Genomic DNA, 57,671 nt, shown 5'->3' with positions numbered 1-57,671 from the left:
CTCCTTTCCCACAATCAGCTGCTCGAAGCCACGCTCGACTTTGCGCGTTTCAAATCAGACACAGCGCGCGCAATTGCTAAGATTGGGCTCGCCAATTACTTTGCCGGCGCTGCACTGCTACCTTATAAGAAATTCCTTCGCGCAGCCCAAGATAGTCGCCATGATCTTGAGCGCCTATCCGATATGTTCGGGGCTTCCATTGAACAAGTCGCACATCGGCTTTCCACATTGCAACGACCGGGGGCCAAAGGTGTTCCGTTCTTTTTCGTGCGGGTGGATCAGGCTGGCACGATCACCAAACGCCACTCAGCCACCCGGTTGCAATTTGCCCGCTTCGGCGGGGCATGTCCGCTATGGAATGTGCATCGCGCTTTTGAAACGCCGGGGCGGTTTTTGCGACAAATGGCGAAAACACCGGATGGGGTGCGCTATTTCTGCCTCGCACGGGATGTGTCAAAATCGGGCGGATCGTTTGATGCACCTGTGCGGCGGTACGCGATTGGGCTGGGGTGTGAAGTCAAACATGCGGATGCACTGATTTACGCAGACGGGTTTGCAACCCGCAGTGATGACGCCTTTGAACCGATTGGCATTTCCTGCCGCATTTGCGAACGCAAAAACTGCCACCAAAGGTCGGTTCCACCGCTGGAACGCAACCTGCGTGTCGATCACGACAATCGCGGCGTACTGCCCTATGTGATTGACTGACTTGCCGCACCCGATTTTGCCTGTATCATGCGGAAAATTTGAGCAGGTATTTTGACAGAGTAATCCATGACAGAACCGCAAACGCAGGCGCGCAATTGGGTGTGGCGATCCACACCTGACAGCTTAAAGAAGGGCCAAGTTTCCGTGCTTGCCTGCGTGGAAACTGCATTGGCGACAATCGTCGGCCTTTACCTCGCCTTTGCATGGAACTTCACCTATTTTCTGTTCACCAGTCTGATCCTGACCTTCCTCGTCAACCTACGCAGCCCACAGTCTGTTGCCTTAGGGCTGAAGTGGTTTGAGGCTTATATCAGCTCATCACAGCAGCCATTCAATCTCGCCGAAGTCCCCAATTTCTTAATATCTTTTTGTACGGGATCTTTAATATATTATTACTACTTTATCAGCGTGCCTGATGCTGAGTTCTGGATAGTATTTTATGCTCTATTGTTGTTCTCCCTGCCAGTGCTTGCAGCCCAGATGGTTACCGCAGTGTCACCAGGGGTTGTACCTGCAATTAGCTCGACGTTGGGCGCATTGGCCGTGTTTCTTTGCACTTTTGATTATACGGTTAGTTTTCAGGCATTGTTCACGTCAATCCCAGTGCTGTTTGTTACAGTAATTCCTCTAGGAATCGCATTGATCGCCCTTGGAATAAGATTTTTTGCAACACTTCGCTATGCGCATATAGGAGTATGGCGATTTTCCCAAAACTGGCGCAACTTTGCTCTTCGACTGGACATCATTGCAGAAGTGGAACTTATCCCCGGCATATCAAGCCCGAGCCATCTCAAAGACGCCTCCTACAACCCCAATTTTTTCTACTCGTCCGGACTACAACGCATGAGGAAGCCAACGAACAACACTGCTGCAGTTTCTTTGCGCAACTTTTATCTCTACATCTTCTTCATCCTACCCACATACATCTACCGCCTGATCCTCAAATCTTCATTCTGGATGTATTTCCCTATCCTCTGGCTTGCCCATGCACCGGTTCATATGCGGGCAGATGGGGGCGGGTTGATTTGGGATAAATCCCATGGGCGCAGCGTGGGGGACAAGCTTGCGCTTGTCTCTTCCTTGGGTGTCATTATCTGGTCTTTGTGGAGCCTTTGGAACCATGATAGCTACACCGCCGCGCAAGCTTGGGCTGATCGGCATGAGGGTTTGTCGGGCCAATATCTTTTCATCTTGGGGTTTGAATGGGGGCAATTAGGGTTTTGGCAATGGCCCTCTTTCATTGCGGCCTCTCTGGCCTTTGTCATTTTGTTTTGGTCGAGTGAATTACAGCGCCGCTCCGTCAATTGGCCGGATTTTCACCCGTCCCGCTTTACCCTGCGTCTGATGTATGTGGTGAATAAATTCAAGAACGGGCTCACGATTATTGTGGTCGCCGGGGGCATTTTCACCGTGCTTTATTATCTTTATGACACTTGCACCCTGCCCCCGCCGGTACAAATCCTGATTGCCTATGTCACCCAAGCCCCCGAAAGTTGCAGCTGATGCGCTGGTTATTTGTCCTTATCCTGATCTTCGTCGGTTACGCCGCAATGTCCGGCACGGCAGAGCGGTGGGTGATATATCCGCTTGACCCGACCGAAGTCTCCCCCGTTGACGCCGGTGTTCCAGCGATGGAGGTTCAGACCCTTTCTACTACGGACGGGGAAACTTTGGTGTTATGGGTCGGCCCCCCCCGCCCCGGAAAGCCCGTCATTGTGTATTTCCAAGGCAACGCCGGAAACCTCGCCATACGTGCGCCAAGGTTTCGTGCATTTATGGATCGCGGGTACGGGGTTATTGGCTTTGCCTATCGCGGATCATCCGGCAGCACTGGCAGCCCATCGCAAACGCATATCGAAACTGATATTGATGATTTTCTCGCGACTCTCACCACGCGTATTGATACATCTGGCGGCGTCATTTTCTACGGCGAAAGTATTGGAACCGGTGCCGCAATTTACGCAGCAATGCAATATAATGCGCAGGCCCTCGTGTTAGAGGCCCCCTTTACGTCAATTCCTGCATTGCTTGAAACGCACTACCCGCAATTCGCCAGCGCCGGGCCGTTGCTAGAAAACCAATGGCCGAGCCTCGAACGTATTGCCGAACTGCGGACCCCGTTACTGATTTTGCATGGCACACATGATACGTTGATCCCGCACTCGATGGCTGAGGAGTTGCTCACCGCAAGCCCTGCATCCGATAAAGCCCTGTTTTCCGTGCAAGGCGCAGGGCATACAAATGTTTGGCAATCGAACGCCCAAGCAACCCTTTACCGATTTCTAAATCGGTTCTAAGCATAAAGAAACAAACCGGAGGTTTTCATGGAACTCAACGCCAGCCGTGTCATCAACGCAAGCCGCGCCGATGTCTGGACACACCTCAACAGTGCCGAAACGCTCGCGGCATGTATTCCCGGCTGCGAAGAACTTACAGGATCACCCGAAGACGGGTTTGAGGCAACGGTCAAACAAAAGGTTGGCCCCGTGAAAGCAACCTTCAAAGGCGGCGTTACCCTATCCGATATCGTTCCCGAAGAAAGTTACTTGATCAAAGGTGAAGGCAAAGGCGGAGTCGCAGGTTTTGCCAAGGGGCAAGCAAAAGTCTGGCTTACAGATCATGAAGACGGCACCGAGCTTCATTACGAAGTCGAAGCCAAAGTTGGTGGTAAGATCGCCCAACTTGGATCAAGATTAATTGACGGGTTTGCCAGAAAAATGGCCGACCAGTTTTTCGAGCGCTTTCAAAATATCCTTGAGGGCACAACAGAAACCGAAAGCTAAAATTGAGGGCCAAGGGAATTGGACACACCATTGGCCCTATATGCCACCACAGAAGAAAGTGACGCAAACACTGAGGTGGCACATTAGACTGTTTGGGAAGACAGCCTAATTGCTTATGCGCTCAAAAGGCGCGCAATTTCATCTTTTAAAACCATCCGCTTTTTCCGCATTTCAGCCATATGAGCATCATCTGTGGGCTCAACGTCGGTTTCGGCACGATGCACATCGCGATTTAAAGTGTGGTACTCTTCTGACAACTTCACAAAATGCGCGTCAGATTGTTTGAGAGCACTTATCTTATCGGCATACTCGGGAAATTCTTCGTGAAGTTCATGAGGGGTGTGGGCCATGTGCCATTCCTTTATGTATCCTGTTGCCGACACTTTACCCCACTATCAAGCGCCCCACTTTGATACTGATCAATTTCCATCTTGAAACTAGCCTCAGCTGTCAGTTCTCCAGATCAGGAACCTCACCCAGCCGCACGAGAAAGTTTGGCTCCCCCACTTCGTCCGAAGTGAGATCTTCGACCAACGAGTATGCATCAGCTCCGACATACTGCTGGGCCGCGAAAACCCGTTGCGCCCGATCCTCTGCCTGAGCAGCAGTGGTATATTGAAAGGTATTAGCAACAACCAAGGCGTCAGGTTTTCCGCGCCCAGAAGGTTTCTTTTCGTACATCTGGCAGATGTAGTGTGTCTTTGTTTGAGCGTCAGTATCGTGATGCATGATTTTTCTCACTAAAAGTAACATCAAATAGATACGAACAAAAAGAGAACAAATCAATAAGGTTTTCAGGAAAAACTATAACCAAACCTATGAATGTCTTCCGAACAGCATTGTTCAACAATGGTCATCGTCGCCGTGCTGTAGTAAAGTCTATAATCCTGATTACGTGTTGATTTATTTTCAGTTGGCAAAGAACCCAATGAAAATCCCAAATGCTTTTCAAGACGAACAATGTCTTCGGCATGGTGTTCTAGCCGAACAAAGTGATCGCATTGCTCAACGTCATTTTGATCTTTCATATAGTGTGATGCATTTCCTGCTAACATGGCCCTTTGCGTACCATTGTCTTTTATAAACGCATCAAACTCACATGATTTTGCCAACGACACAGCAGGATGGGCAAAATTTTGGTTCTTAAGCCAATGATAGTAACTCACCATCCTGTCCCAAGGATTACGCACCATAGTGAACGTGAAATAATTCTCGATTTCTTCTTGTGTGACTAAGCCATAGATATCGCGCATGCGAGAATGTTTCCACAATCGCCCTGATGCCTGCTGCTCCGAAAGCCGACCACGCCTTCTCTTCGCCTTGGGTGTATCGCCAAGCATCATGTCATCTTTCATCGCCCGCGCTTCAAGCGCTAGCGCCATGGATGTCCCACCAGTTTTCGGGATATGAATGAAAATATACTTTCGGCCGTGGGAGATGATCATATCTGCATCATATTCCCTCAAGCGCCTATTGGCGAGCGTGTCCGCAACACGATAATCACACCCGAAAGAATAATCGCTGAAATACCCAACACGGACTGCGCCGAAATTGCGATCCCCCAAAACAACACACCAAAAATTGGGGCGAATACTAAGAAAGAATATTCAAAAATTGAAACCGATGAAGCTTCGCCGTTTTTGTAAGCCCATGTCACCAGCCAAACGGCGGCAATTGATCCAACGGCTTGCAAAAAGCAGATACTTAAAAACACCACCGTTGGCGCAGCCCAGGACCGCGTCAAATAGGGGTCGATGTTTGCGGGCATTTCGAAGACCTGCGCAGCGATCAAACCAATCGCTCCGAACACAGCCAGAACACAAAACACACCAAGAACAATGGAGATATTGTTTTCTTGCGCACACCATTGTCGGGTTGCAACCATTGCCAGCCCATAGAACAATCCTGCCAAGCACGGGATGAGGGACAACGCCGAGAGCTCTGAAGGGTCGGGATTTAGCACGATAATAACTCCTCCAAAACCAGATATTAGGGCTAAAATCCGCCAGATCCCCACGGGCGCGCCAAAAAACATTACTGAAATCAACAAGACGAAAAACGGTGACGTGAATAAGCCTGCCCCAGCTTGAGAAAGCGGTAAAAAACCCAAGGACCCAAAATATATCACTAAGCCAAGCGCATGTATCACACTGCGCAAAACCAACGCCCCCCATCTGTGAGGTGTCAAATCTTGCCGCGTTATTATTGCCAATGCAAAAAGCAACGGGATTGCCATAGCACTGCGGATCAAATGAAACTGCCACAGACCGCCATCTTCGGCCAATCGCGCTATAAAGTTATCCACAATTGCCAAAAGAGCCATTGCAACCACAATAGCGAAACTTGCTTTGGCTGTCTGATACTCGCTGCCTGGATCGCTCATTGCACTTACCTTGTCGTTTTTCCGTTTTCAAATCCATGAGCCCCGACATAGTGTTTGTCCAGCACCGATTTTGTGGGAGGAAGAAAATGGGTTGGATGGCTGACGAAACCGGGTTGGGAAAATGCGCGGCAAATCATGTTGCTTTGTCTCCGCTGTCACACTTGAAACGCGCGGCACATGTGTTTCCTGACCATGACGCCGTTGTTTATGGTTCTCGTCGCATTAGCTACCGCGATTATCACGAGCGTGTTTCGCGATTGGCATCTGGCCTACAAAAACTCGGAGTGAGCTCAGGTGATGTCGTCGCAACTTTGCTACCAAACATACCTGCGCAAGCCGAAGCCCATTTTGGTATTCCTGCCTGCGGCGCGGTTTTGAATACGATAAACATACGTCTGGATGTAGATACAGTTGCGTATATATTTGATCATGGCGGAGCCAAGGTTGTTCTCGTTGATCCGCAGTTTTTGCCGCTTGCTGTATCTGCCTGCGAAAACATGGAAGGTCCCGCGCCGATTTTAATTGAAGTCGCGGACGATATCGCGGGTGTGCACGGTTCCGGTGCCTATACCGAATACGAAGACCTGTTGGCTTCGGGAGACCCTGCGTTCAACTGGATTATGCCCGAAGACGAATGGGAAAGTCTGGCTCTGAACTATACTTCAGGCACAACTGGCCGCCCTAAAGGGGTTGTTTATCACCATCGTGGTGCGTACCTCATGACAATGGGAACCGTGATCAGTTGGAAAATGGTTCTCCACCCGCGCTACCTGACCATCGTTCCATTGTTTCACTGCAACGGATGGAACCACACTTGGATGATACCTCTTCTCGGTGGAACAGTTGTTTGCTGCCGTGATGTAAATGCAAAATCAATTTATGACGCGATAGCGGACGAAGGCGTAACCCATTTTGGCGGAGCGCCCATCGTACTGAATATGCTGGTAAATGCAGCGGCTTCTGAACGCCGTGATTTTGACCATATTGTAGAGGTTTTTACAGCTGGCGCACCTCCACCCGCTGCAACTCTAGGTGCCATTGAACCTTTGGGCTTCAACGTTACACAGGTTTATGGATTAACGGAAACCTACGGTCATGTAACCGAATGCCTATGGCATCATGACTCTTGGGATGACCTACCGGCGGACCAACGAGCGGACATTAAGGCTCGCACCGGAATTTTGATGCCCATGATGGAAGACATCACATCAGTTGACGAGCAATTACAACAAATTCCAATGGATGGGCAAACACAGGGTGAAATCGTTGTCCGGGGCAATTCCGTTATGAAGGGATACCTCAAAAACCCCAAAGCAACCGAAGAAGCTTTTGAGGGTGGTTTTTTTCGCACCGGCGACATCGCATTCCAGCACCCAGACGGGTATTTAAAAATCGCTGACCGTGCGAAAGATATCATCATTTCCGGCGGAGAAAATATATCATCGGTAGAGGTGGAAGGCGCGATGATGCATCACCCTGCTGTCTTGCTTTGTGCAATTGTCGCCAAACCCGACGAAAAGTGGGGGGAAGTACCCTGCGCCTTCGTTGAGCTCAAAGATGGTGCGACCGCAACTGAGGCAGAGTTAATCAGCTTTATGAAAGAACGATTAGCTGGTTTTAAATGCCCGAAAAGCATAATTTTTCAAGAGCTTCCCAAAACATCAACGGGAAAAATCCAAAAATTTGAACTTAGGCAGTCAATCCGAACGCACTGATGATTGTGGCTTTGTTTCTTGTCCTGTAGGCTAATACCAACAGGACAAGACTTCACAGTAGTCGCGAACGTAATGACCGCCTTAAAAGAATATCAAAGATTAGAAAGCATTGGCCTCTGGCGTGAAAGCCCAGATGCGCAGCGACGTGAAGTTGTTGTTTCTTTTGGCAATGCAACACTCGTTATTTCTGACAAAAACGATGTCGCGCTGACCCATTGGTCGCTCGCAGCTATTCGACGTATTAACCCTAACAAAACCCCCGCGCTGTTCTCACCTGACATCGGGGATTTGGTCGAAACACTCGAGCTTGACGACCCCCAAATGATTGAAGCGGTGGAACGTGTCTTAGCTGCAATCACCAAGACCAAGAAAAAATCTGGGAAGTTACGCTTTCTTTTCCTAGTTCCAGCCCTTGCTGCAGTTGTTAGCCTATCTGTTTTCTGGCTCCCGGATGCTCTGCGAGAGCATGCCGTGCGTATTACACCCGACGTAACACGCGTTGATATTGGAAATCGATTGCTGGGACACATCACCCGATTAACTGGGGAAAAATGTAGTAGTTTATTGGGCAACCGTGCTCTGACAAATTTGCGTAACCGCCTCTCTCCGGAAATACGTGAATTTGTCGTCTTACGTTCAGGCATCATCAAAACGGAAAACTTACCGGGCGGCTACATTCTCCTTAATCGATCTTTGGTCGAAGACTACGAAGAACCAGAAGTTGCGGCAGGTTATGTATTAGCCGAACGACAACGGATTTCTCAACGTGATCCGATGGACCGCTTTTTTGAAACCCTTGGTTTTTTCAGTCAGCTACAATTTTTAACCACGGGCAATATCGCAGAAGAAGATCTGGAACGTTATGCTGAAATGCTGGCCGTATACGAGGTGCAGCATGTACCTGAAGCCGATCTATTGCCGCAGTTCACAGCAGCAAACGTCAGCACGTCCCCCTATGCTTATGCTGTTGATATCTCTGGGGAGACAACAATTTCCCTCATCGAGGCTGATCCATATTCAAATGAACAATCTCGACCCGTTCTAAGCGACGGAAATTGGATAAGCTTGCAATCAATATGCAGTGAATAAAAAATAGCCCCGCCAACGCGTGGGCTATTTTTATTGATTAATAGCCAGCAGCCCGAACCTGACGACGCGCCGCGTTCAACGCAGCATCTTCGGGAAATGGGCCAGCTAAGACCAAGACGTTATCCCCTGATGCTGCCAGCCGCACCTGAACCCCACGTTGGCGTAATTGCTGCAAAGCAACGGATGCCTCGGTCGTATCCCGGAACTGACCAACACGCAAATATCTACGCGTAACAGTGGTTGGCGTTGGTTCCGTACGTGTCGTTCTTGACCGTACTGGCACGGCTGTTTGTGGCGCTGGTATAGCAGCAGCCGTTCGTGCAGGCCGACGCAATGTGCGAATAATCCGAACACGGCGGCCATCCCGATACGAGTCTTCTACCGCAGCAACCATAGGTGTTGTAGGCACCCATACACGTGCCATTTGACGATCGCCTTCGCGTGTCCTTGGCCCGCGATGTGGATTCAAGCGGTCATCCGTCCAGACCGCAGCATATCCCTCAGGAATGGTAACCGGAACCGGTTCACGGCGTGGCCGATAAGAAGCTTCCGTGTCACCACGAACTCGGTTTCTGACCGGATCTTGCACCGTTTCAGTTGAATATGATACGCCATTTGGCCGCACGACACCACGGGCGACATCGCCCGGATGAACAGATTGCGGGCCGCAGCGCACTGCATATCGTCCAGTTGTTGGGACACAAGGCGTTCCACCACTAGGGGCTGCATTTTGTTGCCGGGTCGCGGCAGGCACACGGACAACTCGAGTGGTCGTCTGCGGTTGCGGTGCGACAGTTGGCGTTGCTGGTGCGGGTGTCGCAACTGTTGTTTGCTGCTGACCCTGCCGCAAACGCCCAATCCGCGGCGCTGTCGTTGTTGATGCTACCGTATCAATTGGCTGTCCTGTACGTCCTGGCCGTGCAGTAACGCGTGGGCGCGGAGATTGCGCAGGTGCTGTTTGCTCAATTGGTGCGGCTGCCACCGCAGCAGCTGGTGCATCTACGACCGGAGCAAAAGTCGGCGTCTGCCCACAAATCACTCGACGTGATTGCGTCACCCGCGGCACCCATGTGACGCTGCCAGTCGGGCCAGCGCGTACAAACATGCACCCGTCATTATCTACAAATTGCCGCCCACTATAGCTAGACGGCGGAAAATTGGCGGGTTGAATACCGTCCCCAACTGTTTGCGCAGAAATAGGGCCTGCGATACCCATAAGACAAACGGCAATAGCCGATGTTACATTTAATAATTTCATATGTGCCCCCACAATATGTAGTGGGAGCATGCACGAGATTACAGATATAGTAAAGAGTCAGCGAATCATTTTGTGCCAAACATTCTGTCGCCAGCATCACCGAGTCCTGGAACAATATATCCCTTTTCATTCAGCTTTTCGTCCAATGAGGCTGTAATGATTGGAACATCAGGATGCGCTTCTTTCATTTTTGCTACCCCTTCAGGCGAGGCTAACAAACACAAGAAACGAATGTTTTTCGCCCCTGCCTGCTTCAGCAAATCAATAGCCGCGATCGAAGAGTTACCTGTCGCAAGCATTGGATCCACAGCGATAACCAAACGATCTTCGAGTTCTTCAGGCACCTTAAAATAATACTGAACAGGCTCTAAGGTTTCTTCATCACGATAAAGACCAACAAACCCAACACGGGCAGATGGAATGAGCTCAAGCACGCCATCCAAAAGCCCATTGCCAGCACGCAGAATGGAAATCAATGCCAGTTTTTTTCCGTCTAAAACCGGTGCATCCATTTCTTGCATAGGGGTTTCGATGCGCTTTGTGGTCATATTAAGCTCGCGTGTCACCTCGTAGGCTAACAACTGGCTGATTTCGCGTAATAGCTGGCGAAACCCTGCCGTTGGCGTCCCCTTTTGGCGCATCAAGGTTAGTTTGTGTTGCACAAGGGGATGGTCAACGATTGTAAGGTGATCAAGCATCAGATAGCTCCAGTTTCTTAAGGATTTTTGCGCGGGTGTCATCATTGCAAAATGCAGCCTGCGCAGCGGTTTTATTCAGGGTGTGAAATTCGCTTTCACCCCAACCAAACGTCGTTGACAAGCGATCAAATTCATCGGTCATCGTTGTGTGAAAGAAAGGTGGGTCATCGGTTGAAACGGTTACCTTAACGCCCCGCTCTATCAATTTTTCAATCGGATGCTGATGCCAGCGCCGATAAACGCCTAAGGCAATATTTGACCCTGGGCACACCTCAAGCACAATCCCATCTTCTGCCAATTGATCAACCAATGCCAGATCTTCGATAGCGCGAACACCATGCCCGATACGCTCGACACCAAGACTAAGCGCATCTCTGATGGACTGCGGCCCACCCCATTCACCTGCATGAGCTGTCAGCCGCAAGCCAGCTTCGCGCGCCATATCAAATGAATACGCAAAATCCTGCGGTTTACCCGCGTTTTCATCCCCAGCGATCCCAAATCCAACAAGCCAATCTCCAGCCGTTTCAGCAGCGCAAAGCGCCGCAGCTTTGGCTTTGTCAGGTCCAAAATGACGTACTGCCGTCACAATACCACGTAGCGTAATCCCAGCGGTACGCTCTGCTTCATCCGCAGCCTCTTGGATCGCCAGCAAGTATTCACGCCATGCACCAACATCACCGCCCCCACAAAAATCAGGCGACAGAAATGTTTCGGAATAAATCACCCCGTGGCTTGCGCTTTCCTCCAAAACCGCAAGCGTCAAACGGCGGTAATCTTCCGGTGATTTCAACGTTTCGGTGGCTGCTTCATAGACCCGCAAAAAATGCACAAAATCGCGGTAGGCGTAATGACCATTTTCATCGAAAACCCCAGATATATCCATGGATTTTTCTTTGGCCAAGCCACGAATAAAGGCAGGCGGTGCCGCACCTTCTAGGTGCATATGTAGTTCAACCTTTGGATAGGATTTACTCATGGCAAAAAGCTCTTTCCGGCACCGGGCCTAGATACGTTGAGATAGGTAGAAATCGACGCGCCGATATCAGCAAATCCGCAATGCCCGACTTCACCAGCACCTAATCCATGAATGACCACAGGAACACGTTCGCGCGTATGATCTGTGCCGCGGTAGGTCGGGTCGTTTCCATGATCCGCAGTAAATATCATGATATCACCATCCCGCATTTTAGCGAACAGGTTAGGCAGTTGGGCGTCAAACCACTCGAGCGCCCGAGCATAGCCTGACACGTCACGCCGATGACCATATTGCGTATCAAATTCTACGAAGTTGGCGAACGTAAGGCTTCCCTCGTCTGCGCTGTCGACGAAATCAGCCAAATGCTGCATGAGCTCAGAGTCTGCCCCTTTGCGCAGCTCATCTATCCCACGCATCGAAAAGATGTCACCGATTTTCCCGATAGCGTAAACCTTGGAACCAGATCGATGTACCAAATCGCAAATGGTTGCCTCCGGTGGTTCTACCGCGAAGTCCTTGCGGTTGGTCGTGCGCACAAAACCGGCTTCGCAATCCCCAACAAACGGGCGCGCTATGACACGACCCACTTTCATTTCATGCAAGAGTGGGGCGACATCCCGGCAAAGCTGAAGCAATCGATCCAAACCGAAGTGTTCTTCATGCGCTGCAATCTGTAAAACGCTATCAACGGATGTATAGCAAATCGGCCAACCAGTTTCGATATGCCGCTGACCCTCTTCCTCTATTATCCCGGTGCCTGAAGCATGTCGATTGCCCAAAATGCCTTTTGTCCCTGCAAAGCGACACAAAGCTTCGGTGATATGCAGGGGAAACGTTGGATCAGTATTTGGAAAGTAATGCCAATCCCACGGCACAGGAACACCGGCTATTTCCCAATGTCCCGTCGGCGTATCTTTACCAGGGGAAGTTTCGGTTGCCGCCCCCCAGTAGCCATGAGGCGCGGCGTCCAATCCAGGTGTTGCAACATCAGAGGCCAAGCGCACAGCTGCCCCCAGCCCCAAACTATCCAGATTAGGAACTTTTAGCGGGCCACTTCGACCCTCCTCTGCTTCGCCTGCTGCGCAGGCTTCGATAATATGCCCTAGCGTATTCGCCCCGGGATCACCAAACGCTTCAGCATCCGGTGCGCCCCCGCAGCCTACTGAATCCAAAACCACGAGAAATGCTCTTGTCATTTAAAAACCTTTTGCAAAATCAAAGGCGGAACATCTGCGACGGGCGCAACGCGAAATGCATCACTCAGCGATAACAGCGCCTGATTAGCACTATCTTCAGATTCCGCGTTCACATAAGCCAACACATCGCCTTTGCCCACCTTCGTTCCAAGGCCCGCTATTTGCGATACCCCCACACTATAATCAAGCGCTTGCCCACCAACGAGCCGCCCACCGCCAAGACGCACGACAGCCATGCCAATAGCATCTGTCTCGATCTCCGACACATACCCGTCATGCGGCGCAACCAGAGGTGCCTTTACCGGAGCAACAGGTAAATCCCGCTGCCACGTTTGACTGAAGTCAGCAGGTCCGCCCAAGGCATGCATCATTTTTGAAAATCGCTCCAGCGCTTCACCAGATGAAATTGCGCGGGACATCATTGCTTTGCCTTGCGCCTCGGTTTCTGCGAGACCAGCCAACAATAGCGCCATACCACCTTGAGCAATACTGAGCTGCGCAAGTGGGGACGCTAGATCCCCGCCCAGCGCATTCATCACTTCAACGATCTCAAGCGCATTTCCTGCTGCTGAGGCAAGCGGCTGTGACATATCGGTAATAACCGCCTGCGTTTTGCATCCGGCCCCATTGGCGGTGGAAACAAGCGCATGTGCCAATTGCGTGGCCTCTGCCTGCGTTTTCATAAATGCACCTGATCCGCATTTCACATCCAACACCAACCCATCCAACCCGGCGGCCAGTTTTTTTGACAGAATAGATGCCGTAATCAAATCAACACTTTGTACGGTGGCCGTTACATCACGGATTGCGTACAAACGCTTGTCGGCAGGTGCAATGTTCCCCGTAGCCCCAACGATCGCTACGCCAACTTCAGAAACCATCTCACGCAGCTTTGCTTCAGACACTTCTGTTTGGACACCCGGAATAGCTTCTAGCTTATCTAATGTTCCGCCAGTATGGCCGAGACCCCGACCAGAAATCATTGGCACGTAGGCACCACATGCGGCCAAAGCTGGTGCTAAGATCAACGATACGCAATCTCCGACGCCTCCCGTTGAATGTTTATCAACGATAGGTCCTGGCAAATCCCAGTTCAGCACATCACCGCTATCGCGCATTGCCTCAGTCAAGTGAACACGGGCTTCGTCGGTCATTCCATTGAGACACACAGCCATCGCAAACGCGCCGGCCTGAGCATCTGTGACCTCAGATGTCGCCAACCCTTTGGCAAACCATTGCGTTTCCGCAGGACTAAGGGGAAGACCTTCGCGGCACTTTGCAATAATCGATTGAGCGTCCATCGTTTAGCCATTTTCCATATGGGCGGCGGAAAAGCTTCCGGGTAACAATTCACCAACGGATAAAGTGTTTATTTGCCCATCTACGGTTGCCATCGTTACCTGCGCATTCGGCTCTGCGAACTCACTTATTTTTTGTCGGCACCCCCCGCACGGCGGAATTGGTGTAGGGCAGTCAGCAACAACAGCAATTTCTACAATCTGCGTCTCACCCGCTGCAACCATAGCAGCAATAGCCCCAGCTTCGGCGCATGTTCCTTCGGGATAGGCAACGTTTTCTACATTGCACCCAACGTATACCTGACCGGAAGGAGTCGTAATTGCGGCTCCTACCTTGAAGTTCGAATATGGTGCATGTGCATTTTCACGCACCTTTTTCGCCGCATCCAGCAGGGACATTTTTGACCTCCTATTACCAATTGGTCAAAAATGCTCTCAATACGCATGGGATGCAAGTGCCTAGCACGGCTTATCCGCAGGAGTTAGCCCAATGCGGTTTCAAAAATACCCGGCAAGCTCACTTCCATCAGCTCTAGGTCATCGGATGCGTTAGAGTATTTTGTTTTCATACCCGGCGGGATTACAAATGCGTCGCCCTCTTCGAGGTCATATGGCTCTTTGCCTTCGCCTTCCAATGTCATACTACCGCGCATCACAAAGGTGAAATGAATGTCAGCTGAATGGGTAGCCCAAGCGACCTCGCCGTCCCCCGGATGTATCACGTGAACACCGGCAACGTTTTTTGTATTTTCAGCGATTGATGTATCCCGGCTTTGGAAGCCCGGAATACGGAACGGAGTCCATGTTGCTGTGTCCGCCACATGGTGCACAAACTTTTGACCATCCCACTCACGCTCCGGACGAAAATGCGGTGTCGGCAATTCGATGTCATGGTCAATCTCGGTGACGTGCTCAGCTGGGACACCAATTTCGATGACCTCAATGTTATCAGACGCAAATAGAACCCGATGACGGATTTCCGGTGGCTGAATGAAACAATTGCCCGCATGCAAGCGAATAGGTTCGCCTTGGTCTTCATAGACGACATCAACCCACCCCTTAATACAAAAAATGAGCTGAAACCCCACTTTGTGGAAATGCACCATATCCGGGACAGGGCCACCATCAGGAATACGGATATGGCTCGCAATGATTGACCCCCCTAAGCGAGATGGAACCAAATCGCGGTACTGCATCCCCGCCCGTCCGATAACCCACGGGGCCTGATCTTTTAGGCGACGTACGACAAACGCATGTTCTGTCTCGGGCATTACCAATGGTGGGTTAAGATCGTCAATTTCAATACGTGTCCCGTTGGGAGCAATCAAAACACGTTCACCCCCAGCGAATTGATCTGGCTCTTCTGTCAATATGCGCAACGTAGCCGGCGCTTCAGATGCCCCGTTTTCGACCCGAACGCGCACGCCATGACCTGAAAACACAGCGACCTGCGGATCATCCGCAGGATAAATCATGTCCATCTTCATTTTTAGGGTTTTTGTGAAAAAGGGAATATCATCCCGAAGCTCAGCGGTCGCCAATCGAATTTCAGCGCGTATTTCTGACATAAGACCCCCTTAATACATTTGTGTAGAGACTGCGTTCGAACGCCTCTGAATGCAACAACTACTTTAAGCCTGAAATAAATCCAATCTATCCACACCATCCAATATAGTTTAACGCTAAACCAAACCAGAAAAGCAGGAGAACCCCAGTGACCGACAAGCCTTCTCAATCCTCTGGACGACAAGCCGCCCTTGATTACCACGAATTTCCAAAACCGGGAAAACTCGAAATTCGCGCGACCAAACCAATGGCAAATGGTCGTGACCTTGCCCGCGCGTATTCTCCGGGTGTCGCCGAAGCCTGTATTGAGATCTCCAAAGATCCTGAAACGGCATCAAAATATACAGCTCGTGGAAACCTTGTCGCGGTTGTTTCCAATGGTACAGCGGTTCTGGGGCTGGGCAATATTGGTGCTTTGGCATCGAAACCTGTTATGGAAGGCAAAGCCGTTCTATTCAAAAAATTCGCCAATATTGATTGCTTTGACATCGAGGTGAATGAGAAAAACCCGGAAAAGCTTGCCGATATCGTTTGCGCACTGGAGCCTACTTTTGGTGCAATTAATCTTGAGGACATCAAAGCCCCTGATTGTTTCATCGTCGAAAAACTCTGCCGGGAACGCATGAACATACCCGTATTCCATGATGACCAACACGGAACGGCCATCGTCGTTGGCGCTGCTGCCCTGAATGCCTTACGCGTTGCAGAGAAAAACATCGAGGATATAAAAATTGTTTCAACAGGCGGAGGCGCGGCTGGAATTGCCTGCCTGAACATGTTGCTGAAACTGGGCGTCAAAAGAGAAAATGTTTGGCTCTGTGATATTGCTGGGTTGGTTTACGAAGGTCGCACAGAGGAAATGACTCCGCAAAAAGCGGAGTTTGCCCAAGCATCAGAGCATAGAACGCTCGATGATGTTATCGACAATGCCGACCTATTTCTCGGTCTGTCTGGCCCTGGTGTGTTAAAGCAAGACATGGTGCGCAAAATGGCAAAACGCCCTATTGTTTTTGCCCTTGCAAATCCAACCCCAGAGATTTTACCCGAAGAGGTACGCGCGGTTGCACCTGACGCAATCATGGCGACCGGGCGCTCGGACTATCCGAACCAAGTCAATAACGTGCTCTGCTTTCCATTTATCTTTCGTGGTGCATTGGATGTCCAAGCCACGCAAATTAACGATGAAATGCAAATCGCCTGTGTCGAAGGTATTGCTGAGTTGGCCCGCGCGACCACATCAGCCGAAGCCGCCGCAGCTTATAAAGGCGAACAGCTGACCTTCGGTGCAGACTACCTAATTCCTAAACCTTTTGATCCGCGTCTCATTGGCGTCGTCGCTAGCGCAGTTGCCAATGCCGCGATGAAAACTGGGGTTGCAAAAGCACCTGTAGAAGACATTGAAGCCTACAAAGAAAAACTAAATCAATCGGTCTTCAAATCGGCGCTCTTTATGCGTCCAGTGTTTGAAGCAGCGGCAACAGCATCGCGTAAAATCGTATTCGCAGAAGGTGAAGATGAGCGGGTTCTTCGTGCTGCTAACGCTATGCTGGAAGAAACCACAGACAAACCTATCCTAGTTGGCCGCCCTGATGTCATCGAACGCCGCTGTGAACGCGCGGGTCTCTCCATGCAAATTGGCCGCGATTTTGACCTCGTCAATCCTGAGAATGATCCGCGATACCGGGATTATTGGGGCACATATCATGAGATTATGGCCCGCCGCGGCGTGACACCTGATCTGGCCAAGGCAATCATGCGCACGAACACAACCGCCATTGGCGCGATCATGGTTCAACGCGGCGAAGCTGACAGCCTAATTTGCGGCACCTTTGGCGAATACCTGTGGCACCTCAACTATGTGCAGCAGATTTTAGGAACCAAAGAACTACACCCAACGGGCGCGCTTAGCCTTATGATCTTAGAAGACGGTCCTCTCTTCATTTCAGATACGCATTTGCACCCGGAACCCACACCTGAGCAAATTGCAGAAACAGCTATATCTGCCGCCCGGCACGTACGGCGCTTTGGCGTAGAGCCTCAAATTGCCCTTTGTTCATATTCTCAATTTGGCAATCTACAATGTGACACAGGTGAACGTATGCGGGCAGCTTTGGCCCTTTTAGATTCATCGGAACGCGACTTTGCTTATGAAGGGGAAATGCATATCGACGCGGCGCTGGACATAGCGGTGCGCAATCGCATTTTCCCGAACTCACGCCTTAAAGGGCCTGCCAATGTTTTAATTTTTGCGAATACAGACGCAGCAAGCGGCGTGCGCAACATCCTAAAAGTCAAAGCAGGCGGGTTGGAAGTCGGCCCCATATTGATGGGCATGGGCAATCGCGCTCATATTGTCACGCCATCTATTACGGCGCGCGGCCTACTCAACATGTCTGCGGTCGCAGGCACACCGGTCGCCCACTACGGCTAACCGTTACAAATCAGGCGATGGCCCAATAAAAATTCCATCGCCGCAAAAATCTCGCAACATTTGCAAGGCACAGCGTACACAACAGCATACAAAAGCGACAATCGGGCACAGGTATCCAACTTGCCCTAGTGTAAAAACAGTCGCTATCACTGTGCAACTGCTATGAGGGAGGAGGACCAAATGGATTATAAGAGTGTTTATGACGGGTGGAAAAATGACCCTGAAACCTTTTGGATGAATGCGGCGAAGGATATCGATTGGGACACCCCACCGTCAAAGGCTCTTTTTGACGAGAATGCCCCAATTTACGAATGGTTCGCTGACGCAAAATGCAACACCTGCTGGAATGCTGTGGACCGCCACGTAGAGGCAGGCAGAGGTGAACAAACTGCAATCATCTACGACAGCCCCGTGACGCAAACCAAACGCGAAATCAGCTATGTGGAACTTCGCAATCGAGTCGCGAGCCTTGCTGGTGCTTTATGCGCCAAAGGTGTCGGAAAAGGGGATCGCGTTATCATCTACATGCCGATGATCCCCGAAGCACTTGAGGCGATGCTGGCTTGTTCGCGAATTGGCGCGGTTCACTCTGTCGTGTTTGGCGGATTTGCCGCGAACGAATTGGCTGTTCGTATTGATGACGCTACCCCAAAAGCCATTATCGCTGCATCCTGCGGAATTGAACCGGGCCGTGTTGTACATTATAAACCTTTACTCGATGGTGCGATTGATCTCGCAACGCACAAGCCCGACTTCACCGTGATTTTTCAACGCGAGCAAGAAGTCGCAGAACTGCAAGAAGGACGGGATTTTAACTGGCATGGGTTCCAGTATGGCGTAGAGCCTGCTGAATGCGTTCCCGTTGAGGGCAATCATCCGTCCTATATTTTGTACACATCTGGGACCACAGGCCAACCTAAGGGTGTTATTCGCCACACAGCGGGTCAACTGGTCGCGCTGAATTGGACGATGAAAAATGTCTATAACGTTGATCCCGGAGAGGTATTTTGGGCCGCGTCTGATGTTGGTTGGGTCGTAGGGCACAGCTATATTTGCTACGCGCCACTCATCCATGGAAACACAACCGTCGTATTTGAAGGCAAGCCTATCGGAACACCGGATGCGGGCACCTTTTGGCGCATTATCGACGAACATAACGTCAAAAGCTTTTTCACCGCCCCAACAGCATTTCGCGCGGTGAAACGCGAAGATCCACAGGGCGAGTTTGTCAAAAAATACGACCTCAGCAGATTACGCGCAGTTTATCTTGCCGGTGAACGTGCTGATCCTGATACCATCACTTGGGCTCAGGATCAGTTGGGCGTTCCTATTGTTGACCATTGGTGGCAGACGGAAACAGGTTGGGCAATCGCGGCAAACCCACTTGGGATCGAAGAGTTACCAGTTAAACTTGGCTCCCCCTCCGTACCGATGCCGGGTTTTGACGTTCAAATCTTGGACGAAGCGGGTCATCAGATGCCCGCTGGCGAGTTGGGTGCAATAGCGATCAAGCTCCCGCTGCCCCCCGGAACTTTGCCAACCCTCTGGAATGCAGAAGACCGTTATTTGAAAAGCTATCTTGAACATTTCCCAGGTTATTACGAAACCGGTGATGCAGGTATGATTGACGAGGATGGCTACCTCTACATCATGGCGCGGACGGATGATGTTATCAATGTTGCGGGGCATCGACTATCAACTGGCGCGATGGAGGAGGTTTTATCGTCCCATCCAGATGTCGCTGAATGTGCTGTCATTGGTGTCGCTGACCAACTTAAGGGACAATTGCCGCTCGGTTTTCTATGTTTAAATTCCGGGGTCGACCGCGATAATTTAGATGTGGTCAAAGAAGTCACCAAACTCGTCCGCGAAAAAATTGGCCCTGTGGCAGCCTTTAAGCTGGCCGTTGTGGTTGATCGGCTCCCTAAAACACGATCAGGTAAAATATTGCGCGCGACCATGGTCAAGATTGCGGATAACGAAGCTTACAAAATGCCCGCAACAATTGATGATCCTGCGATTTTGGATGAAATTCGTGACGCATTATTAAGCTTAGGATACGCCAAGTAAGACATCTATAGCCCGACCCAAACAAGAGAATGCGAAGGCCGAAATTCGACGATCCGGATTGATTTAAAGGCCTTCGCAACCTATTGTTGAAACACGCTGCCTCATATTATGATATAAATATTGATGCCAGCGCCCGGGGGACAATGACAACACGCATAAAACAGCCAAATTCCAATGGCGCAGATTCTCTTGGGACGGATAATGCACCGCTCACGTTTTTAGCGCATGATATTCGCTCAGCGGTTTTTGATGTTATTGGCGGCTTGCGCTTAATAGAAGAAGATGAGCTTCCTACATCAACGCGTCAGCAAATTGACCGAGTGCGCGCATCTGGCGAAACTCTTGCACGATTGGTCGAAGATGCCCTCACGCTCATTACAACCGAAATGCATGCTGGACCAGATATTACCCCAAACCTACACCTAAGGCGTTTGCTGAATGATATGCGCCTGAGATGGGCCGGACGCGCCAACGCAAACGACACCACTTTTCAAGTGAACGTTTCGCCTGAAGTGCCGGCAGTTATTGCCACCATCCGCCTAAATCTAGAACGTGTGCTGTCAAACCTCATCAGCAACGCCCTAAAATACACCGAAGATGGGCTGGTAAAGCTGGATGTTTCAGTGACAGCAGCACAAGAGCTCTGTTTTGTTGTATCCGACACCGGTAGCGGCTTTTCGAAGGAAGCTTTGGAAAAGCTCTATCAATTTCAGGGGCGCCCCTCTGGACAAGGAAAACCAGGTACGGGGTTGGGGCTGCACATCGCTAAGAATATCGCCGACGACATGGGCGGCAAGCTAACGGTGAAAAATACCGACAACGGTGCGTTGGTTTCCTTATTGTTACCCGCCCAAATTTGGCAATATGAAGCGGAGAAAGACACCCCTAAGTATCTCATAGATTTGTCGAATATCCGTGTGCTCCTTGCAGATGACAATGACACAAATCAACTTGTAATTGCTCAAATGCTAAAGGCCCTAGGCGCCGAATTTGAAATTGCCTCTGATGGTGTCGAAGCAATAAACTGGTTAGAACGCGAAGATTTTGACATCGCCTTCGTAGATATCGACATGCCAAGACTTTCAGGACTTGAAGTCATGCGTTATGCGCGCGCCAGCAAATCCGCACTTCGCAAACTCCCTATATTGGCCATTACAGCGTTTGTAATGCGCGAAGACCGTGATAAAATTTACGAGGCTGGGGCAGATCGAATTTTAGCAAAACCAATTATGGCGACCGAAGACCTCGCACAAGCTGTCGCGTTGCTCTTACCTAACGTAAGGATAGATCCTGCGCCTGTGCGCCCCTCCCCCCCCGTTTCACCGGAGGATACGAACGATATGTCCCAACTCAATCATTTATTGGATCTCGCTGGAAAAGAAAACGCCGATGAATTGCTATCTCGGCTTCAGACAGATTTACGCGACGTAGATCAAGGAATTGCAAACGCCACTCAACCCGTTAGCTGCAATGAAATTCGTGCGCATTCCCATGTCTTGATTTCGCTCTCTGGAGCCGTCGATGCGCAAAAATTGATGCAAATGGCTATGGAAATAAACACAGCTGCGCATTCAAATGACGAAGCTAAAATTACAGAAATGATACCGGCCTTGCGCAAAGAGCTTTCGAAATTATGCGACATTATTCAGCAAGAAGCCATGATACGATCAGATAACACAGGAAAACATGATGGCTGATCACCCCATCCTCTTGATCGAAGACACCCCATCTTTGCAACTCGTTTACCGTTCAGTTTTGCAAAGCGCAGGTCACAGGGTCGAAGTCGCGGGAACCGCTTATGAAGGGATGAAGAAATATAAAGAACTCGCCCCTTGCGTTGTGCTTCTTGATCTTATCCTACCTGATCGAGATGGGCTTGACCTGATGAAAGAATGCCTCGATCATGAAAACCGTTCCCGTTTTATTGTGATCACTGCAAATGGTACCGTTGACCGAGCGGTTCAAGCAATGCGCGCTGGCGCTTTTGATTTTCTGCTGAAACCGTTTCAAGATCAACATATCAAACAAGTCGTTGCCAATGCCCAAGTTGAAACAAGCATTGCAGCGGATATTGCAGATACCCAAACAGAACGTTTTATCCACGGATATATGGGTACGTCTGATCAAATGCAGAATGTACTTTCAAAACTACGGACAGTGGCCCACTCAATGGCATCCGTTTTTATTGTTGGCGAAAAAGGTGTTGGCAAAGAAATAACCTGCCGAATGATCCATAGGTTTTCCGGGCGCACGAGCGGACCCTGCGTTGTTCTATCCTGCAGTGCCATACCTGCCGAAACATTAGAGGTTGCTCTTTTTGGCACGCAAGGGAAAACCCCGAGCGGCGCGTTACACCAAGCCCATGAAGGAACGCTCATTCTTGAAGACGTCGATGCAATTCCACCGTCGGCACAAGCAAAACTGCTCAGATTTCTTCAATGCGCCAACTCAGATCAGAATTGCGAAACCGAATTTCCGAACCAGCCAGACGTTCGCATCATCTCAACCATGACAAGCGACCCACTTATTTCGGTCAAAAACGGGACTTTGCGCGAAGATTTGTTTTATCGCCTCCACGTGATCCCAATTGCACTGCCAGTCTTAAGAGAACGCGGGCGTGATCTACTTGATATCGGCAAGTATATGTTGCGGTTGTTTTCTAAGGAGGAAGGGCGCAGTTTTACCGATTTCTCGGATGAGGTCTCCGCAATTCTTTTACGCCATCCTTGGCCTGGAAACATTCGACAATTGCAAAACATCATCCGCAACATTGTCGTTTTGAACACCGGCACGGTTGTCACTCAATCAATGTTACCGCCAGAACTGTACGATGGTCTTTCAAAAGTTCAATCCTCTTACATAAGTGGTCACGAAACCGCAGAAGCCGAGCCGCTTTCGATAAAGCAACTGGTGGGGTGTAGCTTGGAAGAGATCGAACAAATCGCCATTGAGGAAACCATTACGGCTTGCGACGGTAGCATTCCCCGTGCGGCTAAAATCTTAGGCGTTGCACCTTCCACCCTTTATCGCAAACGCAGCGGGTGGAAGACGCTTTCATAATTAAACAAATTGTTCACGGATGAGCCGCTCTTCGAGCCCATGACCCGGATCAAACAATATCCGATGAATAACATTGGGCTCACTTTGCATTTCAACACGAACGACATCATGCGCAGATCGGCTATCTGCATCAGCTCTAACTGGGCGCTTGATTGGGTCTAAGACCTCAAAAACCACATTGGCCTTTTTCGGCAAAAGCGCACCACGCCAACGTCTGGGTCGAAATGCAGCCATTGCAGTTAAAGCCAATACATCCGAACCAATTGGAAGTATCGGCCCGTGAGCGGAATAGTTGTATGCCGTCGACCCCGCAGGTGTACACAAAAGCGCGCCGTCGCAAACAAGCTCTGGCAATCGAACACGCCCATCAACAGAAATACGAAGCTTTGCTGCCTGTGGTCCTGCGCGCAGCAAAGACACCTCATTAATCGCAAGCGCGCGCACCGTATTACCATCAGAGGTCGTCGCAGTCATGGCCAGTGGATTAATCACTTCTTCTTCGGCTTCACCAAGGCGCCGCAATAAATTTTCTTCGCCAAAGGTATTCATCAGAAACCCAACAGTTCCCCTGTTCATCCCATAAACGGGCACATTTAGATGTGTTGTACTGTGAAGCGTATGCAGCATAAAACCATCGCCGCCCAAGGCAACGATAACATCTGCATCTTCTGGTTCGCAGGTGCCATATCGATCCAATAGCCTTGCATAGCTTTCCTGAGCGATCATCGCGTCGCTCGCTGCGAATGAAATTTTCAATGCCTTTGCCTCATGCAGATTCTGTGTCCCATTGTATCCAATTGTATCCATTGTCGCCAATCGGAAACTTTTCCCCTATAGGTAACATTTATGACGTGTGCGCCCCGGTTTTCGTCGTTTTATTGCGTTCAGGGGTAGCGGCAATTTCGTTAGAAGTCACTAACGAACGCGACCCCTCAGGAGATGCCATAATGTCGAGAGACGCATTTTTCACCGAATCCCTAGCCTCCCGCGACCCAGAGCTTTACGGCTCTATCACGAATGAACTGGGCCGTCAGCGCGACGAGATCGAACTGATTGCATCAGAGAACATCGTTTCTGCTGCCGTAATGGAAGCACAAGGTTCTGTGCTCACCAACAAATACGCCGAAGGTTATCCAGGACGTCGCTATTACGGTGGCTGTCAATACGTTGACGTCGCTGAAAACTTGGCGATCGACCGTGCGAAACAATTGTTTGGCTGTGAATTTGCCAACGTGCAACCAAACTCTGGTTCACAAGCCAACCAAGGTGTTTTCCAAGCGCTGATCAAACCCGGCGATACCATCCTTGGTATGGACCTCGCGTCTGGTGGTCACTTAACCCACGGTGCAAAACCAAACCAATCTGGTAAATGGTTCAACGCCGTGTCGTATGGCGTGCGCAAGCAAGACAATTTGATCGACTATGATCAGCTCGAAGCGCTTGCAAAAGAGCACCAGCCAAAGCTGATCATCGCGGGTGGCTCTGCCATTCCACGCGTCATTGATTTTGCACGTTTCCGCGAAATCGCTGACATGGTTGGGGCGTATCTGCACGTTGACATGGCCCACTTTGCTGGACTGGTTGCTGCAGGTGAACACCCTTCCCCGTTCCCTTATGCGGACGTTGCAACAACTACGACGCACAAGACCCTTCGCGGTCCACGTGGCGGTATGATCCTGACCAACGATGCAGACATCGCGAAAAAAGTGAACTCTGCTATTTTCCCTGGTATTCAGGGTGGTCCTTTGATGCACGTTATCGCAGCCAAAGCGGTTGCCTTTGGCGAAGCGTTGCGCCCAGAATTCAAAGAGTATCAAAAACAAGTACGCGCAAACGCAGTTGCATTGGCTGATCAGCTGATGAAGGGCGGTCTTGATATCGTTACTGGCGGGACTGACACGCACGTGATGCTCGTAGATTTACGTCCCAAAGGCGTAACCGGCAACATCACTGACAAAGCTTTGGGTCGTGCACATATCACAACCAATAAAAACGGCATTCCGTTTGACCCAGAAAAGCCAACTGTGACCTCAGGCATCCGCCTAGGCACACCTGCGGGTACAACCCGTGGCTTTGGCGAAGCTGAGTTCCGTCAAATCGCGGATCTGATCATCGAAGTGGTTGATGGGCTTGCTGCAAATGGCGAAGAAGGAAACGGCGAAGTAGAAGCAGGCGTTCGCGCCAAAGTTGCTGAGCTTTGCGCTAAATTCCCAATGTATTCAAACCTATAATTCAGGTTGTTCAAAATCAACGAAACGGGGGCCTATGTGCCCCCGTTTTTATGAGTAGGGTTAAATATACCCGCGTATTGTCAAAACTGCGATCAAACCGGCCCCAACGAGAATAATCGCCAAGGCGGTACCACCCAATATTGTTAAGACAGTTCCAATACGACGATCCGCAACATTGACAGATTTAAGATGATGCAAGCACACGCGATGGGCAGATTTAACCCGACGCTCATCAACACGGCTGGCAAACTTCGGATGCTCCGATAACTCAATCGCTTCGATCAAGTACCCGACTTCTCTCCGGACATGACGCGGCAGCATACGGCCTGCTTTGCGCACACGCTCAGCCAGATTTCCGCCACGCACTGACAGTTTCTCCCCCATCAGCTCAAAAATCTCAGCACTCAGAACTTCTACAGTATCGACAGCCATTCGATCCTCCCCTGTGTGCACAATAACGGTTAGTGAAGCACGTCACAACTTCTGGAATACCGGACGTAAAACAGGTAAGCACCCTTATGTTGAACACAATTCTAAACGGCGAAAAAACAGAAAATACCCCACTTCTTATTGTGCACGGGCTCTATGGATCCGGGCGCAACTGGGGTGTCATCGCGAAACGGATGTCGGACTCGCGGCAGGTTGTATCCGTCGATATGCGTAATCACGGGCACAGCCCTTGGCATGATTCTCATAGTTACCATGACATGGCAAATGATCTGACCGAGGTTATTGAAAGCTACGGCCAACCCATGGATATTATGGGACATTCGATGGGCGGCAAAGCCGCGATGGTTCTAGCCCTTACAAGGCCAGATCTACTGCGCAAGCTTGTTGTCGCTGATATTGCACCCGTAGGATATGCCCACACGCAAGCTCCACTTGCACAGGCTATGATGTCACTGGATTTAACTGACCTCAACACTCGTGGAGAGGCCGATAAACGTTTCTCTCAGGTTGTGGATGAACCCGGGGTGCGCGCGTTTTTACTTCAATCGCTAGACCTTAAATCCGATCCCGCTCGGTGGCGCTTAAATTTAAACGTGCTTGAGGCGGAAATGGACAAAATTATCGGTTTTCCAAAGGTTGCAGGACAATTTCAAGGATCAACATTGTTTTTGTCAGGCGCCGATTCAGATTACGTAAAAATCGAATACCGTCCAGAAATAAAAACGCACTTTCCCGCGGCACGTTTCGCCAAAATACCCGGAGCGGGGCATTGGCTTCACGCAGACAAACCGCGTGAATTCGAAGCAGCAATGCGTGTATTTTTAGACGCCTAACGCAGTTCGGAGACTGCTTTTGCGACGAAATATGTAACTGGAAAGGCGATCACGAATCCAATCGCCGCCCCAACCAAAATGGGGCTCAATGTGTCGTGCCCAAGTGTAAGGGCAACAACGACCCCGATCCCGGACAAAGTGGTCGCAACCATTGAAAATAAAATAGAAGCAAGGCGTAGCATCGGGTTTCCCTTCCAAGCAATAAAACTTGAATACAGGAATATAGATTATACAGGGGCGCAACCTTGAGATGGATCAACCAAACAGCAAAAAGGCGGGGAAATCCCCGCCCTTCTTTATCAGTCGTCCATTTTCAGGGCAGAGATAAACGCCTCTTGCGGGATATCCACCCGACCAAATTGGCGCATCTTCTTTTTACCCTTCTTCTGCTTTTCTAGCAGTTTCTTCTTACGCGAAGCGTCACCACCATAACATTTGGCAGTCACATCTTTGCGCATCGCTGACAAGGTTTCACGTGCAATCACCTTACCGCCAATCGCCGCTTGGATCGGGATTTTAAACATATGGCGTGGAATCAAATCTTTTAGTTTTTCAACCATGGCCCGGCCACGCATTTCTGCCCGATCACGGTGAACCATTGTCGAAAGCGCATCAACCGGCTCATCATTCACAAGGATCGACATCTTCACGAGGAAGTCTTCACGATAACCGGTCAACGTATAGTCAAAGCTCGCATAACCTTTGGTCACTGATTTGAGGCGATCATAAAAATCAAATACCACCTCATTCAACGGTAGGTCATAAACCACCATTGCGCGGGTACCGGCATATGTCAGATCTTCTTGAATACCGCGCCGCTCTTGGCAAAGCTTTAGCACGTCACCGAGATATTCATCAGGAACGAGAATAGTTGCCTTGATACGTGGCTCTTCTAGATGATCAACCATAGTTAGGTCAGGCATGTCAGCAGGATTGTGCAATTCCTGCATTGTCCCGTCTTTCATATGGATGTGATAGATCACCGACGGCGCAGTTGTGATCAGCTCAATATCATATTCACGCTCAAGCCGGTCACGAATAACCTCGAGATGCAAAAGCCCGAGGAAACCACACCGAAAACCAAAGCCAAGCGCTGCCGATGTTTCCATCTCAGAACTGAAAGACGCGTCGTTAAGCGAGAGTTTTTCGATCGCGTCGCGCAAATCTTCAAATTCAGCGGAATCAACCGGGAACAAGCCACAGAACACAACGGGCTGAGCAGGTTTAAAACCATCCAATGGCTCGGTGCAGCCTTTTTTCTCGTGGGTGATTGTATCACCAACGCGCGTATCACGAACCTGCTTGATTGATGCTGTCAAAAATCCAATTTCACCCGGGCCAATGGAATCGATCATTTCCATTTGCGGGCGGAACACCCCAACGCGGTCAACAGGATACACAGCATCCGTTGACATCATCCGAATGCGTTCGCCCTTTTTCAGGCGGCCATTGATGACCCGGATCAACACGATCACACCCAAATAGGCATCATACCATGAATCAACCAACATCGCCTTCAACGGCGCGTTCTCATCACCAACCGGAGCTGGGAGTTCTTTAACAATTGCCTCAAGCGTTTCGCGGATACCCTGCCCGGTTTTGGCAGACACCTGAATCGCACCCGACGCGTCAATGCCAATCACGTCTTCGATCTGTTCAGCTACTCGATCACAATCAGAGGCTGGCAAATCGATTTTATTCAGGATCGGAACGATCTCATGATCCGCTTCCATGGCATGATACACATTGGCTAGGGTTTGCGCCTCAACCCCTTGGGATGAATCCACCACAAGAAGAGAGCCTTCAACAGCCCGCATAGAGCGCGAAACCTCATAGGCGAAATCAACATGCCCCGGCGTGTCGATGAGGTTCAGAACGTAGTCTTGCCCATCATCCGCGGCATAGTCGATACGCACCGTGTTGGCCTTAATCGTGATCCCACGTTCACGCTCGATATCCATGGTGTCCAAAAGCTGGGCCTGCATGTCACGATCTTTCACTGTGCCCGTCTCTTGGATGAGGCGGTCAGCGAGAGTGGATTTCCCGTGGTCAATGTGCGCCACGATGGAGAAATTGCGGATTTTATCGAGATCAGTCATAGCTGGGATATGATGTGGTTTTAGGCTTTGGTCAAGCCAAACAGATGCGCTTTGGCTCAGTTCCTGACCGTCATATGCGTTATTGGTCAATCTTGGTGTTTTTTAGCCAGAAAATTCAAAAACTCGCGCCAAAATAGCACCTCTTCGCCTTGTGTATTTCCATTCCGCTCAGGCAAAACTCTGCCATGTATAATCTCAGGAATTGAAGTTTCGAGTCAGTTCCGGCAATATTGCTATCAGTAAGGCAATCTGGGCAACGTACACGAAAAATTCGGGCGTGCTTAGGAATATAGAGGCAGACCATGAAACGTTTTATTACAGCAGCTATTTTTGCGGCTATTGCGATGCCTGTTGTGGCATCATTTTCACAAGCAGGCACGATTGAACGGGCCTGCAATCGTTCCGACCGTTCTGCAGCGACGCGCGCAATGTGCGGCTGTATTCAAGATGCCGCTGACATTACCTTGTCCGGCACAGATCAACGCCTCGCGGCGACATTCTTCCAAGACCCCCACCGCGCCCAAGAGGTCCGTCAATCAGACAGATCCGCCCACGAACGGTTTTGGCTCCGCTATCGTAGCTTTGGTCAAACCGCAGAAGCAATGTGTTCTTAAGTTAGCAATTGTTCCGCGTCGCAATTCGTTATGAATGAGATAACGGACAGTGATAGTAGACCCTTTGAAATGTGCCTTCGTCGACAGCTTCGGTGAAGGCTATTGCACAACGGCGCATGCGGTTGTGGCGTAGAAACGCGCGCCCGATGTCAACAGCTAAGGCTTCGTCGATAGCACCACTGTCAGCCTGTTCTTCAATCCGCATGACCAAGATAAATTCATCATTTTCATGCAATTCTGCGACGAAGTTTTCTTCGCCAATGTGAAACAGCCGGGTGGTTTGGTTTTCCTCTCCGACTGCCGGAAGCGCGAAACACAACACTACACATGCAGCACTCACAAATTTCAACATTTCATCCTCTCTTTGCTGGCTTAAATCTAGCTGGCAAAGGTTAACAATGTTCGGATAGGTGCAGTTAATACATCAAAGCAAAAATGGCGACCCGAAGGTCGCCATCTATATTAGTTATCCATGGTACCGTGACCAGAATGGTCGCTCATTTGACTATGGTCGGGTTGGCGTTCAAGATCGATTGGTATGTCGATTTCGATTTCACCCGCATTTTCAAAAACAAGCGTAACAGCGACTGCTTCTCCATCCACAAATGGCGCGTTTAATCCCATAAACATCACGTGATCTCCACCCCGTGCAAGTTGATGCATACCGTGCGCCGGAACTTCGAAGCCATCTTCGTCCCGGCCCATTTGGAACACGCCTTCACTGATCTCAGTGTGTGTGTGCAGTTCAACCCGACGCGCAGCATCTGAACGCACATCGACCAGCTGATCATCGACATCCGTGTGGTTCATGATAGACATGAATGCAGCGCCCGTCTGACCATTTGCTGAGCGCGCATAGGAATCCGTTACCATGATATCTTGGGCAACGGCAGGAAGCGCGATCAAGCAGGCGAAAGTTGTTCCGAGGATTTTTGAATACATTGATTTTCTCCAGTTAAAAGTTTGAGGGGTTAGATCAAACTTTGGCTGGGGGGCCGCGTGCCTGCGGTGAGAAAACTAAATGTTCACGCGGGAAGACCCGATAACATTGCCCTATAAATTGACCGCTTAGATAAACAAATCCCGGCACCAGATTCGAAAACCCGTGAGTCGCATCGAAATAGGAAAGCGCGCAGTCCGGGCACATATGGGCCGGCGCAATGGGTTGCCCATTCTGATCTACCGACACCGTTTGTGGGCCATATCCCGTGCAGAGAACGATCTGCCCTGCCGCATCAGGTTGACCACGCGCAATTGCAAGCGAACCAGAGGTCACTATAATCAATAACGATAACAAAATCGCGGTCAGAGAACGATAAACAGTTTTCACAAGAACGGTATATCCATCCAAAAAACAATTGTCATTGGACAAAAAGAAGCGGCCCCACCGAAAGGTAGAGCCGCAATTCTAAAATATCGAAAAGATTAAGCTACGGCTTGTGCTTTTACGATTTCTTTTTTGATTTTCAGTGCATTATCAGAAAGCTCAGCGTCTTTTGATTTTGCAAAGAATGCGTCCAGACCACCGCGATGATCAACAGTACGCAGAGCAGCAGCAGAAATGCGTAGTTTTACACCACGACCCAAAGCTTCTGATTGCAGAGTTACATCGTTCAAGTTCGGCAGAAAGCGACGACGAGTTCTATTTTTAGCATGGCTGACATTGTTGCCAGACATTGGACCTTTACCGGTCAGTTCACAGCGACGCGACATGGGCGTTGTCCTTGTTTCGGTTGGAGCCCCGCTTGCCGGCGCTCAATACAATAATAGGGCATGGCCGAGGCCTTACCCTGAATTCCGAGGCTGGTTTTACGGTCATTCATAGGGAAGGTCAAGCGATTCATCTGCCTTTCACAAAGCAGATTTTAAACGCGCGATGATCTGTGTTGCTGCTGAACTTGGACTTAAGTTTCCGCTCGCAACCTCATGCCCCAATCCCGTCATTAACCCTGCCAACTCAGGATCTTCATATAAGCGCGCCAAAGCGCCGAAACGCACTTCTTCTTCGAACCAATGGCGCGCCTGATCCGCGCGCCGTGATGCCCAATGTCCGTTATCTTTGCGCCACTGCGCCAAAGTTGACATTTCACCCCAAGCATCGGCTAACCCCTGTTCTTCCAGTGCGGACATAGTCATCGCTTTTGGAAAATCGTCCGGGTCCTGCGGCCGCTTACGCATCAAACGCAACGCGCCTGAATAGTCGGCGCAAGTCCGCATCGCTGCAAACTTCAAATCACCATCGGCTTTGTTTACCAAAATCAAATCAGCGATTTCCATGATGCCGCGTTTAACCCCCTGAAGCTCATCGCCTCCCGCCGGGGCCATCAGCAAAATAAACAGATCAGACATTTCTGCCACCACCGTTTCAGACTGCCCAACACCTACGGTTTCAATCAACACGACATCAAACCCTGCAGCTTCACATAATGCGACCGCTTCGCGGGTTCGCCGCGCGACGCCCCCGAGCTGCGTCTGGCTTGGTGACGGGCGAATAAATGCATTTGGATCGCGCGACAAACGTTCCATTCTGGTTTTATCCCCCAAAATAGACCCACCTGACCGGCTAGAACTCGGATCAACAGCCAATACGGCAACGCGCAACCCAAGCCCCGTTAGATGCATCCCAAAGCTTTCGACAAATGTGGATTTTCCCACACCGGGTGTGCCAGACAAACCGATGCGCAACGCCTGCCGATCAGAGGCTTTAACAGCCTCCAACAAAGCTGCGGTTTGCTGCCTATGATCTTCGCGCTTGCTTTCAACCAATGTAATGGCGCGTGCCAATGCGCGGCGCTCGCCAGCCATCACTCCGGTCGCAAGTTCTGTGATATCCATTGCGGGCCTCATGCCGTTATTCAGTTTCCGTGAACACATACCCCAAACAACAGGCACGCATTATTATTGCTGTTATGACGTCAGATTTAGCACATTAAAAGCGAGGATTTCGGCATGCCCATCCGCTTTGCTGCATTTGTCGCAGGTCTTACCATTCACCAAAGAGGCGCAATCGACAACTTATCATGGGTCATTCACTCACGTCCCTATGGAACTGCACCTCGTATTGGAAGATAATGACCGAATGAAACTACCTATTGACGACGTTCTCACCGATCTGATCACGGCCCTTTCCAGCCATAGGAAAGCCGTTCTGCAAGCGCCTCCCGGTGCTGGCAAAACAACCCGTGTCCCGCTTGCGTTATTGGATGCTGCGCTATCGCACGGAACCATCATCATGCTTGAGCCACGACGACTAGCTGCACGCGCTGCCGCTGAACGCATGGCACAGACCCTAGGCGAAGATGTCGGTCAAACCGTAGGGTATCGCATTCGTGGTGAGGCAAAGGTTGGACCAAATTGCAAAATCGAGGTGGTCACAGAGGGAATACTCACCCGCCGCCTTCAATCAGACCCGGAGTTATCCGGTGTCGGCGCGGTTATTTTTGACGAATTCCACGAACGCTCGCTCAATGCGGATCTGGGATTAGCCCTATGTTTGGAAGTCCGCGAAGCGCTGCGCGATGATCTTATTCTTATTGTGATGTCAGCAACACTAGATGCCGCGCCTGTTGCCGCGCTCATGGACAACGCACCAATCATTACGTCACAGGGGCGCAGCTTTCCCGTCGAAACAAAATGGCTTGATCATCCGCTCCCCAAAACCCAACGCTATGAAGTGGCCGTCGCAGATTTAACAGCATCCGCAGCGCAGGAAACCAAGGGAGGGATCCTCGTTTTTCTACCCGGCGAAGGCGAAATCAGACGCGTCGAAAATGCACTGAAAGGGAAACTACCAAACGATTGCATAATCCACCCTCTCTATGGTGCGATGAAGTTTGCAGCACAACGCGCAGCTATCCAACCTGCCAAACATGGTCGAAAAGTTGTCTTAGCAACCTCGATCGCGGAAACGTCCCTAACAATCCAAGATATTCGCGTTGTCGTCGATGGAGGAAAAGCCCGGCGCGCGCGATTTGATCCAAACTCAGGAATGTCACGCCTGATTACAGAAAAAGTCACCAAAGCCGAAGCCGAACAAAGACGAGGACGCGCCGGACGCGTTGCCGATGGTCATTGCTTCAGACTCTGGACCAAAGGCGAAGAAGGTGCGCTTTCCCCCTTCCCTCCGGCTGAGATAGAAGCGGCGGATCTAACTGGACTGGTGTTAGAGCTCGCCCAGTGGGGCGCAAATACTGCGGCGGATCTCAAATTCCTGACCCCGCCCCCTACTGGTAGTTTTCGCGAAGCCCAGCAATTACTCGAAACCTTTGGTGCGTTAAAAGCTGAACGCATTACAGACCACGGGCGTGTATTGGCCGGTCTACCCCTCCACCCGCGGCTGGGCCACATGCTGACTATAGCAGGGCCAGCAGCCGCCGATTTAGCGGCGCTTCTTGCGGATCGGGACCCTCTTGAAACCCGAGATGTCGATATTTCCCTTCGGCTAAAAGCCCTAAACGGCAGCCGGGACCAACGCGCAAACCCCGCCGCATTGAAACGCATTAAAGATGAGGCAAAACGCCTACGAAATCTGACCCGGCCTAACAATGCAACGTACGGGCCTGCCGAAATGACAGCCCTCGCCTATCCAGATCGTATTGGATTGCGCAGAAAAGGCGACAACCCACGCTGGGTACTTTCTGGTGGCAAAGGCGCAATTACGGACGACGGCGACCCTTTGGCGGGCACACGCCTACTGGTCGCGACAGATTTAGATGGAAATCAGCGCGAAGCTCGTATTCGTTCAGCCATCGAAATATCGGAAAGCGAACTGCGCACTCTATACGGAGATCAAATAGGCTGGACCAACATCTGTGAATGGAGCAAACGCGACCGCCGCGTCGTTGCCCGGCAACACGAAAGGTTTGGTCATCTAATCTTAAACGACCGCCTCTGGCGCGACGCCACCCCCGAGGCAATTGCGCGCGCAGCGCTAGACGGTGTGAGATTGCTAGGGCTTCCAAAGTCCAAAGCCGCCATTCGGCTGATTAAACGCGTAGAGCTCACCCGGGCGGGCGGTGCTGATTTGCCCGACATGTCAGACGCCTCTTTGCTCGCTTCATTAGAGGATTGGCTATTACCACACTTCATAAATGTGAAAACCGCCGATGATATTCGCAATTTCGATATCCTTGAACCCTTGAGAGCAATGCTTGACTGGGGACAAACACAGCGCCTCGACCAATTGACACCGCCACATTTCACCACACCGCTCGGAAACAAAACCCCAATTGATTACGACGGGGAAGCCCCAAGTATTGAACTGCGGCTGCAAGAACTTTTTGGCGTCACTCAACACCCTACAGTCGGACAAGATCGCGTGCCGCTTCGTATTACTCTACTCAGCCCTGCGCGTCGCCCCGTGCAAGTCACTATGGACCTGCCTGGCTTTTGGTCATCCTCCTATGAAGACGTTCGCAAAGACATGCGCGGGCGCTATCCACGTCACCCTTGGCCAGATGACCCAACCCAAGCTGACCCGACCTTGAGGGTCAAACGAAAACCCACATAAATCCACACAATTTTCCAACAAAAACACACAAACCTTGTCATTCCGGTCATATCTACTATATACGCAAAGAAAAGACGCGAGCAGATAGAAACTAAAATGATGCAACAAGCTTTACAAACCGCTTGGGCAGAAGTTGTTCAGCCCCTTTTGCAACGACCCAAGTTGTTGCAAGTCGCGGCCCTCTGCACCCGCGGAACAGGTGGAAATAAAAAGGTTTTATTGGTCACAAGTCGTGGGAGTCAGCGCTGGATTCTTCCAAAAGGTTGGCTCATGGACGGTAAAACTGCCGCGGAAGCTGCAGTTCAAGAAGCCTGGGAAGAAGCGGGCGTGATTACATCAACTGTGCCGACCACATCAATAGGACACTATAGCTATAAAAAAATGCTTGATAGTGGCGTTGTCGCAGCCTGCGAAGCCGAAGTGTTTCCCTTAGAAGTCCACGAGATTGCAAAGGCCTTTCCTGAGAAAGGCCAACGAAAACGTAAATGGCTCTCACCAAAAAACGCCGCAAAACTGGTGAGCGAACCCAAATTGAAAGAAATCCTGCGGCAATTGTAACAGTTTTATGAAGTTTTAATGACAGGTTCTTGCGCCAAACAGGCGCGAGCGCTAGGGGCATGCATGACCCTAGGAAAGAGGCCTGTCATGTCAGATGGTAAAAACACCCGCCAGTGGAATACTCTGGACAAAGACCTAAACCGTATCTCACAGATTGAAACTGCCGCTGCTTATGTGTCTCGCCCTCTTATCGGGCCGGGAATTGCATTGGCATTTATTATCCTTGCCGGAATTGCTGCTGCAGTATTCTTCGGGCAAACGCCCACTTCATTTGTCGTCGTCGCAGCCGCTGCTATTGGCGCTTATATGGCCCTTAACATTGGCGCCAATGACGTTGCCAATAACATGGGCCCTGCTGTTGGTGCCAACGCCCTAACCATGGGTGGCGCGATTTTGATCGCTGCAATATTCGAAACAGCTGGCGCATTACTTGCAGGTGGGGACGTTGTTAGCACAATTTCCAAAGGCATCATTGATCCAGAAACCATCGCAGATCCGAGTATTTTCATATGGGCGATGATGGCAGCACTCATGTCGTCGGCTCTTTGGGTTAATCTAGCAACTGTTCTTGGTGCTCCGGTATCGACCACTCACTCGGTTGTAGGTGGCGTTATGGGCGCGGGCATTGCGGCAGCGGGACTGTCGGCCGTGAATTGGGCCACCATGAGCAAAATCGCCGCAAGTTGGGTTATCTCCCCAGTGTTGGGTGGTGTGATCGCGGCCGCATTCCTGGCCTTGATCAAAACAAAAATCATGTATCAAGAGGATAAAATCGCGGCTGCACGTCGCTGGGTCCCCGTGCTGATCGCAATTATGGCCGGTGCTTTTGCCGCATATCTTGCACTAAAGGGCCTTAAACGCATCATACGGATCGACATTGTATCGGCCTTATTGATTGGCTTTGGCTTTGCTGTTCTTTCTTATTTCGTGAGCAAGCCCTACATCCGCAAACAGTCCGAGGGACTAGAAAACCGGAACAAATCCCTAAAGACCCTATTCGGACTTCCTCTCATCATTTCTGCGGCGCTGCTGTCGTTCGCCCATGGCGCAAACGACGTCGCCAACGCTGTTGGCCCACTGGCCGCGATTGTGCACGCCTCAGAGTTTGGAGATTTTGCAGCAAAAGTGGCCATCCCATTTTGGGTAATGGTTATCGGAGCGCTGGGGATTTCCTTTGGTTTGTTCTTATTTGGCCCAAAACTGATCAACATGGTTGGTAGCCAAATCACAAAACTAAACCCCATGCGCGCATATTGCGTCGCCCTTTCAGCTGCAATCACTGTAATTGTCGCGAGTTGGTTGGGCCTGCCTGTCAGCTCTACGCACATTGCAGTTGGCGGTATTTTTGGGGTCGGGTTTTTCCGGGAATGGCACAATAACAAACGTCGTGCGCGCCTCAATATCGCTGCTGCGGATGCTCCTGTGATAGCGAAATCCGAGCGTCGCCGCCGTAAATTGGTACGCCGTTCGCACTTCATGACCATCATCGCTGCTTGGGTTATTACCGTACCAGCTGCAGCAACTATTTCTGGCGTGCTGTTCTTTTTGCTGAACGCACTTCTTTAATACTACTCACAGTAAAAAAATCTGCATGGGGTCTCTGGAAATTTTTCTCAGGGACCCCATTTCTATTAGGACGGCGGGAAATTTACGCAGCACCTTGTCCCTCCCAGCTGCGAAATACCCCCCATATAAGCGCGCAGTGCGTCCCCTCGCTGCGCGCTTTATTTCAGCTCACCTCAACTAAAGGTGATTGAGGAACTCCGTCCGCAACCTTTCCTTGCAATTTATTTTCTGCAACTATATTTGATAAAATCAAGTAAATTAGAGGCTCGCAAAGATGGAAGATCCCGGTGCATTTCACATACGCCTCGCCCGTTTTATAAAAGCTTCAGGCCTGTCGAATGCAGAAATCTGCAAACGTGTTGGCGTGTCTCACGGCTTTCTACATCCAATACTGAAGGGCACTGCCTCTCCGAGATTTGCAACTGTCGTCAAAATTTGCGACGTCTTAAACATTACGCCTAATCAGCTTGCCGGCGTTGACAAAGAAATGACTGTGTCACTATCGCCTAAGCTAAACAACTTCGCAGAACGCAAAGCCGCCGAAGTTGCCGATCAGATTGTTCTTCTTGCCAATCGAAGACTACGCACGGGACAACCGACAATCGAAGATATTCTGACTTGGTTGGCTTCAACCGGGGGGGTTATCGGAGAGACCGATCAATTTTGGTCCTATATCGATCTGCACCAAGTTCCCGAAAAAGATGCAATGCGCATTGATCCTGTCAGTATCGGCTCCAAGGGGCTGACCCCAAAAATATTAAAAACGGATAGCATTGAACGTCTCAATGATTTTATTGATGAGTTACCTGAAGAAACGCGGCAGAAGCTTGTTGTAGAGTATCGCCAAGTTTTTCAAGAACGCCTCTCGATCAGCGAATGCACGATGACCGTGCACTTGCCAGAATTCGATATCAACTACGACGTTAACTATCTCCGTTTATTGAAGCCAGTCAAAGATCAGCTGGGAAATGACCTTATCCTCAACTTTTCTCAACCTTTGCCATCGACAATAAACCGCATTAGTTCGCCCGGCTCGGTTGCGTAATGCGTTACAATATGTGCCAGGCGTTCAGCTGATATAGATGCCAATTGATCAGAAACAGAACGATAGTTGATGCTATCCTCCCATGCCAAAACTCCAGGAACACAATCGGTAAACCCGTATAAGGCAACCCGTCCTCGAAACACCTCTTGTGATCGCAAAAACACGTAGATCCAATCAACATCCGGCCATTTCATGCGAACTGTCACAAACAACAAATGGGTGTAATACCGGATAAGATGCGGGGACCCTCTCTCTTCCTTTTGAATAAAGAGATCCCCCATATACACCATCCGTCCGCGCAGCTGACATGCCGCGGATTCCGCCCGCACAAATACGGTCTGCGCGCCCGGAACAGGGTAATGCCGCTTGAGGGTACGTTCCCAATAGCTTGCAACGGTTTCGCGTTCTAAATCGTCATACTTCGCGCAGGCCCCACCAATAATCCGGCCATCACGTTTCAAAAACATCCAAAAACAGTTGGCCGAGGTAAAATCATTCGCCTGAGCCATAAGCATGGGGGAAAACTCGTGCTTTCCCAATTTATTCATCTCTTTTTGAGCAAGTTCAAAATCTGTACTAATTTCTACTTCATAACCTAGTTGCCCTATTCCGTTGAGACATTGCTGAGAAAACTGCAATGCGTGCAATATATTCAATGTTTTGGCCACCTTAATTTCAACTTAGGATTAACGATTAGAGTAACCAATCCTTTGTGGCAAACCTAACGGTTTACGTAGCTGCAAATTGATAAACCATAACGCGTAGAAATATTGCGTCTCGATTTACCCAAAACCAAAACATCACGTGCCAAAAAATGTGTATTTATGGAAGCTGAACCCGCTTTCCGAGAACTGGCTTGGACCTTAAAAGCGATCCAAAAGGCGTTTTAAATATTCCAGTTCTTCAGTCGGGCGTTCTTCGTCAGAAGATCGATTACGTAGCTCTTCCAGCAGTTCGCGTGCACGCCGATAGACGTCCTCACCTTGTAGAAGACCTTCATCCGTCCCCATTGGTCCACCAGCGCCAGGCGTGCGCCCCAATGGATCGCGAGATTGATTTTCGCTTTCACCTGCGGTTTGACCTTGCTGCCCTTGTTGTAAGTTGCGCTCATTGGCAACCGCTTCGCCGAGTTGACGCATGCCTTCGCGTAGGTTTTCCATGGCGTCGGCCTGATTATTCAACGCATCTGAAAGGTTCCCCTCACGCAAAGCACCCTCTGCGCGATCCATTGCTTCGCCTGCGCGTCCCAATGCATCACGGGCTGCGTCCCCTTCAGGGGAGCCTGCCCCCGGTAGATTACGTTCTTGGCTTTCGAGTGCATCGCGCAAAGCTTGCTGACGTTGTGCAAGGCTTTGTTCACTTTGACCCTGCTCGCTTCCCTGACCTTGCCCCTGCTCTTCTCCGCCGCCTTCGCCAGAACCACCCTCACCTTCATGGCTCTGCCCTTCGCCTTGACCGCCGTTGCGACCAACGTTGCCGTCGTTTTCACCTGCTTGGGCGCCCGGATTAAATTGCTCTTGAAGGTCGCGAAAAGCCTCGTCAGATAAGCCTTGTTGTTCCCTTAGTGTATCTGACAAATCTTCCATGGCTTGTTCTCCTGGAGATTGCTGCCCCTCGCCGCCCTCACCATTCTGTGTGACTTCGAGATTTTCCATCATTTCCTGAAATTGCTGTAACAGTTCTTGGGCTTCTGCCATGCGTCCCTGTTCCATCAGCTCCTGAATACGGTCCATCATGTCTTGCAAGTCTTGCTGCGTAAGCTGCTGTTGTTCGCCCTGTGCCTGTTGTTGCTGGTCGCCCCCTTGGCCTTGCTCTTGTGCCAATTGACGCAGATAATCCTGAGTAGCTTCGCGCAGCTCTTGCATCAAATCCGCAACCTCAGCATCGCTTGCGCCTTCGCGAATAGCCTGCGTCAAACGCTCTTGTGCACGGCGTAAACGTTCGAGAGCATCCGAAAGATCACCATCCTCAAGCAACAATGCAATCTGCCACAACGCATCCGCGATTTCCGATTGCGCATCTGCTGGCAGCCCAATCTGTACACCGCTTTCCAACCGTCGCATCGCAACACGCAACAAAAGATAGGCCGAACTGTCGCGCATAAACCCATCAGGGCGATGTGTAACGGCCCGCAACTGCTGCGCTGCAGTTGAACCATTGCGACGCGACCACAAAATATCGCGGCGTATTTCGATCACAGCGCGCGCCAAAGGATCAAAGAACCGGCGACCAGGCATAAGCAACACCTGCTCTGCGTCTGTGCTGACTTGCCCCAAGGCATCTTCGACGCGCAAGCGCATGACAACGGGCAGTCCCGCCCAAGCATGATCCGATAGATTATCAACCAATTCCTCCTCGAACTCCGCCCGATCACCGGAGATTGGAAGAGGAAGATCAAGAACCAAAGGTTCTCGTACATCAGGATCTACCGCCAAACCATAACGCCGATCAACCGCAGACAAATCCAGCTCAAACACCGCTTGCCCAGCTACTATCCCATAATCGTCTGAAGCAGAAAAGCCCTGCCTCATTTCACCTGATGCGGCAACTTCTGGCACATCAATAATCGTAACGCTTGGCCCATTATCATCCAACACCACCAAATCATAACGGGTGCCACCGATGTCGAAATACCCATCAGACGTTATCGTGTAGTTCTGTTCACCCTCTGAATTTTCGACAGGATGATCAGGGCTTACATGTTGTTCAACCGTGAGTGCGCCCACCTCGCCATACAGACGAATTGACAGCAGACTTCCTTCGGCAGCACGAATTTCCCCAGCAGGTAGATCGTTCAAATAGAGGCTTGGCAGTCCGGTATAACTTGGCGGCTCCACCCAAGCTTCCCAACTTCCGCCAGCCACAACGGGCGAGTGAGTTCCCGCCACAGAATGCGTGACATCTGACAGACGTGAAACCGACCCGAACATCAATGCCATAGCAAAGGCAGTCGCCGCTACAAATCGTAAAGAATATGGATCGAGTTTCGAAATACGAAGATCCGGCTCAACCGCTTTGGCCTCTGCGGCTTTTCTTGCCATGCGGGCAACATGTGCATTCCAGACCGCCTGAGATGCAGCATCATTTGTACCAGTTGCCGCAACATCATTGAGGGCCGAAATAGGCTGGCTCGCCAAACTGGCATCAAGCCGCGCCTCAGCATCTTTGCGACTAGGCCAATTGAAGAAACGCGACCCAACAAGCAAAGCGGTTGAACAAGCGACAAGAAAGACAATGCAAAAGAACCAGAACAGTTGCTCTGATATTGCCCCCTGCACACCGAACATCAGGGCAGCAAGCCCAACAAACACAATCGACCACACCGGCCAAAACGCACGAGTTATCCGTTCGGCAATTAGCCCGATATGAGTAATAGCAATAGGCAGACGCAATTTCATAAGCGCCGTGTCGCGCACTAATAGCGCGGGATCGGAGGGGTGCTTTTTCAAATCCACCCCCCGATCATTTGTGATCTTTGATCAGAGCCATGCAGGGATGATATCGCGTTCGATCATCTCTTCATAGGTCGGACGTTGCCGAATAACCGCAAATTGATCACCTTGCACCAAAACTTCGGGGATCATAGGGCGCGTATTGTATTCGGACGCCATGACCGCCCCATAGGCCCCGGCCGATCTAAATGCGACCAAATCGTCTGGTGCCAAAGATTTAAGTGTGCGCCCTTTGGCAAAAGTATCTCCGGATTCGCAGACTGGGCCAACAATATCGTATTTTTCACCCTCTTCGCCCGGAACATCCTCAGTCACAGGCACAATATCATGATGGGCTTCGTACATCGCGGGACGGATCAAATCATTCATCGCGCTGTCGATGATCAGAAATTTGCGATCTTCGCCTTCTTTGACATAGATAACTTTGCTGACCAAAATTCCGGCGTTCCCTGCGATCAAACGTCCCGGTTCGATCTCAAGCTCGCAGCCCAAATCACCTAGTGTTTCTTTGACCATTTGACCGTACTCAATCGGCAACGGTGGCGCCTCGTTGGAACGTTCATATGGGATACCCAATCCGCCGCCCAAGTCCAGCCTGCGGATATTGTGCCCATCCTCGCGCAGAGTCTTGGTCAGCTCAGCGACTTTTTCATAGGCCATGCGATAGGGTTCAAGGTCAGTCAATTGGCTGCCGATATGGACATCGATCCCAACCACATCAAGCCCCGCCAAACTGGCTGCCATCGCGTAAACTTCACGGGCGCGGGAAATGGGAATGCCAAATTTGTTTTCCGATTTTCCGGTGGCGATCTTCGCGTGGGTCTTTGCGTCAACATCCGGGTTCACACGCACTGTAATCGGCGCTGTCACGCCAAGTGACAATGCCACCTCGTTCAGCACGACCATCTCAGGTTCACTTTCGACGTTGAATTGGCGAATACCACCCTCAAGCGCCATGCGCATTTCATCCGCGGTTTTCCCAACACCAGAAAATACGATCCGATCGCCAGGCACGCCTGCGGCCTTAGCCCGTGCATATTCACCACCAGAAACCACATCCATTCCTGCGCCTTGCTCAGCGAGGAGACGTAAGATGGCTTGGTTTGAATTGGCCTTCATCGCGTAGCACACCAAATGGTCCGTGCCGTCCAACGCCTCATCGAACAGGCGAAAATGACGTGTGAGCGTCGCTGACGAATAGCAATAAAACGGTGTTCCTACCTGTGCGGCAATGTCGGAAATCCGAACATCCTCAGCATAAAGCGTTCCATCGCGATACAGAAAATGGTCCATCAGTGTATAGGCCTTGTTCGAAGAAAAAGAAAAAGCGGCAACCCACAGCTGACGCCAAGCAATACCGTAGCAGGCACCGCCCAAAGCGCCACCCAGTTTTTGCGGACATAGGTTTCGGAAATGAGCCAAACCAAGAGTGCCAACGCAGCAATTGGCATCACTAAAATTCCCCCTGACGCGAGGTTCTGCGCGCCCATATTGGATAGGTACCACGCCGCTATAAGGTTTTCTTGGTTCACTCCAGTAGAAAGAACCCCATAGAAGACTCCTAGAGGAAACCATGCACCCAACATGGCAAGCGCCAGATAAATAACACGTAACATCATCTCACACCTCCTAGATCCAAAGTTTCATACCGGTCCCGTAAATACCACCCGCCCCCTTAGGGCGTGGGGTGGGCGGGTGGGAACGCCCTAAGGGGGCGTCCCAAAAATACATCATTGAGCTGCAATATCTGTTGGGCGCGTCGGCGCTCCATCAACACCACATCCTGCCACGGCCAAGATACTACAGATCAGCAAAACCCGGATCATGCCAGTATCTCTTTCCAACGTGCGACTTGGGCACGCACTTGATCAGGTGCGGTACCACCGTAGCTTTGACGTGAGTTAACTGAATTATGCACGCCCAACACATCAAACACAGCCGCAGTGATTTCACTGTGAACAGATTGCATGTCAGCCAACGTCAATTCAGGTAAATCGCAACCTTTGCTTTCCGCCAGTGCGACCAGAGACCCAGTCACGTGGTGCGCATCGCGGAACGGCATATTCAATGCGCGCACCAGCCAATCAGCCAAATCCGTCGCCGTTGAAAATCCACTGGCTGCAGCAACCTCAAGGCTTTCGCGGTTTGCCGTCATGTCAGACACCATGCCTGTCATCGCTGCCAACGCCAACATCAGGCTATCAGCCGCATCAAACACCTGTTCTTTGTCTTCTTGCATGTCCTTGGAATAGGTTAGAGGAAGCCCCTTCATCACCGTGAACAAACCCACCATAGCGCCCATAATTCGACCAATTTTGGCACGGATCAATTCAGCTGCATCTGGGTTTTTCTTCTGTGGCATGATGGATGATCCGGTAGAAAACCGATCAGACAACACGACAAACCGAAATTGAGCCGAGGACCAAATCACCAATTCTTCAGCGAAGCGGCTAAGATGCATGGCACAAATGCTGGCGGAAGATAGAAATTCAAGTGCAAAGTCACGGTCCGCCACAGCGTCCAATGAATTTGCTGCCGGGCGATCAAAACCAAGTGCTTCTGCCGTCATGTGGCGATCAATCGGAAACGATGTTCCGGCCAATGCCGCGGCGCCAAGCGGGCTTTCGTTCATCCGTGCACGCGCGTCTTTGAAACGGGACAAATCGCGCCCCAACATTTCGACATAGGCCATCATGTGATGCCCCCACGTCACAGGCTGCGCTGTTTGCAAATGGGTAAAGCCCGGCATAACCCAATCGGCGCCGGCTTCAGCTTGCGCCATCAACGCCTTTATCAAGGCCTCAATACCCGTGATCACCGCGTCCATTTGACCGCGCACCCAAAGCTTAAAATCTGTCGCAACTTGGTCATTACGTGACCGCGCCGTGTGCAAACGCCCAGCGGGTTCCCCGACGATTTCTTTAAGGCGACTTTCCACATTCATATGGATATCTTCCAACGCTGTAGAAAATGCAAAATTCCCAGCCTCAATCTCTGACAATACCGTGAGAAGCCCTTCCCGGATCACCTCAGAATCGCTATCTGTAATGATGCCTGTAGCGGCCAACATTGCTGCATGCGCGCGGGAACCTTCAATGTCTTGGGCGGCCATCCGCTGATCAAACCTGATTGAGGCGTTAATGGCTTCCATAATGGCATCGGGTCCGGCAGCAAAGCGGCCACCCCACATCGCGTTTGATTTGGTGTTGGTCATGTCAAAACCTCTGGAGGGACTATGCGTCTTTTTCGATCTCTTGTCCTTTATACTGCACTGGCGTTCACTGCAACGTCAGCGAGCGCAACTTCGACCGAAGAAATTCTCGCTTTACGTGAAGGGTTGATGTTGAAATTAAATTTTCACGCCGAGCCACGGCCATTTGTCGACACGCCTTTTGTCGATGCCGATGCGACGGAACACACCTTAGCTGAATATGCGGGCAAGACCGTTGTGCTAAATTTCTGGGCGACTTGGTGCACGCCTTGTCGTGTTGAAATGCCTTCGTTGGATCGCTTGCAAACTGAACTTGGCGGCGACGCATTTGAGGTTGTGACAATCGCAACTGGTCACAACCGGATGCCTGCGATTACCCGGTTTTTCGAACAGCAGGAAATTGAAAACCTGCCTATATTGCTTGACCCATCGCGTGCCTTAGCGGCCGAATTCGGGGCCCTAAGCCTACCCATCACGGTCATACTGAACCCTGAAGGTCAGGAAATTGGTCGCCTGATTGGTGACGCCGAGTGGGATAGCGAAAGTGCAATAGCAATTCTAAGTGCGCTCATGGAAAACGAATTGTAGGCCTACATCTTACCATTTATGGGCCGGTACACATGAAATCGGCCCATGGCAATGACATCCCACCAAATGATCATTGACCATACCGACAGCTTCCATAAACGCATAGACAATCGTCGGCCCACAGAACCTGAAACCCGCTTTTTTTAAATCCTTTGAAATCTGTAACGATAAAGGTGTTTGCGTCGGGATTTCTTCAGGGGTCTTAAATTGGTTTTGCAACGGTTTCCCGCCTACATAATCCCATAAAAACCTATCGAATCCCTGTGCAGCTTCGATTCTTTGCCATGCTTGCGCATTACCGATCGTGGCTTCAATTTTTCCTCGATGACGCACGATGCCGGGATTATCTAACAGCCGCAAAACGTCATTCTCCCCCCAGTCAGCGATAATATTTGGATCAAAATCCTCAAATGCAGTTCTAAAATTATCCCGCTTTTTCAATATAGTGAGCCAACTTAGCCCGGCTTGAAACCCATCCAGAATAAGTTTTTCCCAAAGCGCGCGACTGTCATATTCCGGGACACCCCATTCATCATCGTGGTATTTTAGATAAATTTCTTCTTTTCCGACCCATCCGCAGCGTTCAGTCATTTTTATCCATTACTCTCAATATCTTACCTATTCGTTTTATTTTTATATCAAATTTGAACAAAATATGAACGTTCATTTTGAATTAAGATATTGGGCAACAAAATGGCAGCTATCTGGGTCGGAGAGTTGGTTATGCAATCAGAGCGAATAAATGAAGGTGCAGAAATTACAGATGTTATGCAAAGCCCGCTTGGCTCTGCAATAGAATCGCGTGATCGCGACACTATGAAGATGGTGAAAGAAGCGTTAGCTCGAAAAAGTGTAAAACTTGCCTTTCAACCCATCGTATTGGCTGGTGATCAAACACGTGTTGCCTTCTACGAAGGATTAATTCGCGTGCTAGACGAAACGGGGCGGATCATTCCCGCCAGAGAGTTTATCGGCGCGGTGGAAAATAATGAACTCGGGCGCATTATTGACTGCCTCGCCCTCGAGCAAGGTCTTCAAATTTTATCCGAAGACCCCAATCTGCGCCTCTCCATCAATATGTCAGCACGTTCAATCGGTTACCCACGTTGGATGGAAACACTAAATTTCGGCACATCCGGAAAACCTGGCGTGGCGGAACGACTCATACTGGAGATTACCGAAGGCTCTGCAATGCAGATGCCTGAACTGGTCACCGGATTTATGAATAACCTGCAAGAACGGGGAATCGCATTTGCGCTCGATGATTTTGGATCTGGTTACACGGCATTCCGGTATCTAAAAGATTTTTATTTTGATGCCCTTAAAATTGATGGTGTTTTCATTCGCGACATTGCAAAAAATCCAGACAACCAGGTTTTGACTCGTGCACTTGTTTCCATTGCCCAACATTTTGACATGTTTACCGTAGCGGAAAACGTTGAAACTGCTGAAGACGCGGCCTTTTTAGCATCTATTGGGGTAGATTGCCTGCAAGGTTACTATTTCAGCGCCCCAACGATGATGAAACCCTCTGATGCCCAAAATTTAGCCGCAGAATATGCCGGTCAAGCAGGATAATTGCGCATGAGACACCCTATCCGTTGCGAAAATGTCGTACAACTCGTACATAAAGCCTCGAACGGACGCGGATTTTAGCATCAAACTGATGCACGCCTCGTCCAATGGTTAGATGGAAGAGGAACCAATACATGACCAACGTCGTAATCGCCTCCGCTGCGCGGACTGCTGTCGGAAGCTTTGGGGGATCATTTGCAAACACCCCTGCGCATGATTTAGGCGCAACTGTTCTTAAGGCTATTGTTGAACGCGCAGGCATTGAGGCCGGCGAAGTTTCTGAAACCATTTTAGGCCAAGTTCTCACAGCAGGCCAAGGCCAAAACCCTGCACGCCAAGCGCATATCAATGCAGGTCTCCCGGTTGAATCATCTGCTTGGGGATTGAACCAAGTGTGCGGATCTGGCTTGCGCGCTGTCGCGCTCGGTGCACAGCACATTATGCTTGGCGATGCAGATGTTGTTGCGGCCGGTGGCCAAGAAAACATGACTTTGTCACCCCATGTCGCACACCTGCGTGCTGGCCAAAAAATGGGTGACATGAAGTATATCGATTCGATGATCCGTGACGGCCTGTGGGATGCGTTTAATGGATACCACATGGGCCAAACCGCTGAGAATGTTGCGGCGCAGTGGGAAATCACTCGTGAAATGCAAGATGCTTTCGCTGTTGCTTCGCAAAACAAGGCGGAAGCCGCCCAAAACGCGGGCAAATTCGCTGATGAGATCACCCCATTCGTTGTGAAAGCACGCAAGGGTGAAACGGTCGTGGAATCTGACGAGTACATCCGCCACGGTGCCACAATGGAATCTATGCAAAAACTGCGCCCCGCATTTACCAAAGATGGCACAGTCACCGCTGCCAATGCCTCTGGTTTGAACGATGGCGCAGCAGCTGTTCTTTTGATGAGCGCGGACAATGCGCAAAAACGCGGCATTCAACCAATGGCACGTATCGCATCCTATGCAACAGCCGGCTTAGACCCATCCATCATGGGCGTTGGTCCAATTTCTGCTTCGAAAAAGGCACTCTCAAAAGCTGGATGGAAGGCCGAAGATCTCGACCTCGTAGAAGCAAACGAAGCCTTCGCTGCGCAGGCCTGTGCCGTCAATAAAGACATGGGCTGGAATCCCGAAATCGTAAACGTCAACGGCGGCGCAATTGCGATCGGTCACCCAATTGGCGCTTCAGGCTGCCGTGTCCTCAATACTTTGCTTTTCGAGATGGTACGTCGTGACGCGAAAAAAGGTCTTGCGACATTGTGCATCGGCGGCGGTATGGGTGTTGCACTCTGCGTCGAACGCGACTAAGTAAGATTCGTGCGCGCAACTTTGTTGCGCGCAACGTAACAAAGTTGTAACTTGATTGCATGGCCGATTTAGGAGAAGATATGACACGAGTAGCACTTGTCACCGGAGGCACCCGCGGCATTGGCGCGGCAATTTCCAAGGCTCTGAAGGACGCGGGCTATAGCGTTGCAGCGAATTATGCAGGCAACGACGAAGCCGCAGCCAAATTTACAGAAGAGACCGGCATCCCGACTTACAAATGGTCAGTCGCAGATTACGACGCCTGCGCCGAAGGCGCAGCTAAAGTGGAAGCAGACTTAGGGCCTATCGATGTTCTGGTAAACAACGCGGGCATCACACGCGACGCAATGTTCCACCGCATGACCCCACAACAGTGGAAAGAAGTCATCGACACTAACCTGTCTGGTGTTTTCAACATGACCCACCCTATTTGGCCGGGTATGCGTGAACGCAAATTTGGTCGTGTGATCAACATCTCGTCAATCAATGGCCAAAAAGGCCAAGCCGGCCAAGCAAACTACTCTGCCGCGAAAGCTGGCGATTTGGGTATCACTAAAGCATTGGCACAAGAAGGTGCGCGTGCAGGCATTACGGTGAATGCAATTTGCCCCGGTTACATCGGAACCGAAATGGTTCGCGCCATTGACGAAAAAGTTCTGAACGAACGTATCATCCCACAGATTCCGGTAGGCCGTCTTGGTGAACCAGAAGAAATCGCGCGTTGTGTGGCGTTCTTGGCTGCTGACGATGCTGGTTTTATTTCTGGCTCAACCATTTCTGCAAATGGCGCACAATTCGTCGTGTAACTTCAAAAATCAGAAACTGAAAAGGCCGCCCGTTCTGGGCGGCCTTTTTTTATTTCAATGCAACTAAATTAGCAGGCCGCTAGGCACTTTCGAAACGAGAAATTTCTTCTTTCAATTTCAGTTTCTGCTTTTTCATCGATGCAATATCATAATCACTGGAGCCGGGACTGCGTTGCGCAGCCTCTACCTTGTCCGTCAGCATCTGGTGTTTTTTGCGCAATTCCGCCACGTGCGAAGATGTGCTCATTCCCGTCCTCCTATTCATATGTTTGTTACAAAACCAGTCGATCATAGATTTTTGGTTCTGTCACCCCTTTCGTGACACCGACAGGTTGAACGGCAAAACCTTGCGAATCCGTTAATCGCAGGCAAAAGGAAGAAAAGCCCCATGCCGTAAGACGTTAGAAATATTCAGAGCATAATCGTCACCATCCCGTTCGTGCTCTTGTCCGGCGTGCAACGCTATAGGCGCATGCGATTTAAATGCTGCACGCCCTAGTTTACGCCCCCGTACAATCACGAGATTCGCGGCGCGCCCTTCTCGACCCGTTATAGGTTGCATTTCAATGCTTCCTACATGTGTTTCCATTGCTGTAAGCAGTTCGGGCAGACGACGCATATCTTGAATCACACTCAGATATCCTTTGGGCAACAGACGCTTTGCAGCGACCTTTATCCATTCATCCAACGGGGTGTCGCCTGCCAACGAGACATCGCGCCCGGTGTCTTGTGATCCCGTTCCTTGACTACGTAAATAATATGGAGGATTTGCAATAACATGGTCATAGCGGTTGTCGCGTACGTCCTGGGGGAGTTGACGCAAATCCCCATCGTACACAGAAAAATTTAGGTTGTTTTCAACCCCATTGCGGCGTGCGAGTTCGGCGTAAGGCATTTGCAACTCAAGGCCAGCCAAATGTAATCCACTGATACGCCGCCCCAAACATAGGCTCGCTACCCCGACACCGCAGCCCAGCTCTAACACGGATTGCCCCGATTTTACGGGCACAGTTGCGGCCAACAATACCGGGTCCACACCCGCACGATATCCTTTGCGAGGTTGCCAAATTTTAAGGGCACCATTAAGAAAAGCATCCTGCGTTAAAGCATCTGGTGCAAACATCTATTGCCCCAACGGAATATCGTTGTCCCGCAATACAGCTGAGGCCACAAAATGGTCCTGCTTCAAAACCATAAGTCGCCGCGGCATAATGCCAATGCCACCTTCTAAAATGCTCATATTTACGTCCATTTCAAAGCAGTCTATACCCTCCCCTTGAAGGAGTGCTTTTGCATAGGCGATCAGAGTCGGGTCGTTGGTTCTTAAAAGCTCTTTCATATTGAGGACATAATGGGTGAACGGCGCGCTGTCGACCCATCTGACGAGGCTGTGATGGTGCTGGACAAATCAACTGTAAAACCGCACGAACAACTTAGCGATTTCCTGTCTGAGGAAATGGGCAAAGTGAATGATCTAATTCGTGCACGCATGGCCTCAAAACACGCCCCGCGCATACCAGAGGTCACCGCCCACTTGGTCGAAGCAGGTGGCAAGCGCCTGCGCCCAATGTTAACCCTCGCTGCGGCTGAGTTGTGCGGGTACCAAGGTGAATATCACGTTCACCTCGCTGCAACTGTTGAATTCATTCACACAGCAACTTTGCTGCACGATGATGTTGTAGACGAAAGCGGTCAACGCCGTGGCCGACCAACAGCCAATTTGCTGTGGGATAATAAATCTAGCATTCTGGTTGGCGATTATCTGTTTTCACGCAGTTTTCAATTGATGGTCGAAACCGGGTCATTGAAGGTTCTCGATATTCTGGCGAATGCCTCCGCAACAATCGCAGAAGGCGAAGTGCTACAGTTGACTGCTGCGCAAGACCTTTCGACGAATGAAGACATCTACCTTCAGATTGTTCGAGGCAAAACGGCCGCGCTTTTCTCTGCTGCAACCGAAGTGGGGGGCGTTATCGCCGCAGCCCCGGATGCCGTTGTAAACGCTCTGTTCACTTATGGCGATGCATTGGGTGTTAGCTTCCAGATTGTTGATGATCTTCTTGATTATTGGGGTTCAGATGCGATCGGAAAAAACATTGGTGATGACTTCCGTGAACGTAAATTGACCCTTCCAGTTATCAAGGCTGTGGCAAAAGCGGATGATACCGAACGCGCGTTCTGGAAGCGGACCATAGAAAAGGGTGACCAACAGGACGGCGATTTAGAGCATGCGCTCGCTTTACTGAACAAACACAACGCGATGGAAGAAACACGCCAAGATGCGCTCGCGTGGGCAGATGCAGCAAAACAGGCTATCAACACCTTGCCTGAACATCCTGTACGTCAAATGCTTTCTGATATTGCTGATTATGTGGTGGCTCGCGTCAACTAAGGACTGGCGCGTGTTGCACCCACCAATCAGGGTGCTGCTCCCTCAAGTGTTGTTCAGCCTGAGCAGCAGCCTCTTTAGTCTCGAACAAACCGAAACATGTAGCGCCTGATCCGGACATACGAGACAGCGCGCAACCTTGGACGCCCTCCAATGCAACCAAAACGTCTGCAATCTCCGGCGCAATTGAAATCGCAGCAGCCTGCATATCATTGCGCTGTCCTCGCAACCAAATGATCAATTCAGCAAAGGTACTGAATTGATCAGTCATCTCCATAGACGCATTGTTTCGGCGTGTCAGCGACTTAAAAATAGCTGGGGTCGACACCCCAACACCCGGGTTGACGAGAACCATAAAGCACGGTGGCAACGACGGAACGTGCTCAAGAATATCACCGATCCCGCGCATCCGTACTGGCGTTCCTCGCAAACATACAGGTACATCGGCGCCAAGCGTGAGAGTATCTTTTTCTGAGGGCAGCGCCTGACCAAAATGCCGAGATAGCAATCTTAACGCAGCAGCAGCGTCGGCAGATCCTCCACCAATGCCAGAAGCGATAGGCAGATCCTTTTCTAGCCAAAGCGCCGCTTTACTGATATCCATTAAACGCGCTACACGTAGAACGAGATTGTCTTTTTCTGCATGCAATCCTTCACCGAAGGCCCCGTCAATTTGAAGCGAAAGCACATCAGAATCTTGCACCGAGAGCGTATCACCGACTCCAGCAAAGACAACGAGACTATCTAGAAAATGATACCCGTCCCCGCGCTGCCCTGTGATGTGCAGCGCCAAATTCACCTTAGCTGGTGCAAATTCTTTATTCGTCACCAGAAATTACCAGATCACCGTTTTCTTCTTCTGCTAATACTTCATCCAAGCCAACCTCAAGCTTACGACGAATTCGACCAGCATCCTCTTCGGCTGGTTCAAATGATAATGCGCGCCGCCACTGGAATTCCGCTTCGCGGTGACGTCCAACAACCCATAATACATCCCCTAAGTGGTCATTAAGGATTGGATCAAGAGGCGCCAATTCAACGGCACGCTCCATTGGAGCTACCGCTTCGTCGAAACGACCCAACCGATAATATACCCAACCTAGGGAATCGATGATAAAGCCATCGTCAGGGCGCGCCGCGACGGCTTGTTCTATCATGCTGAGCGCTTCATCAAGTTTTTCCTGTTTCTCAACAAGCGAGTATCCAAGATAGTTTAATACATATGGCTGCCCGGGGCTCAGCTCCAAAGCTGCGCGAAGATTTTCCTCGCTCGCCTCCCAGTCCCCCAGTCGTTCATAAGATACGCCACGCGCGTAGTAAGTCCGCCATTGGTTTGGCTCCGGCGTCCCATACAAAGCAATCGCGCTATCATAAGCCGCAACGGATTCTTCAAATAAATCATCCCGACGCAAAAAATCACCTAGCGTTGAATGCACAATTGCCAGCCCGCTATGGCTACGTGCCAATGCGCGTAAAGCCTCGATCGCAGCCTCACCCTGCCCAGCCTGATAAAGGCTATTTGCGCGGCCCATCGCCGCGATAAAATAGGATGGATCGTCCACCGGGATTTCGCTGTATACATCCGTTGCCAGATCATACAATTGCAAGTCTTCGAGCAAGTTTGCCGTAAGAAGATGCGCATCCGTAAAATCAGCGCGCAGATAAGATGAAATGCGCGCATAAAGAATAGTATAATTTGCCGGGGCATCCTGTGCCAGCACCGCAGCAACAGAATGAAAGACTTCTGCAAACCCTTCCGACGCAGAGCTCACCACAGAAAATGGAATACGCTCCCCCACCTCTAACGCCGCGCGTAGCGAAGCGACATCATTACCGCGTTCCTGAGCAAAGGTTGCCCCTAGGAGTTCTAGCGCATCCGCATTGCGATCAAGTTGGCTAAGCACTTGAATATGCGCCATGATGCTACGACGCGTGGCTGGCAATGGCCCCGCTGCTGCACCTGATAGGATTTCATCCGCCCCTTCGAAATCTCCAACGCTCGCTAGCGCAAGCGCCTTATGATAAAGACCAAAAACAGCTGTCGATTGTTCAGCTATAACTAGGTCAAACGCGTCAAAAGCTGCAGACATCTGGCCTTCGGCCGCAAATGCCCAAGCCCGAAGTAATCCATCCACCAAAGGTCCGACGCTAATCTCTGGGCCAGTTGCAGCAGTAAAGCCATCCAATTCATCTGCGTTTAACGCACCCGCAATCAGCGCAAGGTTTGCAATTTGATTATCCGCATTGATCATATGCAGTTGCTGCGCGACTGGCAGCGTCGTATCAAAACGCCCCAACCCCATATAAGCAGTAACGGCACTTTCTAATAAATTTTGATTGGACGGATCCGCGCTAAGCGCACGCGTAAAGTATAGGCTAGCAGCGTCAAAATCAGAATAAAAGCTCGCGTGTCGCGCAGCAAGATATGCGCCAGAATTGCCCTGGGCTACACTTTGCGAAGCGGTCGTCAATGCGATCATCGAAACCGCTAAAGCTTTGAAAATTCCAGTCATTACTCGCCTGCCTTATGTTGCGTTAGGTGAAACCTAGTAGCTCAGCAGCCCTAACGCAATGCGGGGCGCCCAAAAGGACGCCCCGCTCGCAAAAGATTTATACTGTGAATTACATGTTCGGGTAATTTGGTCCGTCGCCGCCTTGCGGTGTGGTCCATGTGATATTTTCAGACGGATCCTTGATATCGCAGGTTTTACAGTGAACACAGTTTTGGAAGTTGATGATGAAGCGAGGATCAGAACCCTCTTCATGCACCACTTCGTATACGCCAGCAGGGCAGTAACGCTGCGCAGGTTCGTCAAACTTTGGCAGGTTCACGTTCACCGGCACGTTCTCATCAGTCAAACGTAGGTGTGCAGGCTGGCTTTCTTCATGGTTGGTCATGGAGAAACTGACGTTAGTCAAACGATCAAAAGACAATTTGCCGTCAGGTTTCGGATAATCGATGACCTTATGCTTGGACGCTTCTTCGGTCGCTTGTGCATCGTTTTTACCGTGTTTCAACGTTCCCAGTGGGTTCCAACCAGTTAGGTTCGCCACCCACATATCAAATCCACCGAGCATCAATGATGCAGTTAGGCCAAACTTTGACCAGAGTGGTTTCACATTGCGCACGCGTTTTAGGTCAGTTGCGATTGGGCCGGTTTTTACGTCTGTTTCATAAGCCGTCAGCTCATCACCAGAACGTCCTGCTTTGATCGCATCATAAGCCGCTTCAGCAGCCGCTTTGCCTGAAATCATTGCGTTGTGGTTACCCTTAATGCGCGGCACGTTAACCATACCGGCAGAACAACCCAACAACGCACCACCCGGGAAGCAGGTTTTTGGCATAGACTGCCAACCGCCCTCAGTAATCGCGCGCGCACCATAAGCGATGCGTTTACCACCTTCTAACAACTCAGCGATCATAGGATGATGCTTAAAGCGCTGGAATTCCATGTAAGGGAACATGTGTGGATTTTTGTAGTTCAAGTGAACAACAAAACCTACGTAAACTTGGTTGTTGTCGAGGTGATAGATAAAAGAACCACCGCCCGCATTGCTACCCAAAGGCCAACCCATAGTGTGGGTCACGGTGCCTTCTTTGTGCTTGGCTGGGTCAATTTCCCAGATTTCTTTCATCCCGACGCCGTATTTTTGAACGTCGCTGTCTTTGGCAAGGTCGTACTTAGAGATCACTTGCTTCGACAACGAACCACGCACACCCTCAGAAAGGAATACATATTTACCATGCAGCTCCATACCGGGTTCGTAGTTAGCACCGTGGCTTCCGTCAGCTTCGATACCAAATTCGCCAGCGATCACACCTTTGACTTCGCCGTTATCGCCATAGATCAGCTCTGAACACGCCATGCCTGGGAAAATCTCAACACCCAGTTCTTCTGCTTGTTCCGCCATCCAGCGACACACGTTGCCCATAGATACGATATAGTTGCCGTGGTTGTTCATCAATGGAGGCATTGGCGTGTTGGGAACGCGAATTTTGCCAGCTTCACCCAGAACGTAAAAATTATCTTCTTTCACCGGAACAGTGATTGGTGCGCCTTTTTCTTTCCAATCAGGAATCAGGGCATTCAAACCAGCAGGGTCAAGAACAGCGCCAGACAGAATATGCGCGCCAACTTCGGATCCCTTTTCCAACACGACAACTTCTAGGTCAGCGTCCAACTGTTTCAATCTGATCGCAGCAGATAGACCAGCAGGGCCTGCACCTACGATAACTACGTCGTATTCCATGGACTCGCGTTCGATCTCGGTCATTTTCTTTCCCTTGCAGCGCGTGTGGTATTTGAATCTTCCGCACTCGTTATCCCAACCAAGGGGCCGGGGTCAATTATAACGCGACATCCAATTACATACGGGCGACAGATCACAATAATCCGAAACAAAAAACTGATTTTTCGACAAATTCTATACCAAAATCCCCTGAGTTCGGCTTCTGGGTTATTCCCGTGCTAACTAGCGCTTCGAAACTTCTTTAGCCATTACATAAATTTCGGTCATTCCAAGGTAATTCCCAAGCAAACATTAGCAGTGATTCCCAAACTGATTTGGTCGACTACTGCGGAAAACTGGTTCACTTCATGCAGAAATACATTGCGCGTAACCCCGCCAAGCAGTGCGAAAATTGCCACTGATCTCTTGGAGCGGTACCATATCACCCGACGACCGCCCCTTGACTTCATCCCGCCCAGTCGGGTTAAGAACAATAAGCCTTATCAATCCCGCAACAGGAACCGGAGATTTATGGAAAAGATACCAATGACACGCGCGGGTCACACCGCGCTTGATGCCGAACTAAAGCATTTGAAATCCGTCGAACGCCCTTCCGTGATCAAAGCGATCGCCGAAGCCCGAGAACACGGCGATTTATCTGAGAACGCCGAATACCATTCGGCGCGCGAGAAACAAAGCTTCATCGAAGGGCGCATCAAAGAGCTAGAGGCAATTTTGTCTTTGGCCGAAGTCATTGATCCGTCCACTCTATCTGGCTCAATCAAATTCGGGGCAAAAATCGACTTGGTTGACGAAGACACTGACGAAGAGAAATCATTTCAAATCGTTGGAGAACACGAAGCTGACATCGAGCGCGGGCTGCTGAATATCAAATCGCCTCTCGCACGCGCATTGATCGGCAAAGAAGAAGGTGACAGTGTAGAAGTGAAAACCCCCGGTGGGGATCGCGGCTACGAAGTGCTCAAGGTTGTGTTTTCTTAACTCTGTTATAGCAAGGCCCAATTATGGCTGATCGGAAAAACGATTCACCAATAGACCTCGGCGTGTATGACGCGCCAGAGGACCCCAAGGTGACGCCAGCAGAACTGATTGCAATTGTTCTCAGTGTGGCTTGGATGGGGTTAACAGCCCTGTTTTTCTTTTTTGCCAGCGCGCCAGACAGCACGTCCACATTTGATCCGCTCAATTTCGTCATGACACTATTGGCGATCTTTTTACCAATAGCCGTTATTTGGATTGGGGCCATGGCGGCGCGCAGTTCACGTACGATGAAACAAGAGAGCGCGCGCCTGCAAGCTGCGATTGACGGCATGCGCCAAACCTATCTTCAACAAAGCCACGCAGGCGGTGTAAACAAAACATCTGTCGAAAAAAAGCTAGATGAAATTGCCGCAGCCCAGCGGATGACCGAAACGGCATTGGTGACATTTACATCGTCGCGTGAACGCGAAGATGTAGCAATTGCCAAGCCAGCGCTCCCCGCCCCACCGATTGACGATGAGGGACAAACCGCACTCGCCCTAGGTACAACGGCAGAAGACATAACCAACCCTTTGTCTACCGCAGACTTTATCCGCGCGTTGAATTTTCCCGAAAACGAACATGACGTCGAAGGCTTTAATGCCCTACGCCGTGCCTTAAAGTCGCGCGAAACAGCCAAACTTGTGCAGGCAGCACAAGATGCCCTGACCCTTCTGTCGCAAGATGGGATTTACATGGATGATCTGCGCCCAGACCTAGCGCGCCCAGATATCTGGAGAAAGTTTGCCGACGGCGAACGCGGGCGCACCATCGCAGCTCTCGGCGGCATTCGTGACCGTTCAAGCCTCGCGCTGACATCTGGGCGGATGCGCAAAGACACAATTTTTCGCGACGTCGCCCATCATTTCTTGCGTCAGTTTGACAAATCTTTTGTCACGTTTGTCGAAACAGCAACAGACCAAGACATCG

At 50.5% G+C, this 57,671-nt stretch carries 56 protein-coding genes (2 of these 56 cut by a window edge); 24 read left to right on the top strand and 32 right to left on the bottom strand.

Annotated elements, in window-relative coordinates:
- From G9C99_RS11435 to G9C99_RS11420, 4 genes are all read left to right on the top strand, one after another.
- Positions 1-708, top strand: the 3' portion of a protein-coding gene (locus G9C99_RS11435) for a helix-turn-helix domain-containing protein (RefSeq protein ID WP_166417606.1). 687 nt of this gene lie to the left of the window's left edge; 708 of the gene's 1,395 nt are visible here — the last part of the coding sequence; the start codon falls outside the window, past its left edge; its stop codon occupies positions 706-708.
- A gap of 66 nt (positions 709-774) precedes the next feature.
- Complete coding sequence (locus G9C99_RS11430; protein ID WP_166417605.1) at positions 775-2,211, top strand: hypothetical protein; 1,437 nt, start codon at positions 775-777, stop codon at positions 2,209-2,211.
- A complete protein-coding gene (locus tag G9C99_RS11425) occupies positions 2,211-3,005 on the top strand; it encodes an alpha/beta hydrolase (RefSeq protein ID WP_166417604.1) in 795 nt (264 codons plus the stop codon). The genes G9C99_RS11430 and G9C99_RS11425 overlap by 1 nt, the downstream gene beginning before the upstream one ends.
- A 27-nt stretch (positions 3,006-3,032) precedes the next feature.
- The gene (locus tag G9C99_RS11420) at positions 3,033-3,491 is read left to right on the top strand and encodes a CoxG family protein (protein WP_166417603.1); all 459 of its coding nucleotides are present in this window, start codon (positions 3,033-3,035) and stop codon (positions 3,489-3,491) included.
- Between the two features lie 113 nt (positions 3,492-3,604).
- Here the strand turns inward: G9C99_RS11420 and G9C99_RS11415 are convergent, their stop codons facing one another.
- From G9C99_RS11415 to G9C99_RS11400, 4 genes are all read right to left on the bottom strand, one after another.
- Entirely contained in the window at positions 3,605-3,841 is a 237-nt protein-coding gene (locus G9C99_RS11415; protein WP_166417602.1) for a YdcH family protein, read from the bottom strand.
- Between the two features lie 100 nt (positions 3,842-3,941).
- Positions 3,942-4,220 carry a hypothetical protein gene (locus tag G9C99_RS11410; protein ID WP_166417601.1) on the bottom strand — a complete coding sequence of 93 codons (279 nt, stop codon included), beginning with the start codon at positions 4,218-4,220 and terminating at the stop codon, positions 3,942-3,944.
- Between the two features lie 65 nt (positions 4,221-4,285).
- The gene (locus G9C99_RS11405) at positions 4,286-4,957 is read right to left on the bottom strand and encodes a sulfotransferase family 2 domain-containing protein (protein ID WP_331459996.1); all 672 of its coding nucleotides are present in this window, start codon (positions 4,955-4,957) and stop codon (positions 4,286-4,288) included.
- Complete coding sequence (locus tag G9C99_RS11400) at positions 4,954-5,874, bottom strand: DMT family transporter (RefSeq protein WP_166417600.1); 921 nt, start codon at positions 5,872-5,874, stop codon at positions 4,954-4,956. The genes G9C99_RS11405 and G9C99_RS11400 overlap by 4 nt, the downstream gene beginning before the upstream one ends.
- Positions 5,875-5,960: 86 nt before the next feature.
- Here G9C99_RS11400 and G9C99_RS11395 point away from each other — a divergent pair, with 86 nt between their 5' ends.
- A complete protein-coding gene (locus G9C99_RS11395; protein ID WP_166417599.1) occupies positions 5,961-7,589 on the top strand; it encodes an AMP-binding protein in 1,629 nt (542 codons plus the stop codon).
- 72 nt (positions 7,590-7,661) lie between these two features.
- On the top strand, positions 7,662-8,678 hold the full coding sequence (locus G9C99_RS11390; RefSeq protein WP_166417598.1) for a hypothetical protein: 1,017 nt from the start codon (positions 7,662-7,664) through the stop codon (positions 8,676-8,678).
- A gap of 37 nt (positions 8,679-8,715) precedes the next feature.
- On the opposite strand, the gene G9C99_RS11385 is transcribed toward G9C99_RS11390, so the two are convergent.
- The 7 genes from G9C99_RS11385 to G9C99_RS11355 form a co-directional block, all read right to left on the bottom strand.
- Positions 8,716-9,936: an SPOR domain-containing protein gene (locus tag G9C99_RS11385; protein WP_166417597.1), complete on the bottom strand. Its 1,221-nt coding sequence runs from the start codon at positions 9,934-9,936 to the stop codon at positions 8,716-8,718.
- A gap of 65 nt (positions 9,937-10,001) precedes the next feature.
- A complete protein-coding gene (gene upp, locus G9C99_RS11380; RefSeq protein ID WP_166417596.1) occupies positions 10,002-10,634 on the bottom strand; it encodes a uracil phosphoribosyltransferase in 633 nt (210 codons plus the stop codon).
- A complete protein-coding gene (locus G9C99_RS11375; protein WP_166417595.1) occupies positions 10,627-11,613 on the bottom strand; it encodes an adenosine deaminase in 987 nt (328 codons plus the stop codon). The genes upp and G9C99_RS11375 overlap by 8 nt, the downstream gene beginning before the upstream one ends.
- On the bottom strand, positions 11,610-12,809 hold the full coding sequence (locus tag G9C99_RS11370; RefSeq protein WP_166417594.1) for a phosphopentomutase: 1,200 nt from the start codon (positions 12,807-12,809) through the stop codon (positions 11,610-11,612). Before G9C99_RS11370 ends, G9C99_RS11375 begins: the two co-directional genes overlap by 4 nt.
- Complete coding sequence (locus tag G9C99_RS11365; protein ID WP_166417593.1) at positions 12,806-14,110, bottom strand: thymidine phosphorylase; 1,305 nt, start codon at positions 14,108-14,110, stop codon at positions 12,806-12,808. The genes G9C99_RS11370 and G9C99_RS11365 overlap by 4 nt, the downstream gene beginning before the upstream one ends.
- A gap of 3 nt (positions 14,111-14,113) precedes the next feature.
- The gene (locus tag G9C99_RS11360) at positions 14,114-14,506 is read right to left on the bottom strand and encodes a cytidine deaminase (RefSeq protein ID WP_166417592.1); all 393 of its coding nucleotides are present in this window, start codon (positions 14,504-14,506) and stop codon (positions 14,114-14,116) included.
- Positions 14,507-14,589: 83 nt separating this feature from the next.
- Positions 14,590-15,675 (bottom strand): cupin domain-containing protein, encoded by a 1,086-nt coding sequence (locus G9C99_RS11355; protein ID WP_166417591.1) that lies wholly within the window; start codon positions 15,673-15,675, stop codon positions 14,590-14,592.
- A 146-nt stretch (positions 15,676-15,821) separates the two neighbouring features.
- Between G9C99_RS11355 and G9C99_RS11350 the strand changes: the two genes are divergently transcribed.
- The 4 genes from G9C99_RS11350 to G9C99_RS11335 all read left to right on the top strand — a co-directional run bounded on the left by G9C99_RS11350 (position 15,822) and on the right by G9C99_RS11335 (position 23,234).
- The gene (locus tag G9C99_RS11350; RefSeq protein WP_166417590.1) at positions 15,822-18,104 is read left to right on the top strand and encodes an NADP-dependent malic enzyme; all 2,283 of its coding nucleotides are present in this window, start codon (positions 15,822-15,824) and stop codon (positions 18,102-18,104) included.
- Between the two features lie 180 nt (positions 18,105-18,284).
- Positions 18,285-20,174 carry a propionate-CoA ligase PrpE gene (prpE, locus tag G9C99_RS11345; RefSeq protein WP_166417589.1) on the top strand — a complete coding sequence of 630 codons (1,890 nt, stop codon included), beginning with the start codon at positions 18,285-18,287 and terminating at the stop codon, positions 20,172-20,174.
- Between the two features lie 143 nt (positions 20,175-20,317).
- Entirely contained in the window at positions 20,318-21,871 is a 1,554-nt protein-coding gene (locus tag G9C99_RS11340) for a response regulator (RefSeq protein ID WP_166417588.1), read from the top strand.
- The gene (locus tag G9C99_RS11335; protein WP_166417587.1) at positions 21,864-23,234 is read left to right on the top strand and encodes a sigma-54-dependent transcriptional regulator; all 1,371 of its coding nucleotides are present in this window, start codon (positions 21,864-21,866) and stop codon (positions 23,232-23,234) included. Before G9C99_RS11340 ends, G9C99_RS11335 begins: the two co-directional genes overlap by 8 nt.
- Here the strand turns inward: G9C99_RS11335 and G9C99_RS11330 are convergent, their stop codons facing one another.
- Positions 23,235-24,041, bottom strand: coding sequence for an NAD kinase (locus G9C99_RS11330; RefSeq protein WP_166417586.1), 807 nt, complete (start codon positions 24,039-24,041; stop codon positions 23,235-23,237).
- 140 nt (positions 24,042-24,181) lie between these two features.
- Between G9C99_RS11330 and glyA the strand changes: the two genes are divergently transcribed.
- Positions 24,182-25,465: a serine hydroxymethyltransferase gene (glyA, locus tag G9C99_RS11325; RefSeq protein WP_166417585.1), complete on the top strand. Its 1,284-nt coding sequence runs from the start codon at positions 24,182-24,184 to the stop codon at positions 25,463-25,465.
- A 60-nt stretch (positions 25,466-25,525) separates the two neighbouring features.
- On the opposite strand, the gene G9C99_RS11320 is transcribed toward glyA, so the two are convergent.
- Positions 25,526-25,897 (bottom strand): hypothetical protein, encoded by a 372-nt coding sequence (locus G9C99_RS11320; RefSeq protein ID WP_166417584.1) that lies wholly within the window; start codon positions 25,895-25,897, stop codon positions 25,526-25,528.
- Between the two features lie 86 nt (positions 25,898-25,983).
- Between G9C99_RS11320 and G9C99_RS11315 the strand changes: the two genes are divergently transcribed.
- Positions 25,984-26,748: an alpha/beta fold hydrolase gene (locus tag G9C99_RS11315; protein ID WP_166417583.1), complete on the top strand. Its 765-nt coding sequence runs from the start codon at positions 25,984-25,986 to the stop codon at positions 26,746-26,748.
- Here the strand turns inward: G9C99_RS11315 and G9C99_RS11310 are convergent.
- Both G9C99_RS11310 and lepA read right to left on the bottom strand, forming a co-directional pair.
- Positions 26,745-26,930, bottom strand: coding sequence for a CTP synthetase (locus G9C99_RS11310; protein ID WP_166417582.1), 186 nt, complete (start codon positions 26,928-26,930; stop codon positions 26,745-26,747). The genes G9C99_RS11315 and G9C99_RS11310 overlap by 4 nt on opposite strands.
- A gap of 117 nt (positions 26,931-27,047) precedes the next feature.
- The gene (gene lepA, locus G9C99_RS11305) at positions 27,048-28,847 is read right to left on the bottom strand and encodes a translation elongation factor 4 (protein WP_166417660.1); all 1,800 of its coding nucleotides are present in this window, start codon (positions 28,845-28,847) and stop codon (positions 27,048-27,050) included.
- Between the two features lie 302 nt (positions 28,848-29,149).
- Here lepA and G9C99_RS11300 point away from each other — a divergent pair, with 302 nt between their 5' ends.
- Positions 29,150-29,461 (top strand): hypothetical protein, encoded by a 312-nt coding sequence (locus G9C99_RS11300; RefSeq protein ID WP_166417581.1) that lies wholly within the window; start codon positions 29,150-29,152, stop codon positions 29,459-29,461.
- Between the two features lie 28 nt (positions 29,462-29,489).
- Here G9C99_RS11300 and G9C99_RS11295 read toward each other — a convergent pair whose 3' ends face one another.
- From G9C99_RS11295 to meaB, 5 genes are all read right to left on the bottom strand, one after another.
- Positions 29,490-29,813 (bottom strand): hypothetical protein, encoded by a 324-nt coding sequence (locus G9C99_RS11295; RefSeq protein WP_166417580.1) that lies wholly within the window; start codon positions 29,811-29,813, stop codon positions 29,490-29,492.
- 110 nt (positions 29,814-29,923) lie between these two features.
- The gene (locus G9C99_RS11290; protein ID WP_166417579.1) at positions 29,924-30,403 is read right to left on the bottom strand and encodes a copper chaperone PCu(A)C; all 480 of its coding nucleotides are present in this window, start codon (positions 30,401-30,403) and stop codon (positions 29,924-29,926) included.
- A 34-nt stretch (positions 30,404-30,437) separates the two neighbouring features.
- Positions 30,438-30,833: a hypothetical protein gene (locus tag G9C99_RS11285; RefSeq protein ID WP_205859847.1), complete on the bottom strand. Its 396-nt coding sequence runs from the start codon at positions 30,831-30,833 to the stop codon at positions 30,438-30,440.
- Positions 30,834-30,886: 53 nt separating this feature from the next.
- On the bottom strand, positions 30,887-31,174 hold the full coding sequence (gene rpmB, locus G9C99_RS11280; RefSeq protein ID WP_166417577.1) for a 50S ribosomal protein L28: 288 nt from the start codon (positions 31,172-31,174) through the stop codon (positions 30,887-30,889).
- Positions 31,175-31,312: 138 nt separating this feature from the next.
- Positions 31,313-32,296, bottom strand: coding sequence for a methylmalonyl Co-A mutase-associated GTPase MeaB (gene meaB / locus G9C99_RS11275; RefSeq protein ID WP_166417576.1), 984 nt, complete (start codon positions 32,294-32,296; stop codon positions 31,313-31,315).
- 244 nt (positions 32,297-32,540) lie between these two features.
- Between meaB and hrpB the strand changes: the two genes are divergently transcribed.
- The 4 genes from hrpB (at position 32,541) to G9C99_RS11255 (ending at position 38,139) form a co-directional block, all read left to right on the top strand.
- On the top strand, positions 32,541-34,970 hold the full coding sequence (gene hrpB, locus G9C99_RS11270) for an ATP-dependent helicase HrpB (protein ID WP_166417575.1): 2,430 nt from the start codon (positions 32,541-32,543) through the stop codon (positions 34,968-34,970).
- Positions 34,971-35,066: 96 nt separating this feature from the next.
- Positions 35,067-35,528, top strand: a complete 462-nt coding sequence (locus G9C99_RS11265; RefSeq protein ID WP_331459995.1) for an NUDIX hydrolase — start codon at positions 35,067-35,069, stop codon at positions 35,526-35,528.
- Between the two features lie 87 nt (positions 35,529-35,615).
- Complete coding sequence (locus tag G9C99_RS11260; protein ID WP_166417574.1) at positions 35,616-37,094, top strand: inorganic phosphate transporter; 1,479 nt, start codon at positions 35,616-35,618, stop codon at positions 37,092-37,094.
- A gap of 274 nt (positions 37,095-37,368) precedes the next feature.
- Positions 37,369-38,139: a helix-turn-helix domain-containing protein gene (locus G9C99_RS11255; protein ID WP_166417573.1), complete on the top strand. Its 771-nt coding sequence runs from the start codon at positions 37,369-37,371 to the stop codon at positions 38,137-38,139.
- Here the strand turns inward: G9C99_RS11255 and G9C99_RS11250 are convergent.
- The 5 genes from G9C99_RS11250 to argH form a co-directional block, all read right to left on the bottom strand.
- Positions 38,085-38,807 (bottom strand): hypothetical protein, encoded by a 723-nt coding sequence (locus G9C99_RS11250; protein ID WP_205859846.1) that lies wholly within the window; start codon positions 38,805-38,807, stop codon positions 38,085-38,087. The genes G9C99_RS11255 and G9C99_RS11250 overlap by 55 nt on opposite strands.
- 195 nt (positions 38,808-39,002) lie before the next feature.
- Entirely contained in the window at positions 39,003-41,537 is a 2,535-nt protein-coding gene (locus G9C99_RS11245; RefSeq protein WP_166417658.1) for a TIGR02302 family protein, read from the bottom strand.
- An 81-nt stretch (positions 41,538-41,618) separates the two neighbouring features.
- Positions 41,619-42,884, bottom strand: coding sequence for a diaminopimelate decarboxylase (lysA, locus tag G9C99_RS11240; protein WP_166417571.1), 1,266 nt, complete (start codon positions 42,882-42,884; stop codon positions 41,619-41,621).
- Complete coding sequence (locus G9C99_RS11235) at positions 42,884-43,210, bottom strand: DUF2834 domain-containing protein (RefSeq protein WP_166417570.1); 327 nt, start codon at positions 43,208-43,210, stop codon at positions 42,884-42,886. Before G9C99_RS11235 ends, lysA begins: the two co-directional genes overlap by 1 nt.
- A 203-nt stretch (positions 43,211-43,413) precedes the next feature.
- Positions 43,414-44,805, bottom strand: a complete 1,392-nt coding sequence (gene argH, locus G9C99_RS11230; RefSeq protein WP_166417569.1) for an argininosuccinate lyase — start codon at positions 44,803-44,805, stop codon at positions 43,414-43,416.
- Positions 44,806-44,826: 21 nt separating this feature from the next.
- Between argH and G9C99_RS11225 the strand changes: the two genes are divergently transcribed.
- Positions 44,827-45,390 carry a TlpA family protein disulfide reductase gene (locus G9C99_RS11225; RefSeq protein WP_166417568.1) on the top strand — a complete coding sequence of 188 codons (564 nt, stop codon included), beginning with the start codon at positions 44,827-44,829 and terminating at the stop codon, positions 45,388-45,390.
- A 9-nt stretch (positions 45,391-45,399) separates the two neighbouring features.
- Here the strand turns inward: G9C99_RS11225 and G9C99_RS11220 are convergent, their stop codons facing one another.
- Positions 45,400-45,981: a DNA-3-methyladenine glycosylase I gene (locus G9C99_RS11220; RefSeq protein ID WP_166417567.1), complete on the bottom strand. Its 582-nt coding sequence runs from the start codon at positions 45,979-45,981 to the stop codon at positions 45,400-45,402.
- Positions 45,982-46,158: 177 nt separating this feature from the next.
- On the opposite strand from G9C99_RS11220, the gene G9C99_RS11215 reads away from it, so the two are divergent.
- From G9C99_RS11215 to phbB, 3 genes are all read left to right on the top strand, one after another.
- Positions 46,159-46,968: an EAL domain-containing protein gene (locus G9C99_RS11215; RefSeq protein WP_231704055.1), complete on the top strand. Its 810-nt coding sequence runs from the start codon at positions 46,159-46,161 to the stop codon at positions 46,966-46,968.
- A 131-nt stretch (positions 46,969-47,099) separates the two neighbouring features.
- A complete protein-coding gene (locus G9C99_RS11210; RefSeq protein WP_166417566.1) occupies positions 47,100-48,275 on the top strand; it encodes an acetyl-CoA C-acetyltransferase in 1,176 nt (391 codons plus the stop codon).
- An 80-nt stretch (positions 48,276-48,355) separates the two neighbouring features.
- Positions 48,356-49,081 (top strand): acetoacetyl-CoA reductase, encoded by a 726-nt coding sequence (gene phbB, locus G9C99_RS11205; protein WP_166417565.1) that lies wholly within the window; start codon positions 48,356-48,358, stop codon positions 49,079-49,081.
- Between the two features lie 79 nt (positions 49,082-49,160).
- Here the strand turns inward: phbB and G9C99_RS11200 are convergent, their stop codons facing one another.
- The 3 genes from G9C99_RS11200 to G9C99_RS11190 all read right to left on the bottom strand — a co-directional run bounded on the left by G9C99_RS11200 (position 49,161) and on the right by G9C99_RS11190 (position 50,420).
- Positions 49,161-49,328: a DUF465 domain-containing protein gene (locus tag G9C99_RS11200; RefSeq protein WP_166417564.1), complete on the bottom strand. Its 168-nt coding sequence runs from the start codon at positions 49,326-49,328 to the stop codon at positions 49,161-49,163.
- A gap of 111 nt (positions 49,329-49,439) precedes the next feature.
- Complete coding sequence (locus G9C99_RS11195; protein ID WP_166417563.1) at positions 49,440-50,204, bottom strand: tRNA1(Val) (adenine(37)-N6)-methyltransferase; 765 nt, start codon at positions 50,202-50,204, stop codon at positions 49,440-49,442.
- Positions 50,205-50,420, bottom strand: coding sequence for a putative signal transducing protein (locus G9C99_RS11190; RefSeq protein WP_166417562.1), 216 nt, complete (start codon positions 50,418-50,420; stop codon positions 50,205-50,207).
- A 54-nt stretch (positions 50,421-50,474) separates the two neighbouring features.
- Here G9C99_RS11190 and G9C99_RS11185 point away from each other — a divergent pair, with 54 nt between their 5' ends.
- Positions 50,475-51,473: a polyprenyl synthetase family protein gene (locus G9C99_RS11185; protein ID WP_166417656.1), complete on the top strand. Its 999-nt coding sequence runs from the start codon at positions 50,475-50,477 to the stop codon at positions 51,471-51,473.
- Here the strand turns inward: G9C99_RS11185 and G9C99_RS11180 are convergent.
- The 3 genes from G9C99_RS11180 to G9C99_RS11170 form a co-directional block, all read right to left on the bottom strand.
- The gene (locus tag G9C99_RS11180) at positions 51,466-52,299 is read right to left on the bottom strand and encodes a 4-(cytidine 5'-diphospho)-2-C-methyl-D-erythritol kinase (protein ID WP_166417561.1); all 834 of its coding nucleotides are present in this window, start codon (positions 52,297-52,299) and stop codon (positions 51,466-51,468) included. The genes G9C99_RS11185 and G9C99_RS11180 overlap by 8 nt on opposite strands.
- Complete coding sequence (locus G9C99_RS11175) at positions 52,289-53,983, bottom strand: tetratricopeptide repeat protein (RefSeq protein WP_166417560.1); 1,695 nt, start codon at positions 53,981-53,983, stop codon at positions 52,289-52,291. Before G9C99_RS11175 ends, G9C99_RS11180 begins: the two co-directional genes overlap by 11 nt.
- 109 nt (positions 53,984-54,092) lie before the next feature.
- A complete protein-coding gene (locus G9C99_RS11170; RefSeq protein ID WP_166417559.1) occupies positions 54,093-55,745 on the bottom strand; it encodes an electron transfer flavoprotein-ubiquinone oxidoreductase in 1,653 nt (550 codons plus the stop codon).
- Between the two features lie 486 nt (positions 55,746-56,231).
- Here G9C99_RS11170 and greA point away from each other — a divergent pair, with 486 nt between their 5' ends.
- Together greA and G9C99_RS11160 are read left to right on the top strand one after the other, a co-directional pair.
- Positions 56,232-56,702 (top strand): transcription elongation factor GreA, encoded by a 471-nt coding sequence (gene greA, locus G9C99_RS11165; RefSeq protein ID WP_166417558.1) that lies wholly within the window; start codon positions 56,232-56,234, stop codon positions 56,700-56,702.
- Between the two features lie 23 nt (positions 56,703-56,725).
- Positions 56,726-57,671, top strand: the 5' portion of a protein-coding gene (locus G9C99_RS11160) for a hypothetical protein (RefSeq protein ID WP_166417557.1). The gene runs 71 nt beyond the window's last position; 946 of the gene's 1,017 nt are visible here — the first part of the coding sequence; it begins with the start codon at positions 56,726-56,728; the stop codon falls past the right edge of the window.

The sequence above is a fragment of the Cochlodiniinecator piscidefendens genome (assembly GCF_011326755.1).
Classification (GTDB): domain Bacteria; phylum Pseudomonadota; class Alphaproteobacteria; order Rhodobacterales; family Rhodobacteraceae; genus Cochlodiniinecator; species Cochlodiniinecator piscidefendens.
This window is presented reverse-complemented; position numbering and strand designations above follow the sequence as displayed.

Excerpts from the sequence above, each read along its gene's own strand:
- G9C99_RS11430 (WP_166417605.1), top strand. The coding sequence starts at position 775 with ATGACAGAACCGCAAACGCAGGCGCGCAATTGGGTGTGGCGATCCACA.
- G9C99_RS11425 (WP_166417604.1), top strand. The coding sequence starts at position 2,211 with ATGCGCTGGTTATTTGTCCTTATCCTGATCTTCGTCGGTTACGCCGCA.
- G9C99_RS11420 (WP_166417603.1), top strand. The coding sequence starts at position 3,033 with ATGGAACTCAACGCCAGCCGTGTCATCAACGCAAGCCGCGCCGATGTC.
- G9C99_RS11415 (WP_166417602.1), bottom strand. The coding sequence starts at position 3,841 with ATGGCCCACACCCCTCATGAACTTCACGAAGAATTTCCCGAGTATGCC.
- G9C99_RS11410 (WP_166417601.1), bottom strand. The coding sequence starts at position 4,220 with ATGCATCACGATACTGACGCTCAAACAAAGACACACTACATCTGCCAG.
- G9C99_RS11400 (WP_166417600.1), bottom strand. The coding sequence starts at position 5,874 with ATGAGCGATCCAGGCAGCGAGTATCAGACAGCCAAAGCAAGTTTCGCT.
- G9C99_RS11395 (WP_166417599.1), top strand. The coding sequence starts at position 5,961 with ATGGGTTGGATGGCTGACGAAACCGGGTTGGGAAAATGCGCGGCAAAT.
- G9C99_RS11390 (WP_166417598.1), top strand. The coding sequence starts at position 7,662 with ATGACCGCCTTAAAAGAATATCAAAGATTAGAAAGCATTGGCCTCTGG.
- G9C99_RS11385 (WP_166417597.1), bottom strand. The coding sequence starts at position 9,936 with ATGAAATTATTAAATGTAACATCGGCTATTGCCGTTTGTCTTATGGGT.
- upp (WP_166417596.1), bottom strand. The coding sequence starts at position 10,634 with ATGCTTGATCACCTTACAATCGTTGACCATCCCCTTGTGCAACACAAA.
- G9C99_RS11375 (WP_166417595.1), bottom strand. The coding sequence starts at position 11,613 with ATGAGTAAATCCTATCCAAAGGTTGAACTACATATGCACCTAGAAGGT.
- G9C99_RS11370 (WP_166417594.1), bottom strand. The coding sequence starts at position 12,809 with ATGACAAGAGCATTTCTCGTGGTTTTGGATTCAGTAGGCTGCGGGGGC.
- G9C99_RS11365 (WP_166417593.1), bottom strand. The coding sequence starts at position 14,110 with ATGGACGCTCAATCGATTATTGCAAAGTGCCGCGAAGGTCTTCCCCTT.
- G9C99_RS11360 (WP_166417592.1), bottom strand. The coding sequence starts at position 14,506 with ATGTCCCTGCTGGATGCGGCGAAAAAGGTGCGTGAAAATGCACATGCA.
- G9C99_RS11355 (WP_166417591.1), bottom strand. The coding sequence starts at position 15,675 with ATGTCAGAAATACGCGCTGAAATTCGATTGGCGACCGCTGAGCTTCGG.
- prpE (WP_166417589.1), top strand. The coding sequence starts at position 18,285 with ATGGATTATAAGAGTGTTTATGACGGGTGGAAAAATGACCCTGAAACC.
- G9C99_RS11340 (WP_166417588.1), top strand. The coding sequence starts at position 20,318 with ATGACAACACGCATAAAACAGCCAAATTCCAATGGCGCAGATTCTCTT.
- G9C99_RS11335 (WP_166417587.1), top strand. The coding sequence starts at position 21,864 with ATGGCTGATCACCCCATCCTCTTGATCGAAGACACCCCATCTTTGCAA.
- G9C99_RS11330 (WP_166417586.1), bottom strand. The coding sequence starts at position 24,041 with ATGGATACAATTGGATACAATGGGACACAGAATCTGCATGAGGCAAAG.
- glyA (WP_166417585.1), top strand. The coding sequence starts at position 24,182 with ATGTCGAGAGACGCATTTTTCACCGAATCCCTAGCCTCCCGCGACCCA.
- G9C99_RS11320 (WP_166417584.1), bottom strand. The coding sequence starts at position 25,897 with ATGGCTGTCGATACTGTAGAAGTTCTGAGTGCTGAGATTTTTGAGCTG.
- G9C99_RS11315 (WP_166417583.1), top strand. The coding sequence starts at position 25,984 with ATGTTGAACACAATTCTAAACGGCGAAAAAACAGAAAATACCCCACTT.
- G9C99_RS11310 (WP_166417582.1), bottom strand. The coding sequence starts at position 26,930 with ATGCTACGCCTTGCTTCTATTTTATTTTCAATGGTTGCGACCACTTTG.
- lepA (WP_166417660.1), bottom strand. The coding sequence starts at position 28,847 with ATGACTGATCTCGATAAAATCCGCAATTTCTCCATCGTGGCGCACATT.
- G9C99_RS11300 (WP_166417581.1), top strand. The coding sequence starts at position 29,150 with ATGAAACGTTTTATTACAGCAGCTATTTTTGCGGCTATTGCGATGCCT.
- G9C99_RS11295 (WP_166417580.1), bottom strand. The coding sequence starts at position 29,813 with ATGTTGAAATTTGTGAGTGCTGCATGTGTAGTGTTGTGTTTCGCGCTT.
- G9C99_RS11290 (WP_166417579.1), bottom strand. The coding sequence starts at position 30,403 with ATGTATTCAAAAATCCTCGGAACAACTTTCGCCTGCTTGATCGCGCTT.
- rpmB (WP_166417577.1), bottom strand. The coding sequence starts at position 31,174 with ATGTCGCGTCGCTGTGAACTGACCGGTAAAGGTCCAATGTCTGGCAAC.
- meaB (WP_166417576.1), bottom strand. The coding sequence starts at position 32,296 with ATGGATATCACAGAACTTGCGACCGGAGTGATGGCTGGCGAGCGCCGC.
- hrpB (WP_166417575.1), top strand. The coding sequence starts at position 32,541 with ATGAAACTACCTATTGACGACGTTCTCACCGATCTGATCACGGCCCTT.
- G9C99_RS11265 (WP_331459995.1), top strand. The coding sequence starts at position 35,067 with ATGATGCAACAAGCTTTACAAACCGCTTGGGCAGAAGTTGTTCAGCCC.
- G9C99_RS11260 (WP_166417574.1), top strand. The coding sequence starts at position 35,616 with ATGTCAGATGGTAAAAACACCCGCCAGTGGAATACTCTGGACAAAGAC.
- G9C99_RS11255 (WP_166417573.1), top strand. The coding sequence starts at position 37,369 with ATGGAAGATCCCGGTGCATTTCACATACGCCTCGCCCGTTTTATAAAA.
- G9C99_RS11245 (WP_166417658.1), bottom strand. The coding sequence starts at position 41,537 with ATGAAATTGCGTCTGCCTATTGCTATTACTCATATCGGGCTAATTGCC.
- lysA (WP_166417571.1), bottom strand. The coding sequence starts at position 42,884 with ATGGACCATTTTCTGTATCGCGATGGAACGCTTTATGCTGAGGATGTT.
- G9C99_RS11235 (WP_166417570.1), bottom strand. The coding sequence starts at position 43,210 with ATGATGTTACGTGTTATTTATCTGGCGCTTGCCATGTTGGGTGCATGG.
- argH (WP_166417569.1), bottom strand. The coding sequence starts at position 44,805 with ATGACCAACACCAAATCAAACGCGATGTGGGGTGGCCGCTTTGCTGCC.
- G9C99_RS11225 (WP_166417568.1), top strand. The coding sequence starts at position 44,827 with ATGCGTCTTTTTCGATCTCTTGTCCTTTATACTGCACTGGCGTTCACT.
- G9C99_RS11220 (WP_166417567.1), bottom strand. The coding sequence starts at position 45,981 with ATGACTGAACGCTGCGGATGGGTCGGAAAAGAAGAAATTTATCTAAAA.
- G9C99_RS11215 (WP_231704055.1), top strand. The coding sequence starts at position 46,159 with ATGCAAAGCCCGCTTGGCTCTGCAATAGAATCGCGTGATCGCGACACT.
- G9C99_RS11210 (WP_166417566.1), top strand. The coding sequence starts at position 47,100 with ATGACCAACGTCGTAATCGCCTCCGCTGCGCGGACTGCTGTCGGAAGC.
- phbB (WP_166417565.1), top strand. The coding sequence starts at position 48,356 with ATGACACGAGTAGCACTTGTCACCGGAGGCACCCGCGGCATTGGCGCG.
- G9C99_RS11200 (WP_166417564.1), bottom strand. The coding sequence starts at position 49,328 with ATGAGCACATCTTCGCACGTGGCGGAATTGCGCAAAAAACACCAGATG.
- G9C99_RS11195 (WP_166417563.1), bottom strand. The coding sequence starts at position 50,204 with ATGTTTGCACCAGATGCTTTAACGCAGGATGCTTTTCTTAATGGTGCC.
- G9C99_RS11190 (WP_166417562.1), bottom strand. The coding sequence starts at position 50,420 with ATGAAAGAGCTTTTAAGAACCAACGACCCGACTCTGATCGCCTATGCA.
- G9C99_RS11185 (WP_166417656.1), top strand. The coding sequence starts at position 50,475 with ATGGTGCTGGACAAATCAACTGTAAAACCGCACGAACAACTTAGCGAT.
- G9C99_RS11175 (WP_166417560.1), bottom strand. The coding sequence starts at position 53,983 with ATGACTGGAATTTTCAAAGCTTTAGCGGTTTCGATGATCGCATTGACG.
- G9C99_RS11170 (WP_166417559.1), bottom strand. The coding sequence starts at position 55,745 with ATGACCGAGATCGAACGCGAGTCCATGGAATACGACGTAGTTATCGTA.
- greA (WP_166417558.1), top strand. The coding sequence starts at position 56,232 with ATGGAAAAGATACCAATGACACGCGCGGGTCACACCGCGCTTGATGCC.